Genomic DNA, 57,671 nt, shown 5'->3' with positions numbered 1-57,671 from the left:
AGTCCAATGACATCAGTGACAGCACCAATTGATCATTTAGCACCATCGGTTGCTACTGAATTAAAATTAAATGAAGGCACATTAACAGGTATTTCTGAACCGTGGAGTTCGATACGTATTGAATATATCTCAGGTGAACATACTCAAAATACCTATACAGTAATAGCTGATCATGAGGGTAATTTTTCACTTGGTCTTCCTCTATATGTTGTAGACGTGACTTTTACCGTGATTGATCGTGCTGGTAATGAGAGTCAAGCGATCACATTGGCAACAGCGGAGTTAGCAGAAAATTATAGTAAAACACCTGTGGTGAAAGAGATTCAAGTAGACAATACGACAGGGCAGTTTACAGGTGATGCAACGCCGAATAGTCAAATTATTGTTAGAGATAGTGACGGTAATCAAATTGGAGGTGGGCGCTCAAATGCTCAAGGTCAAATAACAGGTAGTTTAGGAGGGTATACTGCACTAGACCAAGAAGTACATTTTGTTGCTATAAGTAGCGCAAATGTTGAAAGTACTCAATATACGTTGAGTGTGAGCTATGTTTATGTCCATCCTGTACCAAATGCTGTGACCGATTTAAGTTTAGATGAAACAGGATATTTAATAGGTAATGCAGAGGCTCAACGTGAGATAAGAGTTGAGGATGGTCAAGGAAATGTGATTAATCAGTTTACTAATGACAATGCTGGATCATTTAAAATAGATTTAGGTGGATATCAAGGGATTGTAAATGTCATCGCAGCACATACAGAGTATGGTGAAAGTGTCGCTGTAAGCCTTGATACTAATGATTTTGTTCTTATGCCAACTCATGAAGCAGAAAGTCGTGCACAAGATGACATATTTGTTGGCTATCTCAATGAAAGTGACAATGTTATTTTCAAAGTGCTTGAGGAAAGTAGTGCGACAGGAGGGAATGGTCTTGATACTTGGACGAACTTCCATGTTGGTGATACAAGCAATGATACAGCCGCAGATAAAATTAATTTGAGTGAGTTATTTGTTGATGATACTGCGACTTGGAATGATTTAAATTCAGTGTTGGATCACATTCTTGTTGAATTCGATGAGGCAAATAATAACACCGTGATTAGTATTGACCGAGATGGCAGTGGAACAAATTATGAAATGACACAGCTTTTAATTCTTGAAAATGTGAATACTACATTAGATGACTTATTGAATAATCAACAGATTGTATATTAAGTTTTAATATGATCTAAAGGAGCCTTTTCGAAGGCTCTTTTTTATTTTAAAGGCTTTCATTTAATCCAATAAATTGCTTCTCAATGGGAGTAAACACATGATCATTTCGTGCAATCAAATATAGACCTAAATCACGATATTGCTGAGGTACATCCATATAGTATTGAATATTAAATTTTTTTAATAAAGATTTGGCGAGCATAGAAATCCCCATACCCAATTGGGTAAATTGAATCAGTGCTTCGTGATCTAAAATTTGTGTGGTTTCACCTTTATTTAAACCATAATCATTAAACATTTGATTTAAAGTTGTGGAATAACAACACTGTTCAGATGCCAGTAAAATATTTTGATGGTTCAGACAGTCGCTAAAATGCTCATGATTGATGACATTTTTACCAATAATCACCAACTCATCATCTGCTTTATGAATATATTGTAAATTTTTCTGTTTTGGATGCCCAAGCACATAAGCTATATCTAAATTTCCCTGCAAAATTTCATCTTCAATGAAACCTGTAGCACCCGTTTTCATGGTGATTGAAAGGTCGGGATAAGTTTCATAAAGTTGATGAAACGAGGGGTAAAAACGCATACCACCTAGACTGGTATTGGTTCCAAAACGTAATTTTTTCTCTTGTTGATAAATCTTATTTTCAGTTTCTTCCCAAGTAAACAGCATTTTTTTATATTGATCATACAAATGAATGCCTGATTCAGTCAGTTCAACGCCTTTGGGCTTACGAATAAAGAGTTGACGTTTATAGTGATTTTCAATTTTTTTGATTTTTGCGGTCATATTGGACTGTAAATAATTCAGCTTATTTGCCGCGGCTGTGATACTTTTAAGTTCAGCAACTGTGACAAAAGATTTAATATCATTAATGTCAATATTCATAGAAAACCTCAAAATTTAGTCAACTGACTGTAGAAAAAAAGCAAAGAAGAGTCGAAATTTTTGGTAATACACATCAAAAAAAGTGATGTATCTATTAAAACATAGCATTATTCATGATGTCATTTATTTTTTATACTGAACAAACTTTCTATTTTTGAGTACAGCAAATGAATATTAAAGTTGTGAGTGCCATTGCGTTGCTGTGTTTAGTATGGGGATCATTATGGGGACTGGTCAAACATAGTCTTTCAATCTTTCCGCCTTTTTTATTTGTTTCAATGCGCCTGATTTTGGCTGCATTGACGTTGATGATTGTGCAAGCTGTACTTAGAAAATCGATTTTACCAAATCAAGGTGATTGGAAAGCGTTGATTATTTCTAGTTTAATGATTTGTTTTGGTTTTTATGCAACACAAGTTTTTGCGATGCAGTTTGTAGACTCAGGACTGTCTGCGGTTTTGGTGTTTACAATGCCTATTTTTATTGGCGTATTGGCACATTACTTTTTAAATGAGCGTTTAAATTCGCAAAAAATTATGGGACTGATTTTAGGTACTTTGGGACTGGTTGCGATTCTGTGGCCTCAGTTACAACATATTCATGTCAATGTGGCTTTAATTGGACAATTTTTCCTGATTCTTTCTGGCTTTTTCTGGGCTTTAACCACCATTTATATGAAAAAGAATTTTGCAACATATGACAAAATGAAATTGACCATTTGGCAACTTTTGCTAGGTGGAAGCGTGATTTTAATTGGGGCTTTGGTATTTGAACCGATCAATTTGGGTGTGTGGACAAATCCTTTAAATAGTTCGATTTTGTTTTATATTGCTGTCATAGGCACAGGTTTTGCCTTTGTACTTTGGAATTGGATCGTGAGTCAGGTGGATACTTTTGTGGCTTCTATCTCGATTATGTGTATTCCAATTTTAAGTTTATTTTTTGGTTATGTTCTTTGGAATGAACCTTTGACAGTCAATATTTTGATCGGTGCTGCTTTTATTTGTTCAGGCATTATTTTTAGTTCATTAAAAATAAAAGCTCAATCACGAAGTGCTGAGCAAAAAAGTCTATCTTGATAGAGAAAAGCCAATAAAAACTTTATTTTATAGATAAGTGTTTTCATAATTTTGACAGAAAATCTCTCTACAATTCAGTAAAAATGCTGAGCTTTTGTAGAGAGATTTTTTAATTTTTAAGAGAAAAAAGCAAAAAGTCGATTTAAAAAAATCGAAAATTTAAATCTAAGACTAAAGTTGTAGGTGTTTTTTTATAAATGTTATTTTTAGGAAAAATATAAATAAAAACAGCAAATTTTCTTTACTTATTTTTAAATTAATCAGCAAAAATACTTGAACCAATTCACATAATTTAAAATAAATTGGTATGACCAATATTTGTATTTTGGTTTTCAATTGCTTATTTTATAGAATAATTCTACAATTTTGCGCTAAATAGGTGAGTATTTGAGTTTTATTGTAAAATTGGTATGACCAATTTTAGCTTAATTTAAATATCTGATCTGACCAAATTCAACTTTCCTGAAAGCATTTCAAGGAGATGACAATGCTTCAACAATGGCAACAAATTTATGATCCGATGGGCAATATCTGGATTTCCAGTTTAGTTGCCTTGATCCCAATTATTTTCTTCTTTCTGGCATTGGCTGTGTTCAGAATGAAAGGCAGTGTCGCAGGTACAGTTACCGTTGTATTGGCACTTTTAGTGTCGTTATTTGCCTACCAAATGCCGATGGCAATGGCTTTTGCCTCAATGGTCTATGGCTTTTTGTATGGTCTGTGGCCAATTGCATGGATCATTATCGGGGCAGTGTTCCTGTATAAAATTTCAGTGAAAACGGGTCAGTTCGATATTATTCGTTCTTCGATTCTGTCGATTACTGAAGATCAGCGTTTACAAATGCTGTTTGTGGGTTTTGCTTTTGGTACGTTCCTTGAGGGAGCAGCAGGTTTTGGTGCGCCTGTAGCGATTACCGCAGCGTTATTGGTTGGTTTAGGTTTTAAACCGTTGTATGCAGCAGGTCTGTGCCTGATTGTAAATACAGCGCCTGTGGCATTTGGTGCAATGGGGATTCCAATTATTGTGGCAGGGCAGGTTTCAGGTGTTGAAACCATGGAAATCAGCCAGATGGTCGGTCGTCAGTTGCCATTTATGGTGATTATCGTGTTGTTCTGGATCATGGCAATCATGGATGGTTGGCGTGGTGTGAAAGAAACATGGCCTGCGGTGATTGTCGGTGGTGGTTCTTTTGCTTTGGCACAATACTTGACTTCGAACTTTGTTGGTCCTGAACTGCCTGATATTACAGCGGCAATTGCGGCATTGGTTTCACTGACCATTTTATTGAAATTCTGGAAGCCAAAACATATTTTCCGTTTTGCCAATGAAGACAGCTCGATTGATGAAAATCTTGCTGCACAAAAACAGCAAAAATACAGTATTGGTCAAATTGCCAAAGCATGGTCACCGTTTGCAATTTTAACTGCGATGGTCACGATCTGGAGTATTCAGCCGTTTAAAGCATTATTTGCCAAAGATGGTGTGCTTGCAGATTTAGTGATTTCGATCAAAGTGCCATTTTTACATCAAATGATTCAAAAAATGCCACCTGTGGTCAATGAAATCAAAGACTATGATGCCATTTATAAATTTGATTGGTTATCTGCAACAGGTACAGCGATTTTTATTGCTGCGATCATTACCATCATTTATTTAAAAATGAAGCCAAAAGATGCTGTAGTGACTTTTGCTGAAACAGTGAATGAACTGAAAATTCCAATTTATTCAATTGGGATGGTATTGGCTTTTGCATTTATTGCCAACTATTCAGGTATGTCTGCAACGCTTGCGCTTGCACTTGCGCATACAGGTCAGGCATTTACTTTCTTCTCACCATTTTTGGGATGGTTGGGCGTGTTCCTGACAGGTTCAGATACATCGGCAAATGCATTGTTTTCTGCATTGCAGGCGACTACAGCACAACAAATTGGTGTGCCTGAAGTTTTACTTGTTGCCGCCAATACCAGTGGTGGTGTGACAGGTAAAATGATTTCACCACAATCCATCGCTATTGCCTGTGCGGCAGTTGGTTTGGTGGGTAAAGAATCTGATTTGTTCCGTTTTACCGTCAAGCACAGTATTACCTTTACGGTGATGATTGGTATTATTATCACATTACAAGCCTATGTGTTCCCATGGATGATTCCATAACACGACGTTGAATGTGAGCTGAGGAAAGCAGATGAAAGTCTCTGACAAGATTGTACAAAACTTAAAGTTGTTGATTGAAGACAACAATATGCAAGTCGGAGACCGTTTACCTGCGGAACGTAAGCTATGTGAACAACTCGCAGTTTCCCGTTCCTCTTTGCGTGAAGCCATTCAACAACTGACCAGTACGGGCATGCTGGTCAGCAAAGTCGGAGCGGGTACTTTTTTGCAGCAACTGCCAAGCAATTGGTCGAAATATCAGATTGTTGAACCGCTCATTAATCTGATCGATGAAGATCCTGCCTATCGTTTTGATGTGCAGGAAGCCCGAATTATTTTGGAAGGTGGCACGGCATGGTATGCCGCCCAACGTGCCACACCACAGGATCTGGAAAACATCCGTCAGTGTTATGACCAGATCACCCATTTTCAGGCATTGGGAGATGACCATCAGGCAGCCATTGCCGATGCAAAGTTTCATCTTGCCATTGCTGAAGCCTCGCACAATCTGGTCTTGATTCAGATGATGCGGGGTTTATTTGATTTGTTGCAATATAACGTGGTTTTGGGACGACGCAAAGTCTATACCGAAGCCAAACGTTACGATCAGTTGCGTGACCAGCACTTTCAGGTGATGGATGCAATTGAGCGACAGGATCCAGAAGCTGCCCGAAGTGCAGTGTGTGGACATATTGAGTTTGTAGTTCAACAAGTACGAATGATTGATGAGGAAGAAGCCCGTCGTCAACGTGCAAGTCGATTAAACAGGATATAGAACATGATTATTTCTTCTGCAAATGACTACCGTGAAGCCGCGCGACGTCGTCTACCACCATTTTTATTTCATTATATTGATGGTGGTGCGTATGCGGAATATACCCTAAAACGCAATGTGGAAGATTTATCAAAAATTGCACTCAGACAACGCGTGCTCAATGACATGTCGCAACTGAGTTTGGAAACCAAACTGTTTGATGAAACCTTGTCGATGCCTGTGGCATTGTCACCTGTAGGTTTAACAGGCATGTATGCGCGTCGTGGTGAAGTACAAGCCGCTGTAGCAGCAGATAAAAAAGGCATTCCTTTTACATTATCGACAGTTTCTGTTTGTCCGATTGAAGAAGTTGCACCTGCGATTAACCGTCCAATGTGGTTTCAGTTGTATGTATTGCGTGACCGTGGCTTTATGAAAAATGCATTGGAACGTGCTAAAGCAGCAGGTTGTTCAACTTTGGTATTTACTGTGGATATGCCTGTTCCGGGTGCACGTTACCGTGATGCACACTCAGGTATGAGTGGTCCAAATGCAGCAATGCGCCGTTATATGCAGTCTTGTTTCCATCCACACTGGGCATGGAATGTCGGCTTGTTGGGTCGTCCGCATGACTTGGGTAATATTTCTAAATACCTAGGCAAACCTACAGGTCTGGAAGATTATATTGGCTGGTTGGGCAATAATTTTGACCCATCTATTTCATGGAAAGACCTAGAGTGGATTCGTGAATTCTGGGATGGTCCAATGGTCATCAAAGGTATTCTTGACCCTGAAGATGCTAAGGATGCTGTGCGTTTCGGTGCAGATGGGATCGTGGTTTCGAATCACGGCGGTCGTCAGCTCGATGGTGTTTTATCTTCTGCTCGTGCGCTTCCTCCAATTGCAGATGCAGTTAAAGGTGATATTAAAATCTTAGCGGATTCGGGTATTCGTAACGGTCTGGATGTGGTGCGTATGCTTGCACTTGGTGCAGATACTTGTATGCTTGGACGTGCCTTTGTTTATGCGCTAGGTGCAGCAGGCGGTGAAGGTGTTTCTAATTTACTTGATTTAATTGATAAAGAAATGCGTGTGGCAATGACTTTAACAGGTGCTAAAACCATTGCAGATATTACCTCTGATTGTTTGGTGAAGTTAGAGAAAGAGTTAGCGGGTTAAACGATTTTTGAATATATGAATAAGATTTAAAAGTAATTTGGTTTTAATTCGTTTTTATATATTCAAGCAAATATTCAAAATTAATCCTTATTCGATAAAATCCCTCCTTGCGAAGCCGTGCTTCTCACCTTTAAAAAAGGGAGGGGCTATACCACCTAGGAATAGTTCGGATGGAAAGTCCCCCTCTTTAAAGAAGGGTATTGTTTCGCAAGGAAATGAGGGAAGATTTTAAATATGAAAATCTCCCCTAACCCCTCTTTATGAAAGAGGGGAACTCCCTCCTTTTTTAAAGGAGGGTTGGGGTGGATTAAAAAATCTGAAATCAAGATTAAACATTTTCAGACAGCCATTTAATGGAATAAATTGGATATGCAAACTCAATCATCACAAACTATCCAAAACCTCATCAACATCGTGGGTCAACAACACGTTTTAACGAATGACAACGACACACGCCTATACCGCCAAGGTCGTCGCTATGGTTCGGGGCAGGTATTGGCTGTGGTGGTGCCGGGGACTTTGCTTGAGCAATGGCAAGTGTTACAGGCTGCGGTGAATGCAGATTGTATTGTCATTATGCAGGCGGCAAATACAGGTTTGACTGGCGGTTCGACGCCATTTGGTGATGATTATGACCGTCCTGTAATTCTCATGAGTACCCGTCGTCTGGCAGGCATTCAGGTGATTAATGAAGGGCAGCAAGTCATTTGCCTACCGGGTGCAACTTTAGATCGGCTTGAAAAGGATTTGGCGCAGTTCAACCGTGAACCGCATTCGGTGATTGGTTCATCGTGTATAGGTGCATCGGTTTTGGGTGGCGTGTGTAATAACTCAGGCGGTGCGTTGGTGCGCCGTGGTCCTGCTTATACTGAGCTTGCGTTATATGCACAGGTCAATACTTCGGGTGAGTTAGAGTTAGTTAATCATCTCGGAGTTAATCTGGGGCAAACCCCTGAAGAAATTCTATCGAATCTTGAAAATAAAAATTATCAAATCAAAGACATTATTAACAATGCAAGTTGCTGTGCATCAGATCAGCGTTACTCACATGATGTCAAACAGGTCGATGAAAATACTCCTGCACGTTTTAATGCTGACCCAAGCCGTTTATTTGAAGCATCAGGTTCGGCAGGTAAAGTCTGTGTTTTTGCGGTGCGTTTGGATACCTTTGAAAAAATTCCAAGTCAGGTGTTTTATGTGGGAACCAATTCACATGATGATTTGACTGAAATTCGCCGTTTCTTGCTCAAAGATTTGCCACGTCTGCCGATTGCAGGGGAATACATTCACCGTGTTGCTTATGACATTGGTGCGGAATATGGCAAAGACACGTTTATGTTCATTGAAAAGTTTGGTACGGCAAAAGTGCCTGCTGCATTTGCCATGAAAGACAAAGTCGATGGTTATTTGGAAAAATTTCATTTACGTGGTTTATCCGATAAATTTTTGCAACTTGTGACCAAGTTCATGCCAAATCATTTACCGAAACGCATGAATGAATTTCGTGATTTATATGAACATCATTTGGTGATTCGGATTGAAAATCAGGATGTGGATCAGGTCGAAAATTTCCTGAAAGATTATTTTGGCAATAAAGATTCAGGTAATTATTTCCGTTGTACTGATGAAGAAGGTCGCAAGGCATTTTTGCATCGTTTTGCAGTGGCAGGTGCTGCGATTCGTTATCGTGATACACATCGTTCAGAAGTTGAAGATATTGTCGCACTCGATATTGCGCTACGTCGAAATGACCGTGAGTGGGTGGAAACGCTGCCAAAAGAGATGGATGAGCAAATCATTCATAAGCTCTATTATGGGCATTTTTTATGTCATGTGTTCCATCAGGATTATATTGTTAAAAAAGGTGTAGATCCTTTGGCAATGGAGCATGCAATGTGGCATTTGCTTGATGATCGTGGTGCGGAATATCCTGCTGAACATAATGTTGGACATTTATATGTGGCTAAACCTGCATTGAAAAATCATTATCAAAAACTTGATCCGACCAACAGTTTTAATGTGGGGATTGGACAAACGAGTAAGTTAAAGCATTGGAAATGATGCTTTAATTTTAAACATGATGCATTAAGCCATGTAAAGACATGGCTTTTTTATTTGTGTTGACCGATTTTAGAAGAAATAAACCCTAAAACAAATGCACTGACAAAAAATACAATTGCTGAATACAATACAGAGTGAATGCTAAAATAAACGGCTAAAGTTGCTAAAACGACAATGGCAGTACATAGCCAAATTGCTAAACTAGAAGATTGTGTATCTTGTGTTGTCATAGAGGTAAAACTTTCTGAATTTTCAAAGGGATCGGTCTGATCTTTAAGCTTTGATTCTAATACGATCTGTGGAGTTTCACCATAAAAAAAGTAACTATGATCTTCAAAACGGGCAAAGTCTTGACGCTGAAATTCTGCGAAATCTGAGTTTTGTGCTGTATTTAACCGATAATTTTCAAGTTGTTGTAAGGGATGCAGTAAAAATTCAGCATCATCAGGATCTAAAGGTAAGCCATTGGTTCTAAGCAAAATATATTGAGGATAATGCTGTTCGATCATCGCTTGAAAATCTGTAAAATAGCCTACATGCTCCGCACCAAAAATCTCAATAAAAACAGATTTTTGCTGTGCTAAATTGACCAAAGCCTGCTGCCGATCAATGACTAAATAGGCATAATGTTCATCAGCACATTCCTGTTGATATTCTTCAAAATCATTTTGGTGATGAATATCGTTAAAATCTAAATCTTCAATGTATTTTGCCCAATGAAGATCGTTGTGTTTAAACAGCATGAACCATAAAATTGGAATAAAAGCATTTGCTTCAAGTTCAAAAGAAGCAGTCTGAAAAAAATCTTGCCATTGATTGTGGCTGCCCAAAGGCATATGACTAAAGGTTGAACTGGTTAAAAATACAGGATGGCTCATGATCTTCGATGCTCTATTTTTAAGTTTTATGATGATGTGATTTAGCCTAGCCTAACTTTATGATAAGAATTGTTGTAAAGCTGTAGGGTTCAGTATGCAAGAATCAGTTTTATTTTTATACATTGATGAAATTGACATTATCAACATGGAAAAAAATAGAAGTAGTCATCCTAAAATTTCTAAATTTCGATACAGTAGTATGCAACAAGTTGCAAAGCCAAATATTAAAAAAGGATGTGCCATGACAACTCGCTATGCCAATATTTTAAAACCGTTGCATTTAGGATTTACCACCATTAAAAACCGTGTGGTTATGGGGTCAATGCACACAGGTTTAGAAGACCGTTTTTATAATTATCCAAAACTCGCTGCTTATTTTGGTGAGCGTGCCAAAGGTGGTGTAGGGCTGATTATTACGGGTGGGATTTCACCTAACCGTCAAGGCTGGTTATTGCCTGCTGGCGGTACTATGAATACCTTGGGAGATATTGCACCTCACCGCTTGGTCACCCATGCAGTACATAAGCATGGTGCCAAAATTCTCATGCAAATCCTGCATGCAGGTCGTTATGGCTATCAACCTTTTGTGGTTTCATCAAGTCCAATCAAATCACCGATTTCACCTTTTAAACCACGTCAAATGAGTGATCGTCTGATTTTAGACACCATTCAGGATTATGCCAAAACTGCAAGTTTGGCAAAAAAAGCAGGTTATGATGGTGTGGAAATCATGGGTTCAGAAGGCTATTTGCTGAATCAATTTTTAAGCCGCCATGTCAATCAGCGTGAAGACCGTTGGGGTGGTCCAATTGAAAACCGTATGCGTTTTGCTGTGGAAATTGTCAAAGCGATTCGTGAACAAGTCGGTGAAAAATTTATTATTTGTTTCCGTTTGTCTTTGCTGGATTTGGTTCATGATGGCAACACCATGGATGAAGTCATTACTGTAGCGCAAGCATTGGAAAAAGCAGGAATTACACTGTTAAATACAGGCATCGGCTGGCATGAAGCTCGTGTTCCTACCATTGTGACTTCGGTCCCACGTGCAGCTTTTGTCGATTATACCGCTGAAGTGAAAAAACACGTTTCTGTACCTGTTATTGCATCAAACCGAATTAATATGCCCGATACAGCAGAAGAAATTCTGGCAGCAGGCAAAGCGGATATGGTGCAGATGGCACGTCCATTACTTGCCGATGCATTTTGGGTCAATAAAACCGCAACCAATCGTGTTGATGAAATTAATACTTGTATTGCGTGTAACCAAGCATGTTTAGACCACAGTTTCCAAAATAAACGTGCGAGTTGTTTAGTCAACCCACGTGCTGCACATGAAACAGAACTGGTCTATCTAAAAGCGAAAAAACCGAAAAAAATTGCGGTTGTTGGTGGTGGTGTGGCAGGCATGTCTGCAGCAACGGTTGCGGCTGAGCGTGGGCATCAAGTGACTTTATTTGAAGCAGCAAATGAAGTGGGTGGACAATTTAACTTAGCAAAAGTGGTTCCAGGTAAAGAAGAGTTCCATGAAACCATTCGTTATTTCAAAGTTCAGATTGAAAAAACAGGTGTAGATTTACGTTTAAATACCAAAGTCAACCGTGAGCAACTTGAACGTGAAGGCTTTGATGAAGTTGTGATTGCCACGGGCGTTGTACCTCGTGCATTAAAAATCGAAGGCAGTGATGCACCGCAAGTGTTGTCTTATGCGGAAGTGCTACGTGGAGCACCTGTAGGGCATAGTGTTGCGGTCATTGGTGCAGGGGGGATTGGTTTTGACGTATCGGAATATTTACTTAAACCTGAACATCAACCTCAGCCACAACCTTTGGCAGACTGGCAACGTGAATGGGGCGTAGACTCAAATCCAAACTATATGACTGAAGGTGGGGCTGTTCCTGCTGAGGTTGAAGCACCGATTCGTCGGATTTACCTGATGCAACGGAAAACAACCCCGTTGGGTATAGGTTTGGGTAAAACTTCTGGTTGGGTTCATCGTGCGCAACTGAAAAAACACGCAGTGCGTATGATGCGTGGTGTGCAATATAAGGCTGTGACCAACGAAGGTCTATGGGTCGAGGTCAATGGTCATGACCAATTATTGCGTGTGGATACGATTGTTGTGTGTGCAGGTCAGGAGTCTGTGAAAGATTTAGTGCCAAAAGAGGGTGAAAATACCTTGGCAAATTATCATGTGATTGGTGGTGCCAAGCTCGCAGGTGAGTTAGATGCTAAACGTGCAATCCGTGAAGGTGCTGAAATTGCAGCTAAACTTTAAACAAAATTATTCATTTTGGTGAAACATTATGCACTTGAATGCTTTAAGCTTATATTTTACTTGTCATAATTTAAAAAGCTTAGTATTCTTGCGCACATGGAAGCGTGGCAGAGCGGTTTAATGCACCGGTCTTGAAAACCGACGAGGGTGCGAGTCCTCCGTGAGTTCGAATCTCACCGCTTCCGCCAAATATTTAAAAGACCCTTGATCATTCAAGGGTCTTTTTTTGCTTTTATTTTTGATTAGAGTAGCTTATTGAATCAAAATAAATTACATCAGCTTATAAGTTCTTTGCTATAGAAAGATATTCCAATTGTCTTATTGATCGAATCAAGACTGCCGTATTTAACTTTTTATAAAATCTCAATAGCATTATTTAATCTATAGTTACAACTGAATTTAAAGCATTGTTGAATATTTCAGTGCATTTTTATACGCCACCATAGGGTTGTGCGCAATCATTGCTCATTTTTGCTGCCATTGAGTATGATGAATGCAATAAATCGTAATATTAAACTGGCACGTCATTTGCATTTCTTCTGTCATGAAAAAGTGATCTAGGGTTCCGATACTTCAATTGTATGTCTGAGACCGAGAGTTCACGGCTCGCTTGAGCTACACGGAGGGATAAAAGCCCGGGAGGTTGGACTAATCAGCAGAGGTCAGGCAAATGAGCAGATCAGACAGCATCTTTCACGATCAGACTCCATTATGGACAGAACTTTTACCAGGCGGACATCATTGGTCGGGGCGTATTCGGCGGGGCACATTGTTGCAATTTCAGGCATTGGGCGCACAAGCCAATGTGTCCTTATTTTGTGTAAATGCTGAAGATAAACTTGAGCGTTTTAATATGCCTGACAGTCTAAAAGCACAACATACTGCATTTTTAAGTACAGGGCATATTCTGATGTCCGATCTGGGGCGGGTCATGGCTTCCATCGTCAGAGATGATCATGGTTGGAATGATGTTTTTTGTGGTGCAAGCAGTGCTACACAAATTGAAAAGCAATTTGGCAAACAGACTTTTCAGGATGCACGTAATGAAATGTACCGCAATGGCAAGGACAGTTTAGTCCTTGAAATGAGCAAATATGCTTTAGGGTGTAGTGATTTAAGTGCAACCCTGAACTTATTTTCCAAAGTCAGCTCTGATGATGCAGGTGAGTTGTCCTATATCCATTCAGACAATAGCAACCAAGTCATTGAACTTCGCTTTGAAATGGATTGTTTGGTGTTCTTATCCTCTGCACCACATGCACTTGATAATCATAAAACTTATCAACCTGCCGATGTGAATATTCAATTATTCAAAGCCTTGCCTTTAAGTGATCATGATATTTGTCGTGACTCATGTCCACAAAATCAACGTGCATTTGCAAATAATGCACGCTACTACGCACTTGAAAGCAGGATCTAATTCAGCAGGAGAATGACCATGACGATTTTACAATCTTTTGAAAAAACAGTGTTAAATGAAGTTTGTCCTGCGGGTGAAGCATGGATGTGCGAGGTTAAAAAGGGGCAGTTTTTCCGCATAATTGATCTTGAAGGCAACCAAGCAGTTGATACCTTATTCATCAGCGCAGATGATCCAAATGAACGATACAGTGCAACCGATACCTTAGCCATTAACCAACAGATTTATTTAGAAAAAGGCACAACTTTATATAGTAATTTTGCTCGTCCAATTGCCACGATTCATGATGACAATTGTGGTCGACACGATACTTTAGGCGGTGCATGTTCATGTGAAAGTAATACGGTACGTTATTCACTTGATAAGTATCCAATGCATAGTTGTCGTAATAACTTTATGTATGCTTTGGCAAAACATCCAATCGCTCTTAAGCATGAATTAAATGTGCGCCATATTGGTCCAAATATTAACTTTTTTATGAATGTACCTGTGACCGCAGAAGGTGCATTGAAGTTTGATGATGGGATTTCAGCACCAGGAAAATATGTGGAAATACTGGCTGCAATGGATTTAATTGTGCTGATTTCAAATTGTCCGCAACTCAACAATCCTTGCAATGCCTACAATCCAACCCAAATTCAATTAGTTGTTCGTGATGCTGAGGGAGTATAAAAATGTTGAATAAAGTCCTGATTGCCAATCGTGGTGCGATTGCTTGCCGCGTCATTCGTACATTAAAAAAATTAGGGATTGCTTCCGTTGCTGTGTATTCCGAAGCAGATCGTGACTCCCTACACGTGACTTTGGCAGATGAAGCTTTTTGTATCGGTGCTGCACCTGCAAATCAAAGTTATTTAAATATTGAAAAAATACTTGAGGTTGCCAAACAGACAGGGGCGCAAGCGATTCACCCCGGTTATGGTTTCTTGTCTGAAAATGCCGAATTTTGTGATCTTTGTGAGAATCAAGGCATCGCATTTATTGGACCAACATCAAGTCAGATGAAAGACTTTGGTTTAAAACATACCGCACGTGAGTTGGCAATTAAAAGCCAAGTCCCATTGCTTCCGGGAAGTTCCTTATTGGCAGATGAGGTAGAAGCATTACGGGAAGCTTCACGGATTGGCTATCCTGTCATGTTAAAAAGTACTGCAGGGGGTGGCGGTATTGGTATGCGTCTGGTGTGGAATGAAACGGAGCTTAAAGAGGCTTATCAAACCGTTTCTTATCTTGCACAAGCAAACTTTAAAGATGCAGGATTGTATTTAGAAAAATTTGTAGAGCATGCCCGACATATTGAAGTACAAATTTTTGGTGATGGCAAAGGGCAAGTATTGGCTTTAGGTGAACGTGATTGTTCCGTACAACGCCGTAATCAGAAAGTCATTGAAGAAACACCTGCGCCGCACCTGAATGATGAGCAACGTGATTATTTACAAGATGTTGCGATTCAACTGATGCAGTCTGTCAACTATCGTTCAGCAGGGACTGTCGAATTTGTGATGGACACAGAAACACAGCAATTTTATTTTCTTGAAGTCAATACCCGTTTACAGGTTGAGCATGGTGTGACTGAACAGGTTTTTGGTGTAGACCTTGTGGAATGGATGGTGACCCTTGCAAGTGGTGATTGGACTGCACCAACTGAAAAGTTACAGTCGCAAGGGCATTCTATACAGGTTCGTTTATATGCTGAAGATCCTGTCAAACAATTTCAACCGAGTGCAGGTTTGCTGACCTCTGTGAAATTTGATGATAATGCACGAGTAGAAACCTGGGTGGAAACAGGTTCCAATGTGTCATCATTTTATGATCCGATGATTGCGAAAATCATTGTCACTGCAAAAAATCGTGATGATGCGATTCAAGCCATGACAGATACATTGGCAAACACCTCAATTGCAGGCATTGAAACCAACCTTGAGTATCTGGAAAATATTATTGCCTGTGATGTGTTTCATCAAGGTACACAGACCACACGCTTTTTAAATACGTTTGAGTGGACCATACAAAAAATTGAAGTCTTACAGGCAGGGATTCAGACTGCTGTGCAAGACGTTACGGGACGGGTGGGCTATTGGGATGTTGGGGTGCCGCCATCGGGTGCAATTGATCCCTTATCATTGAATATTGCCAATCAACTGCTCGGCAATCCGCATAATAGTGCAGGTCTGGAATGTACTTTGCAGGGTCCGACATTAAAATTTCACTGTGACAGTCAGATTGTCATCACAGGTGGTGACATGGTTGCAACCTTGGATGGTGCAGCTGTTGCTATGTGGCAAACCATCACGGTTAAAAAAGGACAGGTTTTAAAATGTGGTACGATCAGTACAGGCTGCCGCAGTTATATTGGCATCAAAGGTGGGTTGAAAGTACCTAAGTATTTGGGTTCTCAGGCAACTTTTACTTTAGGGCAGTTTGGTGGACATGCAGGGCGCAATTTATTGGTCGGTGATATGTTGCCGATTATGGCATATCACGCAACAGATCCATCAGCAGAAATCAGGGCATTGGCACCAACGCAAAGACCAACATTCAGCAATACATGGGAAATTGCCGTGATGTATGGACCTCATGGCGCCCCTGATTTTTTCACAAAAAAGGATATTGAACGATTTTTTGCCCAAACATTTGAAATTCATTTTAACTCAAGCCGTACAGGTGTACGGTTGATTGGTGAAAAACCTGAATGGGCACGTATGGATGGAGGTGAAGCAGGTCTGCATCCGTCCAATATTCATGACAATGCCTATGCGATTGGCGCAATTGATTTTACAGGTGATATGCCAATTATTTTGGGTCCAGATGGTCCAAGTTTAGGTGGTTTTGTTTGTCCTGCCGTGGTGATTCATTCTGAACTTTGGAAATTAGGTCAGTTGAAAGCAGGTGACAAGGTAAAATTTGTTCCAGTCAGTTATGCGCAAGCCAAAGTATTGAATGAAAAATATCATGCTCAAATGAAAGCATTGGATAGCTTGGAAGCAACATTTGATGAACCATTTTATCCTGAACTGGCGACACTCAAAAATGCAATATTGGATACTTTAAAAGGTCAAAATGGTGCGCCTGATGTGGTTTATCGTCCGGCAGGCAACAACTATATGTTGGTTGAATATGGTGAACTTGTACTTGATCTCAATTTACGCTTTCGTATCCATGCGCTGATGCAATGGGTAAAAGAGCAAAATATTCAAGGTATTATTGACCTAACACCGGGTATCCGCTCACTGCAAATTCATTTTGATTCGATCAAACTGGATCAATTGGATTTATTACGTTTACTTCAAGTCGCTGAAACGCAATTGCCTGATGTGACGGAAATGGAAGTTCCCTCACGCACCGTTTATTTACCATTGGCTTGGGAAGACTCACAAACTCAGTTAGCGACTGAGCGTTATATGCAGACAGTGCGCCATGATGCGCCGTGGTGCCCTGATAATATTGAATTTATTCGTCGTATCAATGGTTTAAAAGATAAACAAGCGGTTAAAGATGTGGTGTATAACGCCAATTATCTGGTGATGGGTTTAGGTGATGTTTATTTGGGGGCACCAGTCGCGACACCTCTTGATCCGCGTCATCGTTTAGTGACCACTAAATATAATCCTGCACGGACATGGACACCTGAAAATGCAGTGGGTATTGGTGGCGCATATATGTGTGTTTATGGCATGGAAGGTCCCGGGGGGTATCAATTTGTGGGGCGCACCACGCAAATGTGGAGTCGTTATCGTCAAAATCCTGATTTTGCCGAAGGCATGCCATGGTTGTTACGTTTCTTTGACCAAGTGAAGTTTTATGAAGTTTCTGAAACTGAACTTTTGCAAATGCGTGAAGATTTTAAGGCAGGACGTTTAAAACTTCGTATTGAAGAGGGAATGTTGAACCTCAAACAATATAACGACTTTTTGCATGATCATGCTGAATCGATTGCTGCATTCAAATCCATTCAACAAAATAATTTTGATGCCGAACGTCAGCGTTGGCATGCAGCAGGGCTTGCCGAATATGTCGCTGAAAGTCTGGATCGCGTGACAAATGAGAGTGAGATCAAAATTCCTGAGGGAGGCTGTGCTGTTGAGTCTCACATGCCGGGTTCAATCTGGAAAATTGAATGTGCTTCGGGTGATATTGTGGAAGAAGGTGCAACATTGGCTGTGATTGAAGCGATGAAAATTGAGATTCCCATCATTGCACCTGAACGAATGAAAGTTGAAGAAATTGTGATTGAAAAAGGGCAAACAGTGAAAACGGGGCAAGTGTTGTTTACGTTGGCACCTGTGGTTTAATTCTATTTATAAGGATATTTTGTTATAAAAAAGCCAATCATTTATGATTGGCTTTTTGTTTTGAGGCTTTATATAAGCTTAAGCTTCAATGGCTTGAACAGCAATTTTTTTGGCAGGATCGGTTTTACGACGCACTGCTGGAACAGGTTCGCCATAATATTGACGGTCTGCAAAATAGCTTGAACGCACCATAGGCGCAGCCCAAATATTTCTAAAACCAAGCTTTTGACCATGTGCAGTATAGCGCTCAAATTCTTCAGGCGTTACAAAACGGTCAATTGGAGCATGTTCTTTGGATGGCTGTAAATACTGACCAATGGTGACATAGTCAACACCATGTGCATGTAAGTCATCAAGTAATGCAATCACTTCTTCTTCAGTTTCACCAATACCCACCATCAAACCACATTTGGTTGGTACATCTGGGCAGTATTCTTTAAACATTTTTAATAAATTCAAAGAATGTTGATAATCTGAACCTGGACGCATCGCTTTATATAAACGAGGTACAGTTTCAATATTGTGATTGAATACATCAGGTGGGCATTCAGTCATAATACGTAAAGCGACATCCATACGACCGCGGAAGTCTGGAACTAAAATTTCGAGTAAAGTTTTAGGGCTTAAAGATCGAGCTTCTTTAATACAATCAACAAAATGTTGCGCACCACCATCGAGTAAATCATCACGGTCTACAGAAGTAATAACAGCGTATTTTAGACCTAGATTTGCAATCGTTTCAGCCATATGGCGTGGTTCATCAGCGTCAAGTGCATTTGGACGACCATGTGCTACATCGCAGAATGGACAACGACGTGTACAAATATCACCCATAATCATAAAGGTTGCAGTACCACCACCGAAACATTCAGGCAGATTTGGGCAAGCGGCTTCTTCACAAACGGTATGTAGTTTTTGTGCACGCAATGTTGTTTTGATGCGTTGAACTTCATCAGGCGCAGCCATTTTCACTCGAATCCAATCAGGCTTTCGAGGTGTTTCAACCGTTGGTATAACTTTTACAGGAATACGAGCAACCTTTTCTGCACCACGTAATTTTACACCCTGTTCTGGTTTACGGTTTTCTGACATATTCAACTTTTCCACTGTTTTTGACGAGGAGATCTGACACGTTAACTGAACATTCATTTAAGGAATGTATATAAGTTGTCATTCAAACTGATTTTTACATTATAACGGAAATGCGAAATGATGGGGTAAAAACACTATTCATTTACTAAATGTGCTCATCACAGAATATATGCTAGGTAAATACAGCAAAACAACCAACTTTAAGTCATAATATGCAACAAGACGAGTGTACCAATAAAGTATGAGGAGCTTTGAATGCCACGTAAAAAAGAACTGGTGAGCGGGAATTTTTCAAAATATGATGCAGTTGTACTCGGTTCTGGTCCTGCGGGTGAAGGCGCGGCAATGAAGCTTGCAAAATCAGGTAAGCGCGTTGCAATCATAGATGTACGTGAACAGCTTGGTGGTAATTGTACACATGTCGGTACTATTCCAAGTAAAGCATTGCGTCAAACAGTATCTAGTATTATTCGTTACCAACGTGATCCATTGTTTAAAAAAGTCGGAGATTGGAAACAATTTACGATGAAACAAGTATTACGTAACGCACATAAAGTGATTCAACAACAAGTTGATACGCATTCACGTTTCTATGATCGTAACAATATTGATGTGTTCCATGGTCGTGCATATATTCAAGATAAAAATACAGTCTTAATTTTTAATGAAGACGGTGTTAAAGAGAGCCTAATTTGTCAGCAAATTGTTGTGGCAACAGGCAGTCGACCATACCGTCCACAAGGTTTAGATTTTAATCATCCACGTGTATTTGATTCAGATAAAATTTTAGACCTAGATTATACCATTCATAAAATTATCATTTATGGTGCAGGTGTAATTGGTTGTGAATATGCATCCATTTTCATTGGTTTAGATCATAAAGTTGATTTGATCAATACCCAGCATCAGCTTTTAAGTTATCTAGATGATGAAATTGCTGATGCCTTGTCTTATCACTTACGTGAGCAAGGTGTATTGATTCGTCATAATGAACAAATTGATCATCTTGAAACCTTTGATGACCATGTTGTACTACATTTACAAAGTGGTAAGAAAATCAAAGCTGATGCTATTTTGTGGTGTAATGGTCGTTCAGGAAATACAGATGGTTTAGGTTTGGAAAATGTGGGTATTCATCCAAATGGTCGTGGTCAAATCGCTGTAAATGAGCAATATCAAACTGAAGTAGAAAATATCTACGCGGCAGGTGATGTCGTCGGTTGGCCTTCGCTAGCTTCGGCTGCGTATGACCAAGGGCGCTGTGCTGGTGCGAACATGAGCGGTGAAGAAAATGTTAAACCTGTAACGGATATTCCAACAGGGATTTACACCATTCCAGAAATTTCTTTCTTTGGTAAAACTGAAAGTCAGTTGACTGCTGAAAAAATTCCATATGAAGTGGGACAAGCATCATTCCGCCATTTGGCACGTGCACAAATTACCGGTGATACGGTCGGCGAGCTTAAAATTTTGTTCCATCGTGATACCTTAGAACTTTTAGGCGTGCATTGTTTTGGTAATAATGCGGCTGAAATTATTCACATTGGTCAGGCAGTGATGCAGAGTGGTAACAACACCATTAAGTATTTTGTTGAAACGACATTTAACTATCCAACGATGGCTGAAGCTTACCGTGTGGCAACATTAAATGGTATGAATCGTTTATTCTAAAAGCATCCGATCTTATCTAGATTAGATCAATATGACTTTTAAACCCGTAAGTTTAGGCTTGCGGGTTTTTTATGGACGCTGTACAACCTTTATATTCAAAAAAATAAAATCTGGAAAATGGCATGAGCATTCAATCTGTCACCATCAAAGGCTTTCGATCAGTTCGGAATATCACTTTACCCCTGCAACAACTTAATATTATCAGTGGGGCGAATGGTTGTGGTAAATCCAATCTTTACAAGGCTGTGCGGTTATTGCATGAAGCAGCCAATGGGCGTTTATCACAGGCGATTGCAGAAGAGGGTGGTATTCAAAAAGTGATGTGGGCAGGTGGGCATCGTGCAGGAGATCGAGCCAAAGACCCAAAGCGAATGATCTTGTCAGTAGAAATGCAACATTATGATTATCAAATGGAAATCGGTTTTCCTGAACCTCTAATCAGTTTGTTTGCATTAGATCCATTGGTCAAAAAAGAAAATCTTTGGCTGAGCGGTTATCAACGTCGGCGCATGAGTGAATTAATGGAGCGTGTTAATCAAGCCGCCTTTCTTAAAAATGTCGATGGTGAACGTGTCAGTTATCCAATGTTGTTAACGCAGGAAGATTCGTTGTTTGGGCAGTTGGCAGATCCACATTTATATCCTGAAATTTCACAGATTCGTGAAACCATGAAAAATTGGCGTTTTTATCATGAATTTTCTGTCAGTTCATCTTCATCTATGCGTGTTCCTCAAGTCGGTATACGTTCACCCGTTTTAAGCCATGATGGTGCAAACTTAGCTGCTGCTTTTGAAACTTTGCGCGAACGTGGGCAAACTGAAACGTTGTTGACTATTTTGCAAAAGGCATTTCCACATACGCAATTTTATGTTGAAGAATTGGGCGGACGCTTTCAAATGATGATGAAAAAAGAGGGCGTTTTGCGACCTTTGGAAAGTGCTGAATTTTCAGATGGAACCTTAAGATTTTTATGTTTGGTGGTTGCTTTACTCAGCCCAAGACCGCCATATTTTATGGCGCTCAATGAGCCTGAAAATAGTTTACACCCTGATTTATTGCCTACACTTGCAATGCTGATCGCAGAAGCGAGTCAATATACTCAGATTTTAGTCACCACACATTCTCCTGATTTAGCAAAAATGATTCAAACTTATCGTGAAGTCAATCATATTCAATTAGATCAAAAACAAGGTGAAACCATCATTGTGGCAATATCTTGAAAAGCTTGATCAGTGCGATAGACTTCTGATGTGAACGATGCGCGCTTATCTTTACATAAGAAACGTTTGTAAAGTTTAATGCGCGCAAAATGCCATATTGAAATATTCAAATAATTCAGGTGTATGACTCCATAGAATCGCAGCGAGTGTAAACAAAGCTACGACACCAAATGCAATCGATATTTTAAGCCAGTCAAGATCAGTCATTCACTACCGCCTTTTCATTAACAAAAAAATGAACGATTACACCAAAAATACTCAAAGCAATAGAACCGATCCACATTAAATTATAATTTCCTGTGAGATCATGATTTAAACCACCGAGCCATCCACCAAAAAATGAGCCGATTTGATGGGTAAAAAATACAATACCGCTCAGCATAGTGAGATATTTAATACCAAACATATTGGCAACAATTCCATTGGTTAATGGTACCGTAGATAACCATAAAATACCCATCACAATGCCAAAGGTATAAATAGTCCATGTGCTTAAAGGAATGACAAGGAAACTTACAATCGCAATACCTCGTAACCCATAGATGCCCATGAGTAGATGGGGTTTAGAAAATTTATCTCCTAAATAACCTGCAGCATAAGTGCCAACAATATTAAATAGCCCAACCAAAGCAAGAAAAATAGTTCCACTTGAAGCATCAAAACCATGATCAACTAAGTAACCAGGTAAATGAATACCTAAAAATACCACCTGAAAACCACAGACTAAAAATCCAAGTGCCAAAAATAAAAAAGGTTTATGTGTAAATGCAATTTTTAAAATTTGTTTAAAACTTAAATTGGCTTGAGTGGACTGTGTAACGGCTTTTGGGGCGACATAAGCGGGCGCTTTGAGCATCCAAGCTAAAGGAACAACGAGAGCCACTAAAATGGCGCTGATGATTAAGGCTGCTGACCACCCCACACTTTTGATCATTAATAATGTTGTTGGCAACATGATAAATTGACCAAAAGAACCCGCAGCACTGGCAATCCCCATTGCCATACTACGTTTACTTGGATGCGCTGCTCGACCAACCGCAGAAAGCAACACTGAAAATGATGTTGCAGAAAGGGCTAGACCAATAATCAAACCTGCACTTAGGTTGAGCATCCAAGCTTGCGAACTGATCGACATTAACAATAAGCCAATGCAATACAAAACCCCACCAACAGCAACCACAATTTTACTGCCATATTTATCAGCTAAAGCCCCAGTAAATGGCTGCACTGCACCCCAAAGCAAATTTTGAGTTGCAATTGCTAGACTAAAAACTTGATGACTCCAGCCAAACTCATGGCTCATTGGTACTAAATACAAGCCAAAACCATGACGGATACCTAAAGATAGCGCTAAAATAAATGCACTACCAATCAGCATATAAATGAGGGATTTAGAAAATTGGGTATCATCTAAAGAGCGAGACATAATCAATCCATTGAATGTATACTTTTAGGATTGTATAGCAATAAAATCATCAAAACGACAGAATAAAAATTTACTTATTGATAAAATAAAGTGATAGGGTTTTATATAAAATTTTAACAATAACAAGGCTATATTGTAATGAAATTCAAACAGAAATAAAAAATGATTTATTTTTAAGCCTAATTTTTATTTTAACTACCATAATATTCCCCCTTCTTTTTTAGATAAACAGTCATACTGCTTAAGAAGGGGGGATTGGTCTAATAACTGATAGATAACCTTTTATTTACTGAATAATAAAAAACATTCAATAAACCATCAAAACTTATTGACCAAAACGAGAAAGATCTTCTTCAGGGCGAGCTGTAAGTACTTCCACACCTGTTTTAGTAACCAATAATGTATGTTCATATTGAGCAGATAAACTATGATCCTTAGTAACCACTGTCCATTTGTCGCCAAGCAGTTTGGTTTTCCAATCACCGCCATTGACCATAGGCTCAATCGTAAAGGTCATGCCTTCTTCTAAAATCATACCTGAGTTAGGTTGACCATAATGTAATACTTGAGGCTCATCATGGAAAACAGTACCAATGCCATGACCGCAATATTCACGAACAACACCAAAACGTTCTGACTCTACATATTTTTGGATTGCTGCACCAATATCACCAATGGTTGAACCTGGTTTAACAGTTTCCATGCCTTTATACATTGCTTCTTGTGCAACTTTACATAAACGATCAGCAAGAATAGAGGTTTCGCCACCCACGATATACATCATATTGGTATCACCGTGATAGCCATCTTTAATCACAGTGACATCGATATTAAGAATATCGCCTTTTTTCAAAATTTTTGCTTCAGAAGGGATGCCATGACAAACCACATGGTTGACTGAAGTACAAATCACATGTTGAAAAGCGGGACGACCTGGTGCTGCACCATAGCCTAAGCAAGCAGGGATAGCATCTTGTTTATTAACAATATAATCATGGCAAATCGTGTCCAATTCAAGTGTGGAAACACCTGGTTTGATATGCGGTTTGATCATATCCAAAACTTCTGCCGCCAGTTTGCCCGCTATACGCATTTTCTCAATTTCTTCTGGGGTTTTGATTAATCGACGGGGAGCTTCGTAAGTACTGTTCATGATCTTTAAAAACTTTTGGAAATTTGTATGTGACTATGGTATAAATAGCCGCCCAATTTATCAAATGCTTTTCGTGAATTTCTCTTTGAGACTTCATTGAAGATTTTGATATTGGAAATTTAAAAATCCGCACATATGTCGACACATTCCTCTGGGTGCCCGTAAGGGTGGAGAATGCGGACATATGGAGGCTTAACCCAAACTTTAAGGTAAAGAAAATGGCAGATTACAACGTAAGCATGCGCGACCTTCTTCAAGCTGGCGCGCACTTTGGTCACCAAACTCGCTTCTGGAACCCAAAAATGCGTCAATACATTTTTGGTGCGCGTAACAAAATTCACATCATTAACCTTGAGCACACTGTTCCTGCGTTAAACGATGCTTTGAACTTTGTTAACAACCTAGCTAGCAAAAAGAACAAAGTATTATTCGTTGGTACTAAACGTGCTGCTTCTAACATCATCCGTGAACAAGCTCAACGCGCTGGTCAACCATATGTAGATCATCGCTGGTTAGGCGGTATGTTGACTAACTGGAAAACTCTTCGTCAGTCAATCAACCGTTTAAAAGATCTTCAAACTCAATCACAAGATGGTACTTTTGCTAAACTTACTAAACGTGAAGCTTTAGAACGTACTCGTGAAATGGAAAAACTTGAACGTGGTCTTGGCGGTGTTAAGAACATGGGTGGTTTACCTGACGCATTGTTCATCATTGACGTTGACCACGAAGCGATTGCAATTAAAGAAGCTAAGAACCTTGGTATTCCTGTAATCGGTATCGTTGATACAAACTCTAACCCAGATAACGTAGATTTCGTTATTCCTGGTAACGATGATGCGATCCGTGCTGTAACGCTTTATGCTTCTGCTATGGCTGATGCGATTATTGCTGGTAAAGAATACGCTCAAACTCAAGCAAATGCACAAGCTAAAGGCGAAGAAGCTGCTAAAGAAGCTCCTGAGGCTTAATGCGTTTTTGACGCAGGCTTGTCATTTTTGCGACATGTAATGGTGGCAAATTAAGCGTCGAAACAGCAAAACGGCCCAGATTTCATGTTTGGGCCGTTTTTGTTAACAGAATTCAATTTTCTACCGTATTTAGGAGAACAACATGACTGCAGTTACTGCGAGCATGGTAAAAGAATTACGTGACCGTACTGGTCTTGCAATGATGGAATGCAAAAAAGCATTAACAGAAGCAGACGGTGACATCGAGTTAGCGATTGATAACCTTCGTAAATCTGGTCAAGCAAAAGCAGCTAAAAAAGCGGGTAACATTGCTGCTGATGGCGCAATCACAATTGCTCAAGAAGGCAACAAAGCACTTCTTTTAGAAGTAAACTGCCAAACTGACTTCGTTGCAAAAGATGAAAACTTTGCTGGTTTCTCTGCAAAAGTTGCTGCTGCTGCTTTAGCTGCAAACGAAACTGATGCTGCGAAAATTGCTGAATTGAAACTTGAAGATGGTGCGACTGTTGAAGAAGCACGTATTGCACTTGTTCAAAAAATCGGTGAGAACATCCAAGTTCGTCGTGCAACAATTGTTGAAGGCGAAAACCTTGCAGTTTACAAACACGGTTTAAAAATCGGTGTTGTTGTAGCTTACACAGGTGATGCTGAAACTGGTAAAGGTATTGCAATGCACGTTGCTGCGTTCAACCCAGTTGCTGTAAATGCTGAAGGCGTATCTGCTGATCTTATCGCTAAAGAGAAAGAAATTGCAGAAGCAAAAGCGATTGAATCTGGTAAACCAGCAAATATCGTTGAAAAAATGGTTACTGGTTCAGTTGAAAAATACTTGAACGAAGTTGTTCTTGAGCGTCAAATGTACGTGATTGACAATGAGAAAAAAGTTGCTGACGTATTGAAAGCAACAGGTACTACAGTAGCTCAATTTGTTCGCTTCCAAGTAGGTGAAGGTATTGAGAAAAAAGCAGAAATGAGCTTCGCTGACGAAGTTGCTGCTGCTCAAGCTGCTGCTGCACAATAATTTTACTATTTCAGTAAAATGAAAAGACCCCTCATTATTGAGGGGTTTTTTTCAGCATTTATATTCGGTTTTCTAATAAAAATTCAAATGAATAATCTTGCTGATGTGTATGGTGGTAAAGTGTGACATCGCTATTGTCATAGATCATTTTGAGTGTTTTTTCTAATTTCGATAAAGCTTCAAAAGTCGCCTGACTTAAAATAAAATCAATATTTTCATCATGTTCTATCACAATAACGTTTAAGTTGTGTTGAAGAATATCTGATGTAATATTATCGATTGCAATCGCATATTGTTCTTCAAAACTCAGGTCATCATCGTCAAAAAATGAAGCATCATATTCTAATTCATTCAAGTCAATTAATGCATGATCAGTCTGATCTTCAAACTGTTCAATATAGGAAAATATGTCTTTTAAAATATTTGAAACATTATATCCTGATGATTTTACTATAGTTAACGCTTTAAAATGTTGTTCTAAAAGCCAACTGAAATTTGAAAATTCACAGCTTGCAATGATTTTATGAGAACATTCATAATTAGTTTTCCAATCCATCAGCCATGTATTGCTATTGTCTTTAGTATTGATTTCAGGAAAATCTTGAATCCCCAGTTCAGGAAAAATTTCTATAAATACGTTTCTTAATTGTTCTTGTTCAGACATTTGGCTTTCTCGTTGTTAGAAAAATTTATATAATTTAAGCAACTAATGTTTAGCATAGAATGAATACCGATGGCAAATAAGACCAACCTAAGCATAGGTGCAATTATTGTTATACTTGTCGCTGCTTATTTAGGTATAGATTTAAAACAAGAAAAAAGTCTTGAACAAGTTGATCAATCATTCACTACTACAACATCTTCAGATGTGGAAAATATTGAAAATTCAACAGAACAAAAGCAAATCATTCAACCAAAAAACTCCTCACTAAATCATCAGAATCAGCAAGGTTTAGATACTATTCGTCAAGCTTATGAGACTAAATTGAGTAATATACAAGTTCAGTCTTCGGGTAAAGTTAAGGCAATATTGAAAGATGATCGTGAAGGCTCACGTCATCAAAAATTTATTTTAGCGTTAGAAAATGGTCTGACCGTGTTAGTGGCACATAATATTGATTTAGCACCTAGGCTAGAAAATTTACAGAAGGGTGATTTGGTGGAGTTTTTTGGTGAATATGAATATAGCGAGCAAGGAGGTATGATTCATTGGACACATCATGATCCAAATCGGCATCATGAAGATGGTTGGCTAAAACATAATGGTCAAATTTCTCGTTAATCTGTAAATGAAGTAACAGCTTGCTAGATATAATGAGCGTTTAAAAAAGAATAAAATATTTGAGTAAAAATGTAACTTTTTATCTTGTTTTGATCTTAAATCAATATAATTTTCTCAGCATATTTTAGAGCGTAAAACAGCAATAATAAATTTGAGCAAATGTAATTTTTGATATCTTTTGACTCGTTTTATATCAGAAAATAAGGGTTAAATTTAACAGTGAAATTTACCCCTTATTTATTTGCGCTAAAATGCGAGTTTTTGGCGCGATTTCCATTTTGGTAGTACTTTTCCTAGGTAGGCATCCATGCACCATACAGGACCAATCAGGAGGAATTGTAGATCTTTGAAGAAAGAAGGTTTTTTACCTTCAATTTTGTGACCATAAAATTGCCCAATCCAAGCAATAATAAAGACACCAATATAAAAACCAACACCGACGGGAAGGAAATAAATGACCCAAGCCATTACTGCAATCAGAGCAGTCATCGCAACCGCAAGAACAAGATCAAGGCGAGTATAAAATACTAAGGTTAATACAATCACTAAAGCAGTAAGCAAAGCACTAAAGTGTGCCAAAATCCCAAGAATTGAAAATAAAATTGCAGGAACACATGCCCAGTGGATGACTTTATTGGTTGGATTCTGATGGCTTTCGCTATATTCATCGAACCATTCAGTTATAGATTTCATATTGCACTCCGTGCGCTAGATTTATTTCATTTATTTTTTAAGCACTTTTGGCAAATATAAACGAGAAATTAATAATGGTCAAAGACTAAATATTGAGAGTTTTGAGATTTTAAGCCAATGTATTTTAAAAAGTAGTTTTATTAATAATTTAAAGTGAGTAATAAAAGATGAAAGATAAAGTGAATATTAAAATCCCATTGAATTAAAAAAGCCACGTTTAAAGTGGCTTTTCACGTTAAATGGGAGCTAAATTTTAAGAGTTAGGACCGTCTACACGTTCAATATTCACGCTAGCAGTGCCTGAGTTGGTAATGCCAAGACGTTTTGCTGCACCATAAGATAAATCAAGTACACGGTTGCCATGGAATGGACCACGATCATTGACTTTTACCACAACGCTTTTGCCATTATTTTTATTTGTTACACGAATGTAGCAATTCAGTGGCAGGCTGCGATGAGCTGCGGTAAGTTCATTCATATCAAATGTTTCGCCACTCGCTGTTTTACGACCGTGGAATTGACGACCATACCAAGAGGCAACACCTGTTTGGCTGAACTTACGTACAGTATTTGATGCAACAGCATTTAATTTATCAATGACTGAAGGCTCATTGTCTTGCACTTGAACTTTTGCAGCAAGGGTGTCACGGCGGATTTTATCGCTTGAACGTTCAGTAATTGACAAACTGTTTAGGTTTGAAAAGTGTGAATTAAAGTTAGTTGAGTCTTTGTTTACAACACGTGAAGCAAGACTTGAACTATCTGAATCGTTGTTTAAGTATGACGACTGTACCATTTCTGAGTTGACTTGCGTCATACTCAAGCCCATGGTCAGGGCGATCATATATTTTAGTGAAGCATGCATTGTTTAACTCCTGGGAACCTAAAACCAAATTTTCAAAACGTGAAAATTCATCATTCAGGTCTGTAAATTTACTTTTGCAACCACATTTAACGGTAGGGGATAATATTCATGCAGTAACGAATGTGTCTAGTAATATTTGATGATTAGTTACAAAAAGGACAAAAACTTACAGAATTAGTATGAGAAATAACCGTAATTGTAACTAATCATTTAAAAAGATTAAATAGTAATCGTTTTTGGTGAGAAAAATCTTGACTTATTTAATCGGAAAGAAAATTAAGTTTTAACGACTCACAATTTCAGTCCCTAAAAGCCAGAGTGCAGTGGCATACATTCTGCTTTTGTTATAGGTGGTAATCACTTGAAAATTCGGGTAAGTGATGTAGTAAGTCGGTCCATAACTTTCTTGTAATTGAATGACATTTACCATATCTAAATCATCAATTTTAACAATTGGATTGAGAGCGCTAATTCCTTGATTTTTAAGTACGCCAAAGGGGGTTGGTTGTGTTAAATCTTTGGCGATGACAGCATCAGGATTATTACCTGTATATCGTGCTTGAAAAGCAATCGGTTGATTACGTTGCCAACCTTTTTGTGCTAAATAATTTGCAATCGAACCTATCGCATCTACAGCCGAGTTTCTCAAATCGACATGACCATTGCCATCATAATCCACACCATATAATGGAATATTACTTGGCATAAATTGTGGGTAGCCTACAGCCCCAGCATAAGAGCCTACAATTGAATTTGTAGGTACACCATCTTTATATGACCATGCGATCAGCGCCGAAAGTTCATCTTGGAAATATTGTGCTCGGCGTTCATAACCGAAACCTAAAGTTGCTAAAGCATCACGTGTAACGAAAGAGCCTTTATTTGCACCATAGCCTGTTTCAACCCCTAAAATACCCAAGATAATTGCTTGAGGGACACCATATTGTTGTTCTGCTCGATTTAACGTGTCTGCGTATTGATTTTTAAAGCGTACACCACGCTGAATTGTACCTTCTGCTAAAAAGTTAGTTTTGTATTGATACCAAGGCTTACTTTCACCAGGGCGATTCATAATATTAATAATATTAGGTAAATTGCGAGAGCCATTCATTGCCCAATCCACTTGATCGCTGCTTAGCCCATATGTTTGCATTGTTTTTAGTTTGAAATTGTTATATTGCGGATCATTCGCAAAATCATTTGCTTGGCAAAAACTGGTAATAGACAGTGCTACAGCACAAAAACCCATGTTTCTTACTTTTTGAAAAAGCCTAAAATTTAACATAAAGTATATTTTCCTAATTTTCTATGGGGGTAAATTAGCGATGCGTATGAATGGACATCACAATACCAAAAGTTGCCATTAATGTAATAATTGCAGTACCGCCATAACTCATAAATGGTAATGGCACGCCGACTACAGGTAAAATACCACTGACCATGCCTGCATTTACAAATACATACACAAAAAATGACAAAGCAAAGGCGCCTGCAACCAATCGTCCAAAATTATGAAAGCATTGCAAACTGATTTGGAAGGTTCTGAAGATAATTGCAAAATAAATTAAAATCAAAATAATGATACCAATCAGACCAAATTCTTCAGAAAAGGCAGCAATAATGAAGTCTGTATGACCTTCTGGTAAAAAATGTAGATGAGATTGTGTGCCTTCAAGAAAGCCTTTACCTGTAAATCCACCTGAGCCAATGGCTGTTTTTGATTGAATAATATTCCAACCTGTACCTAAAGCATCGGCTTCAGGATTCAGCAAAGTCATGACACGTTGACGTTGGTAATCATGGAGTAAAAATTGCCATGCAACAGGAAGTATAACGGCAGCCGCTGCAAATGCGGCAGTAATCATTTTCCAAGATAATCCACTTAAAAATAAAACAAAAATTCCACTGGCTAAAATCAGTAAGGATGTACCTAAATCAGGTTGTTCTGCAATCAGTAAAAATGGAACACCAATTAAAACCAGAGAGAGCAAAACATGACCAAAACGAGGAGGGAGTGGTTGACGTGTTAAAAACCAAGCCACCATAAGTGGCATAGCAATTTTCATAAATTCACTGGGTTGTACACTGCCAACTCCAGGAATTGCGATCCAGCGTTGAGCACCCATTCGAATTTCACCAAAAATAACCACAGCAACCAAACACAGCACAGCAAATAGATAAAAGTAGGGCGCAAAGGCTTGATATACTTTTGGTGGGATTTGTGCAAGTCCAAACATAATCAGACAGCCAATTCCAAAACTCATTGCTTGTTTTGAAACCAAACCCAAATCTTGTGCTGAAGCACTATATAAAACAACAAGCCCGAGTATTGCATTGAGAATTAAAAATAAGCTCAGCCAAGGGTCGATATGTAAGCGTTGCCAACGCGAAATACTGGAGCGTGTACTTAAGCCATCACGAGGTGATTGGCGTAAAAATTTGTATTGTGAATTTGGTGACATGGCAAATGAGCGTGTGGGGAAATAGCTTTTGTGAATGCTATCACAATAAGACTTGAAGGCAATCTATGGGCTTATTTATTCATATTAAGTTTAAAAATACAGCCAAGTTTAAAAATTCAAAATTCAAAAATAGCAATAGGATGTCACTCCATTTTAGACAAAGAGAATTTTTTCATGAATAAGATCACTTTGAGTTGTTTCTTAAGCTTTGAGAAAATGATTTGACTCAATACCAATTAACTTGGATTTAAAAGTTGTCGTCCTTGTTCAAGTAATTCTTGTTGATCTAATTGTTCAGGATGGAAGTCTGCACGATAAAAAGCAAAATATTCAGGACTTAAACGTAGCATCATTAAACCTAATCCATAAAGTGCTTTGATGTTTTTAAAGAGCTGTTGTGGTGAATATAAGCTATTTTTGCGATCTTGCCAGAGTAAGTCTGCGGTCATAAACGTGGTGCTGCTAATAAAACCAATCGTGATGGTGCGCATACTTCTACGTCGTTGGGGTAAATGGTTAAAAATCGTTTGATAGACTTCAAATGCAACATGTTTATGTTCAATTTCCTCAATAGCATGCCAGAGCCATAGTTGTTTCATGTTTGGTGAAAGACCTTTAAACATAAACTCAGGATATTTCAACATATAACCTGCCATGAGTGCAGTAAAATGCTCCAAAGCCACAGTCGCAGCCAGTTGCCGACGTTGAGTTAGGGTTCTCAAACGTTTCATTTCTTTTTCAAAAGCAGCATTGTAGTGCATCAAATTATAATGTGGTGATTGTACTGCTTGATTAAACTGTTCATGCGCTTGAGCATGATGTGCTTCTTGACCAATAAAACCCGAAATATCAGCTTGCAGTCGAGGATTTTCAATTTGATCTCTCACATTGCGTACAGTTTCTACAAAAAAACGTTCACCTTGTGGGAAAATGATCGATAAGGCGGTGAGAAAATGCGAAATTAAAGTTGCATGAGTGTAGTGGCGTTCAGTGTATTGCGCATCAAAACGTGTTTTACGTATTGAAATAGTAGATTGTAAATGTCGTTGATATTGCTTGGCATTTTTTGAAAGATTTTTCAACATGGCTTTACCTATCTTTTTTGTTTTGTGAAAAGGTGAGTAAGAGTGCAGCTTTTATTAATGTGCCAGAGTGGATTGATGAAACATTGGCTTTAAATTTTTTTATATCTTTAATTGGGTGAATGAAACAGCTTTATATTAAATGCTGAGATTTAGACGCAATAAAATAAGAGATAAAAAATGCCCTTCTTAAAAGAGCATTTTATATGACAACAACAAATGATTAAGAGAAGAACAATGAATCGTGATATTCAGCAACAGCTTTAAGCTCTTCACGACTTAGATTTGGAATCAGTTTATTGATCGCAATATGGACCGCTTTAGTCACGGCAGCAGCACCGATATCAGATGCTTTACGTTTAATCATGCCTAAATCTAAAGTTTTATTAAAATCAATCATAAAATGACGAATTGCAGCATCAGCAAACTGTTTATATAGTTCAGCTAGAGCTTCTTTATCAATTTTATTTCCTGCTTTAATTTCAGCAAAATTATATTTAAGGCTTGTAACTAAATTTGCATCTAAAGTTGTTCCTACACGATTTTCACCTGTTGGATCTTTAAATAAACTACGTTCAGAAAACTCTACAGATTGGCGCACAACATTATTGTCTGCTTTGCTGAGGAGTTGCTTCAGTAGCACAGCAACAGTTGATTTTACATAACCCGCTAACTTTTCAGCTGTATCGCGTTTTTCACTTGCTGGGAAACGCTGCACAAGTTGAACCAATAAAGCATCAATAATTTCATCATTAATTAAAAGTGCTGTTTGGTCACGTAATGGGTACAGTGGTTCATTAGAATTTTTTTTCTCAATACCAGTCTGGATGTTCTTGAAAAGCTCATCTGATGGTACAAAACCAAAAAAGGGCATTGTTAAAACCTCAATGTTTTATCTTATTGTCTCGCCAATCGAATAGGACTTGGCATCCATGATTCATCTGATACACGACAAGGGTTAATGTCTAAACCACCACGGCGCGTATATGTTGCATAGACCATCAGCTTTTCTGGCTGTAAATTTTGCCAAAGATCTGCAAAAACTTGCTCCACGCATTGCTCATGGAAGCCATTATGCTGACGATAAGAGATAATATAAGCTAAAATGCTGCGATAACAAGGTTTTTTACCTTGATATCGAATAAAAATCGTGCCCCAGTCAGGTTGACCTGTCACAGGGCAGTTGCTTCTTAATAAATGTGAATATAATTGAATTTCAACATTTTTTTCAGCATCATTGACTGTTTCATCAAAAGCCAAAAGACGTGCATCAGGGTGATTGACTAAGCAGTCAGGTTGTTGGTCATCAATACAAATCCCTTCAGGTTTTGAAATTTCTAAATCATCAACATGAAATAAAGTCAGCGTTACTTCGGCTTGAGCAGCGTGTGATAAATCCTTTTCAGCTCTTTGAATAAATGCTTCTTTAGACTCAAATTGAGTAAAGTTCATGCTATTAAAATAGAGCTTTAATGATTTGGATTCGAGTAAAAACTCAGATGAAGCAGGTAAAGTCATGCGACCAATTGCAACTTGAGGAATCCCTTGAAGATTTAACCAAGAGATTTCAAAAATATGCCACCAGTCCTTTCCTTTATATATACCTTCTACATGTTTGTAATTTTCACGTGCTTGAGTACGTGAAATTGGAAATAAAATATCAGGCTGATAGGTGGTTGGGTAATCGGTATCTTTACCCAAAAGAGATTGTTCAACAGTCATTATTCACGCATTCCTGAACCACGAGAAAGTAAATAGTAAGCGACTCCATAAAGTACAGCACAAAATAATGTCACTACAATTAAGGATAAGGTAACATTAACATCGCTATGACCTAAAATACCATAACGGAAAGCATTGACCATATATACAATCGGGTTCACTAAAGAGAGATTTTGCCAAAAAGGGCTTAAAGCACTAATTGAGTAAAATACACCACCTAAATAAGTAAGTGGAGTTAATACAAAGGTTGGAATGATTGAAATATCATCAAATGATTTTGCATAGACAGCATTAATAAAGCCGCCCAAAGAAAACAATAAAGAAGTAATAATAACGGTATAGATTGTCACAAAAATATTATGAATCGCTAAGTCAGTGAAAAACAGACTCATTAATGTCACAATCGTTCCGACTAAGATGCCACGGCATACGCCACCAATCACATAACCACAAAGTACTAAATGCAGTGGAACAGGACTCATAATGAGTTCTTCAATACTTTTTTGAAATTTTGCACTAAAAAAACTTGAAGAAACGTTAGCATAGCTATTTGTAATCACTGCCATCATGACCAGACCTGGCACGATGAATTGCATATAACTAAAACCACCCATTTGCCCAATACGTGAACCAACTAAATTTCCAAAAATCACGAAGTACAAACTCATTGTGATCGCAGGGGGTAATAAGGTTTGAGGCCAAATCCGCATAAAACGGCGAATTTCCTTATGTACAAGGGTAAAAAGCGCAATTTTGAGTTGGGTAAAATTCATTGCGCATCTCCTTCTAGATTTTTTTCGACCATTTTCACAAAGAGTTCTTCTAAGCGATTTGATTTGTTACGCATACTGCGCACACGAATGCCTTGTGCTTCTAAAAGTTGAAATAAATCATTGAGTGAATGTGCTTTATCCATGGTTACTTCTAAGGTCATTGGATCAATGAGGTTAAATGTCAAACCAAAGATTTCAATATGAAAAGGTTCAATTGGATGTTCTAAATCAAAAATAAAAGATTCTTCATTGAGTTGACTGAGAAAAGCTTTCATGGAAGTGTCTTCTTTAATCACGCCACGATCAATAATCGCAATTTGACGACACAACATTTCAGCTTCTTCTAAGTAATGCGTGGTTAGAATAATTGCTGTGCCTTTCTCATTCATTTCAGTCAGAAAATCCCACATTGAACGGCGTAGTTCAATATCTACACCTGCGGTAGGCTCATCTAAAATTAATAATTTAGGTTCATGCATCATAGCGCGAGCAATCATTAAGCGACGTTTCATACCACCTGAAAGCATACGGGCTTGGACATCACGCTTTTCCCAAAGCCCTAATTTTTCTAAATATTCTTCTGCACGTTGTTCAGCAAGTTTTTTAGGAATACCGTAATAGCCTGCTTGCGTGACTAAAATATCAAAAGTTTTCTCAAAATGCCCAAAGTTAAATTCTTGTGGAACAATACCTAAACACTGTTTTGCTTTGGATGGATGTGTATCTAAATCATGCCCAAAAATTTCTACACGACCTGAAGTTTTACGTGTAAGTGAACTGATGATCCCAATCGTTGTTGATTTTCCTGCACCATTTGGACCCAAAAGAGCATAAAACTCACCTTCAGGAACAGTTAAATTGATCCCTTTAAGTGCTTGAAAGCCATTTCGATAAGTTTTAGATAAATCTCTTAACGTCAATGCATCAGCCATGAAATTCTCACGTGAATGTAGGAGCGTATATTGTGAGCGAACTTGATAAATAAACCAAGTGTAATGCTAGGAATAGTGCGTTGCTGATATAGAACGTTGGATAAAGCTTGAGCAGCAAAGTGTGCGAATGCAAGATATATGCTTTACCTAAGTTAAATTTTTGATATGATGTGCGCACTTCTTTTAAGCGCCCATAGCTTAACAGGATAGAGTACGGGTTTCCGAAGCCTGTGGAGTGAGTTCGAGTCTCGCTGGGCGCACCAGATTTTTATCATATTTTTATTTCAGTTTTAGTTTATATCTTATTGTTTTTCTATTAAATATTATTTTTTTGAATATTTATATTTCATCGTTTTAATCTTTTATAAAATGAAATTTCATCGTGTTTATTTAAAATAAGCTAAAAATAGTCAATATAAGTTATAGCTCGTATTTTAAACAGACCATATTTTATAGCTGAAAAATGATGATTACAATGAGAATTTCTTTATGAACTTGTGCTGAAATGTTAAGCAATATTGCTCTGTTTGATTTCTTCATTTATATTTAAATCATAGTAGATCGTTAAGATGCTACAAAATAGTTGGACAGATCAATGACAGCTTATTGAATTTGCAACAGATGTTCAGATGAGAAATAAGCACTAGCTTTCCAACCTAAAGAGCTCACAGAAATGTGAGCTTTTTCATGTTTAAAACAATATAAAACAAAGTTTATCTGAACTTAAATCACTTTGAAAAATAAGATAATTCAACATCATATCGTTTAAATTCATGAATGAGTTGTTTGATGAAGTTTAATGTAAGTGATGAATTAAAATCACTGCTTATAATTTTTGCTTGGGTATTTTCGGTGTATTCTAATTGAATCATTTGCCAATCTAAAGAATTTTGCATTTGTTGCAGATATAGACTGCGTAATTGTAAATGATCTGAAATTTGAGAAGGAATCACATGTGTGATTGCAAGTTGAATAGGCATACATTCAGCAATATCACGAAAAGTAATGACCCAATTGCCAATTTTATTCAGTTGCATTGGATTATCACAAGCTGAAAAACGTAAAAAATGTATTTGGTTCATATGGTATTATCCCCTTGAATCAAAAAAGTTATACATGTTCAGCATTAAAATGTAGATGCAGCTAAAGTGCTGAAATAATGAGTGAAAATATATTTTTGAATGTTTTTGTTTTTTAAGTTGTTGAATTATTGAGTTAAATAAAAAATGATTTAGCGTTAAAAACGCTAAATCAACATAAAAATACAATTATTTAGGGGCTATTTTAGTTATCAAAATGACATATAGCATGCCATTCTGATTTACATTAAGATAAAGTTTTTAAAGGGTAATTATTGCACTATTTTCCAGTGCTTTACGTAAATAAGGGTCAAGGTCATCTTGTTTGAGTAACCATTTCGTATAATCAGGTGGTAAGTCAGCAATTGCTGTACCGCGATGTTTACCAAAATTGATACTACGAGGAATACGTGCATCTTCAGACGCTGCAAATAATTCTTCAATATTTTGAATTTTAAGATGATGAATAATATGCATTAAAATATTTGCAGTTAAAATAATATCAGCATCTGCACGATGAGCGCCTTTTAACATGGTACGTGCTTTTTCACTACCTTTACTGATCTGATAAATCAATGCTGAAATATTATGTGCTTCGGCATCAGGCCAAACTAGGCGAGCAAGAGCAAGTGTACAAATCGCTTTAATATGAGATGTATCTACACCGCATTGCTGAATAGCACGAATATCATAGTCAATATTATGACCAATCATATAGATCGTATCTGTAGGAAGTTTAAATGTAGAAAAATCGGGTTGACCTACTAAGTCAGATTCTAAAATATGATGAACAGCCATAGAGGCATAAGAAATTTTTTCCTCACCAATACTATAAAGTTGATCAAAAATTTGTTCACGATCTAAACTTAATTTTCCTTGATCAAGTTGGATCGGTGCATAAGCAATTTCAATGGGCAAGCCATTTAAGGTATGTGTTTCTGTATCAAGAATAATAGCTTGCATGACATATTCCAAAAGAATCAGGAGAATATCCCTACTTTAGCACTGGATTTTTCGTTGTTACAAATATTATTGATCAATTTAATGGATATTTATTATTTTAAATGATTGAGTAAAATGATCATCACCATATCAAAGTAAGCATGAAATATAGCCTAAGTATTCTTTTTGGTAGTGTTTTAAAATTATGCTGATGACATTTGATATTAAATTCTCATTCAATCTATAAAAGTAAACTTAACGGAGTGATGCTATCGCAGGCGACATGGATGTCGCCGTTGGGTAAGGGTGGTAGGGACATCCCCTTTAGCCAACAAAGGATTTTTGTTACTTTTTATCCTTAAAAAGTAAGGCATTACCTACGCAAATGAGTTTGAATTTTGCAATATAAATGGGGGTAGTACAAAATATATTTTACTGATTTATTCAATGGACAAATCAGCAAATATTTTAGAACACTACCAAATTGTTTATCAAAAAATAAACACAGTAAAGCGTTTGTTTTATTTATTTTAAGCATTAAAAACAGTTTACTTTGAATCCAATAAGTTAATTTGACCCTTATATAAGATATTTGTTTCAATCTGACGATATTTTTATGACAAACTGAGCAAAGTTCATTCTCTTTATTTAAAAACTTCATGCTACAATATGCGCCAATCTTAGCACGGCTTAAAAGCCCTACATTTCATAGGACCTCGCTAATGTTTGCCAATATCTCTATTGCTGAATTTGACCCAGAATTAGCTCAAGCTATCTCGAACGAAGATGTGCGTCAAGAAGCTCATATTGAGCTAATCGCTTCTGAAAACTATTGCTCACCAGCAGTTATGGAAGCTCAAGGTTCAAAGCTCACTAACAAATATGCAGAAGGCTACCCAGGCAAACGCTACTATGGCGGTTGTGAATATGTAGACGTGATTGAACAATTGGCAATTGATCGTGCTAAAGAATTATTTGGCGCCGACTATGCTAACGTTCAACCACATGCAGGTTCTCAAGCGAACTCAGCAGTTTACTTAGCGCTTCTTAATCCTGGTGATACAGTATTAGGTATGAGCTTAGCGCATGGTGGTCACTTGACACATGGTGCGAAAGTAAGCTTCTCTGGTAAAACGTATAATGCAATTCAATATGGTTTAAACCCAGAAACTGGTGAAATCGATTATGAAGAAGTTGAGCGTTTAGCTGTAGAACATAAACCACGTATGATTGTGGCTGGTTTCTCTGCTTATAGCCAAATCGTTGATTGGCAGCGTTTCCGTGAAATCGCAGATAAAGTAGGTGCTTACCTTTTTGTCGATATGGCTCACGTTGCTGGTTTAGTTGCTGCGGGTGTTTACCCAAGCCCAGTACAAATTGCTGATGTAACAACAACGACTACACATAAAACTTTACGTGGTCCACGTTCTGGTTTAATCCTTGCGAAAGCAAATGAAGAAATCGAGAAAAAATTACAATCAGCAGTATTCCCTGGTAACCAAGGTGGTCCATTGGTTCATGCTGTTGCAGCTAAAGCAATCTGCTTTAAAGAAGCAATGTTGCCAGAATATAAAGAATATCAAAAACAAGTTGTAGTTAATGCTAAAGCAATGGCTGAAGTGTTGATTGCACGTGGTTATGATGTTGTATCTGGTGGTACTGAAAACCATTTATTCTTATTATCTTTGATTAAACAAGATATTACGGGTAAAGAAGCTGATGCTTGGTTAGGTGCAGCTCACATTACTGTGAACAAAAACTCTGTACCAAATGATCCACGTTCACCATTTGTGACTTCTGGTATCCGTATTGGTACACCAGCAGTGACGACTCGTGGTTTTGGCGAAGCTGAAGTACGTGATCTTGCGGGTTGGATTGCAGACATTCTTGATGCAAAAGGTGATGAAGCTGTTATCAATACTGTGAAAGCGAAAGTTGAAGCGGTATGTGCTAAATTCCCAGTTTACGCAAAATAAGTTTCGACTTGAGAAAAGCCCCTCAAAGGGGCTTTTTTTATAGCTTTAAAAAAATCCAGTATTATTCAATTGCTCAATTTTCTGATATAACTTGATGAAGAGATTTTGAATATTTTTTGTTTTTATTGCTTTTAAAATAGCATCTAAATTAAAGGAAATTAGCTAGATGGCTCAGCCTAATATTATTATTTCAGAACAAGACTTACATCGTTTAGAAACGATGTTAGAGAATCAGGCTAAATTGACTCCAACTATGGAACATTTAGAAGAAGAACTGGCTCGTGCTGAAGTTGTTACTCCACAAGATATTCCAACGAACATTGTAACGATGAATGCAAAAGTATTAATCACCATTGCTCCTGCAAAAGAAGCAACGGAAATTACGTTGGTCTATCCACATGACTTTCGTGGTGAAAAAGGGCAAGTCAATGTTGTTGCTCCAATTGGTGCTGCGATTTTAGGTTTAGCTGAGGGACAAGAAATTGAATGGCCACAGCCCGATGGTCATACGATGAAGGTAAAAATTGAAAAAGTGATTTATCAACCTGAGCGTGAAGGTGACTTCTTATAAGTTTTAAAGCCATCATTTGATGGCTTTGTTTTTAATAGATCATCTAAAAATAAAATGATAAAAATCATAAATTGATGAATAAAATAACATTTGATTATTTTTGTGATGTTTCATATAAATCTTTCTCTATATAATATTTAAAAGAGAGGGGTTTATGAAAAAAATATTATTTTTAATGGGGTTATGTTTAACATTTTCTGTGAATGCTAAACAAAATAATGAAAGTGTAGACGCGATTAAACAGAAAATTATTCAACAATCAATTGAGGCTTATTCTGGTAATTGTCCTTGCCCATATAACACAGCGTCAAATGGAAGTCGTTGTGGTAAACGGAGTGCTTATCATCGAGCGGGTGGATATGCACCATTATGTTATCCAGAAGATGTCACCACTAAAATGATACAAGCTTATAAAGCTAGAAAATAAAGTCTTAGGTGTGCGCTTGCAGAATTTTGCTATATTCCATTAAAGTTTTAACGCCAGCTATACGTTGTATAATTTGCCCTTGTTGAAAAATTAGGGTCGAAGGTAAACCATAGACATTATAACGTAAGGTTAAAATAGGGGATTGATCAATATTAATAATACCGAACTTAATTTCGGGATGCGATTTTGCAAAGTTTTGAGCGAGTTGCTCAAATACTGGAAAATTTTGTGTACATGGCGCACACCATTCTGCATAAAATCGAATAACTGCCAGACCATCAAACCATTCAAACTCGTGATAGTTATTTTCATTATATTCAAACATATTATTCATAAGCGATGACGATCAAATTTTGAAATAGAAAGTTGATTATACATAAGTCCACAGTTCTTCATTCTCAGCAAACTTTATGTTCAAATACAAATCATATGAAAATTCATGAATAAGGAAAGTGAATGTCACAAGCAACAATGCAACAGATCATTATTACTGAGCCCGGCGGTATTGAAAAATTAGCATACGAAACTGTTTCAATACCAACAGCAAGTACAAATGAAGTTTTAGTTAAAGTACACGCATTTGGAATTAATCGACCAGATATTTTACAGCGTCAAGGTTTATATCCTATGCCAAAAGGAGTGACACCTGTACCAGGTTTAGAGGTTGCGGGAGAGGTCATTGAGGTTGGTGCTGATGTGACAAACTTTAAAGTGGGTGATCGTGTATGTGGTTTAACCAATGGTGGAGGATATGCACAGTATTGTGTGGTGCCTGATAGCCAAACTTTGCATATTCCACAAGGTGTAAGCTTTGTACAAGCAGCCGCGATTCCTGAAACATTCTTTACTGTTTGGGCAAATGTTTTTCAAATGGCAAGAGCCAAAGCAGGCGAAACGGTACTTGTTCATGGTGGAGCAAGTGGTATTGGAACAACAGCTTTGATGCTATGTCAGTCTTTAGGAATAAAAACTTTTGCAACTGTCGGCACAGATGAAAAAGTACAGGCATTGGCAAGTTTAACTGATGCAATTAATTATAAAACTCAAGATTTTGAACAGGTTATTCAAGATAAAATGGATAATGCGGGTATAGATGTTATTTTAGATATGGTCGGTGCACCTTATTTAGATAAAAATTTAAATTTATTACGTCGTGATGGTCGTTTAGTGTATATCGCCTTTTTAGGTGGGGCAAAAGCCAAAGATGTGAAACTAGGTCAAATTATGATGAAGCGTTTGACGATCACAGGCTCAACAATGCGAGCAAGAAATAGCGCAGAAAAAGCTGAGATTGCTCAAGGTTTAGAGCAACAAGTTGTTCCACTTTGGGAAAAAGGTGAATGTTTGCCAATGATTTATCGGACTTTTAAGTTTGACCAAATTCAAGATGCTCATGCGGTGATGGATACAGGTGAACACATTGGTAAGGTTGTGGTAGAAGTTATTTAAATGATGAAAACCCTCTTTTTATTTTATAAGAAGAGGGCGTCATTAAGATGCAGATAGGAATTTAGGCTTGCACGGATTTATTGAGCAAACTTGATGGTTTTTTAGAAGTTAGAATGAAGATTCATTTTGAACAGTAAAATGCTTTAAAGACATTTTTAAGAGTCAATTTTCTATTTTTCTAAAGGTATTTTATATTTCGGTATTTTATCTCTGATTTAATTTTAAAATTATGCGAAAATATAACATTCTATTTTATATTTAGGACTCCCATGACAGATTCTTCTGCATCATTAAGTGATATTGAAATTTTAGATATTTTACAGTCAATGAAATCTGACGAATTAAATGTCGAAGCAAAAAAAATCATTCGTGATGGCGGAAAAGCAGGGCGTCAAGAAGCACATAAGCAAGCTTTGGTCGCTTTACATCATAGTTTTGAAGAAAAATTTGTTGAAGCTGTCACTTTGGCATTGCATTTAAATGAAGCTCAGGCAAAAAAAATTCGCTATAAAAAAGACCGTATTCGTATTTTAAAAGCAAAAGGGATTGAATATTTAGAGATTGATGGTGCAGAAACTGCACAAGTTTTATCACAAGTCGCTCAAGCTATTTTACGTGAAGATGCAACAGTCACTCATGATTTACATAATATCTTTTCTTTTTGGAAAGAAGGTTGGCCAATGGTGCAATTTGACAATGCGTTTAAATTGTTAGATGAAGATATTATGATTCACTATCAAGCGGTACTTGATCGTTTAATTGAAAAGAAATAATAAGAAAAACAGTCATATAAAAAGCACCATATATTGGTGCTTTTTAGTTGAAAATGATCGTTTTATTCTTCTGTTGGTGGCTCAGTTTCATTTCTTTCAAGTAAACGTGTCACAAGTAATTGGTCAATTTTAAAATGATCAACGTCCACAACTTCAAATTTATAACCATCAAAAATCACAGTATCAGCAGGGCGAGGAATTTTTCGTAATTTATACATCATAAATCCTGCAAGCGTTTCATAGTTTTCATCATCAGGCATTTCATCTAGCGCAAGCGCATGCTTGAGATCTTCAATAGGTGTACTACCATCGATCAGCCATGAATTATTATCACGTTTGATAATTTGTTGATCTGCTTCAATTGGGGTAACCCAGTCGCCCATGACCGTAATCATAATATCTGACAAAGTAATCACACCAACAACCAAAGCATATTCATTAATAACCACAGCGAATTTTTCTTTGGTTGAGCGAAAACGATCAAGTAGTTCTGATAAGGTTAAAGTGTCAGGAATCGTTAAAACATTACGAATCGTATTTTCATTGAGTTGCAGAAGAGATTGATTATTTAAAATTCGTACTAAAATATCTTTGGCATCTACATAACCAATGACATCATCAATATTATTATTACACACCAAAAACTTAGAGTACGGATATTCAGCGAGTTTTTGGCGAATGCTTTCTTCTGACTCTTTTAATGTGAAAAATACAACATTTTCACGAGTCGTCATACTTGAGGGAACATTACGTTCTTCAAGCTCAAATACATTTTCAATAAAATGATGTTCTTGTTTTTGTAAGACACCTGCTTGCGCACCTGCATCCATCACGGCAGAAATATCATCAAAAGTAATATTATCTTCACGTGTTGTATTGACCTTAAATAAGCGAAATAACAGGTTTGCAATGGCATTGATAAACCAAGCCAAAGGTTTACATACCACAATAAAGATTTGAATCGGATTAATAACAGAAACAGCAATTTTTTCAGGTGCAATCATTGCCATACGTTTTGGCATTAAGTCTGCAAATAAAATAAAGAGTGATGTAACTAATGTAAATGATAATGCAAAACTAATGGTTTCTGCCCAAGGACCTATATAAAAGCGTGAAACAAAATCAAGAAAATAAGGACGAAAAGCCCCTTCACCCAAAATACCACCTAAAATGGCAACAGCGTTCAGTCCAATTTGGGAAGCAGCAAAGAAATCAGCAGAATTTTCTTGCAAGTCTAGGACTTTCTGCGCACGTTCATCACCCGATTCTGCAAGGATTTTAAGTTTAACTTTACGTGCACCAGCAAGGGCAATTTCTGTTAAAGATAAAAAACCTGCACCTGCAATCAGCAAGATGATGATAATAATATTCTGAAGAAGGCTCACGAATCACCTGTGGATCGTCGTTATTATGAATGTTTTTAACACAAAAACAGCTTAGGGAGTAGTAACCACCCTAAGCACTTTGAAAAGTATAATATTGATAAGCGAAGAATTTAAGAAATATTATGCTTTAATAGTGTGAAAATTGAGAATTGTTAATTAAAAATTCACGGTTTTCTTCTTCTATCATTTGTCGTGCTACATATAAAATCAGTTGGCGTAACCAGCGATGAGCAGGATGATGATGGAGTAAAGGACACCATGCCATTTTTAACTCAAATTCAGGAATATAAAAAGGTGGGTCTTTAATTAAAAGATTTTGGCTTTTGGCTTGTAAACGTGCAATACGTGTTGGCAATGTTGCCACCAAGTCAACATTAGAAGCTAAAAGTGCTGGCATTTGATAATGACGGGTAAAGACAGAAATTTTACGTTTTTGACCAATACGTTCTAAAGCTTGATCAATCCAACCTAATCCTGCTTGTTTCTCAGGATTTACACCGAAGCCAACACCCATACCCGTTTTAGAAACCCAAATATGTTGTGCATCTAAATAACTTTTTAAATTTAAGTTACTTGCAGCAGGGTGTTTACCATTTAGTAAGCAAGAAAAACTATCACGCCAAACCAGAACTTGGTGAAAGCTTTGTGGAATTTCATTAAAACGATTGATGGCTAAATCAACTTTACCTTGTTCCATATCACGATAGGACACATCACTTGGCGTTAAAAAGTCTAAAACCACATTGGGTGCTTCAGAACGTAAGGCTTTGACTAAGCGAGGAACAAGGGTTGCCTCAGCATAGTCAGAAGTCATGATACGAAAAACACGATTTGAAGTATAAGGTCGAAACTCTGTGCGTGGTTCCAAAATCATTGACAAATCTGACAATGCATCTCGAATACGCGGTTGTAATTCTAAAGCACGTTCTGTGGGAGTCATCCCTTCAGAAGAACGAATCAAAAGCGGATCATTAAATAAATTACGCAAACGTCGTAAAATATTACTCATAGCAGGTTGGGTAACACCAAGCTGTTCTGCGGCACGGGTAACGTTCTTTTCACGCAAAAGTACATCAAGGTAAATTAATAGATTGAGGTCAACCCGCTCAAGATTCATATAAAAAATACCGAAAATAAATTTTTGAAATCACATTGAATTATGCCATAAGCAAATAGTTTTGTGTTAAATCATGATAAAAAAACATCATTCTAAGCCGCATCAAGAAAATTAAAAATTTGTTTTCATCTATTTTCAAATTGTTTTAGCGAACAGGTTTGATATTGCAAATTGCCTTAAATCATAGAACTTAACGCATTGAGAAAGAGTTATAAATTTTTAGCTTTCTTTTTAAGCATACAAAAAGGCATTTACATTGTTTATTTAGACTAAAATATATGCGTTGAAAAATTAAATGAGCATGATATGACAAAAAAATAGTAAGGCTCGACTTAAGTCTAATAAGCTGTAAATTTTAAACTTGTATTATTTGTAAGCAAAAAAGTCAATATGAGTTTTAATTTAATTTATTTAAAATCAATATCTTAATAAATTGAAACATAATTATAATACGACTTTGATCTATATATTTTTTAAATAAATACTGAGAATTAACGCAAAATATTGGATTAATTTTAGGAGTCAATCTAAGCTAAGTCCATAACAACGAAGCGTACTAAATCTGAACAAATAGATAGTACTAGATTTAGCGATTCGATGGATGAAATCCTAATATTATTACAGGAACATATCATGTCTACATACTTAACAGCGATTGATGCAATCCGTGAATTAAAAGCAAAATTCGGAAGCACTTGGCGCGATATTAGCCCAGAAGATGCTGCACGTATGCAAATGCAAAACCGTTTCAAAACTGGTTTAGACATTGCAAAATACACTGCTGCAATTATGCGTCGTGATATGGCTGCGTATGATGCTGACTCTAGCAAATATACTCAATCATTAGGTTGCTGGCACGGTTTCATCGCACAACAAAAAATGATTGCGAACAAAAAATATTTCGGTACAACTGAACGTCGCTATATCTACCTTTCTGGTTGGATGGTTGCTGCACTTCGTTCAGAATTTGGTCCACTTCCTGACCAATCTATGCACGAAAAAACTTCAGTTCCAGCGTTAATCGAAGAAATCTATACTTTCCTTCGTCAAGCTGATGCAAAAGAATTAAACGATTTATTCCGTGCATTGAAAAAAGCACAAGAAGCTGGCGACACTGCTAAAGCTGCTGAAATCACTGCTCAAATCGACGGTTTCCAAACTCACGTTGTGCCAATTATTGCGGACATCGATGCTGGTTTCGGTAACGAAGAAGCGACTTACTTACTTGCTCGTAAAATGATCGAAGCTGGTGCTTGTGCACTTCAAATCGAAAACCAAGTATCTGACGCTAAACAATGTGGTCACCAAGCTGGTAAAGTAACTGTTCCACACGAAGACTTCATCGCTAAAATCCATGCATTACGTTATGCATTCTTAGAAATGGGTCTTGATGACGGTATCATCGTTGCGCGTACTGACTCTGAAGGCGCTGACTTGACTCAAAAAATCCCAGTGGTTAAAGAGCCAGGCGACATCGCTTCTCAATATATCAGCTACTTAGACACAACTGAAATCAGCATCGAAGAAGCTCAAGAAGACGAAATCTTGATCAAACGTGATGGTAAGTTACACCGTCCTAAGCGTTTAGCTTCTGGTTTGTATCAGTTCCGTGCTGACACTCAAATTGACCGTGTTGTACTTGACTGTGTATCTAGCCTTCAAAATGGTGCGGATCTTCTTTGGATCGAAACTGCGACTCCAAACGTTGAAGAAATCGCTCACATGGTTAACCGTGTTAAAGAAACAGTTCCAAATGCGAAACTTGTTTATAACAACTCTCCATCGTTCAACTGGACTTTAAACTTCCGTCAACAAGCGTATGACCGTTGGGTTGCTGAAGGTAAAGACGTTTCTGCTTACGACCGTGCTAAATTAATGAGCGCTGAGTACGATGCGACTGAATTAGCTGCTGATGCTGATGAAAAAGTACGTACATTCCAAGCGGATGCTTCTCGTGAAGCGGGTGTGTTCCATCACTTGATCACACTTCCGACTTACCACACAGCTGCTCTTTCTACGCATGAGCTTGCTCAAGGTTACTTCGGTTCTGAAGGTATGTTGGCTTATGTTGCTGGTGTACAACGTAAAGAAATTCGTGGCGGTATCGCTTGTGTTAAACACCAAGCAATGGCTGGTTCGGACATCGGTGATGATCACAAAGAAATCTTCTCTGGTGACAATGCTCTTAAAGCGCATGACGATGCTAAAAACACAATGAACCAATTCGCTGCTCACTAAGTCGCGATCTGATTCGAAAAACCCAGCGAAAGCTGGGTTTTTTATTGTGATCTCATCATTGTAAATAAGTGGTGATGATTCGACTATGATGGATTAGTTTAATTCTTTTGCTAATTTATAATGTTCAGCGATAGGACCTTCAATTTTTGTACCTGTTTCACGATTGCGTGCCTCAAGAAAATTTTCTCCTACAAAGAATTTTCGTTCATCTGCATTTTTATCTAAAGTAATGATTGAGCCTGTCGAATCAAAAGTGAATTTGCCTTTAGATTCAAATTTTTTCTCGTCACCTTTGCCGCCTTTGTATTCTTCTTCTAATTCAAAAGTATGGTCAGCATTTAGTTTTAGCTCTGTCTCAATACCTTCGCAATCTGCACAAGGAAGTAGTCCTTTATATGTCCCATCCCAATCAAGACTATTTTGTGCGTTATGAGCTGTATCAGCAGGGGAAACAACTTGAGTATTGGTTACTTGAGAAGCCGCATTGTTGGTATGGTTTGTGCTATCTTCATTAGGTTTATTACAGGCAGTTAATATAAAACTTGAAAGACTAAGGATAAGAAGAGTTTTTTTCATTGTACACCTGATATTGAGTATTAAGTTGGATTTGAATCATTTAAGCGTAAATCAAAAAACCATAAAACATGTTGTGAAAAGGATGAACTCCTGTAAAAAAGTGCAATATTTTTAATGTGATAGATATCTCTATTTTGATTTTTTTATTTAATTTATCGTAGTTTTAATGATTTATTACAAATCTATGAAAAGATATTTTTTATTACTAAATTATCTCTATATGAAAAAGTAAATATAAAATATTTGGATATTTTTTAATAAGCTTTCATAAATAATCATCTTTAAAAATAATAATTTACAGTTGTAGTTTAACTGCTTTTAATTTGAGCTAGGGCTAGTTTTTTCTACATAAACTGTTGCTACAATTCGCAAAATTTTTATATTTATAATTGTGGTGTATTTATGTTCGAGAAGTTGGCAGAACAAAGTCTTGGGGCAATGGGGTGGGAAATTGATAATCATTGGGACTTAACGATTGATCAATGTGTCATGATCGCAGCGCCGCATACCAGTAATTGGGATGCATTATATGCACGTTTAGCATTGAAAGCATTGGGTGTTAATGTACGTCTGACCATTAAAGACAGTTATATGAAATTGCCTTTTGGACCTTTTGTCCGTGCAATGGGTGGGATCGGGATTGATCGTCGACCTAAAAAAGAAGGTGAGGCTCGTCCAAGTATGGTTGAGTTGATGACAGATTTATTTAAAACGCATCCAAAACTGGTGATGTTGGTAACGCCAGAAGGTACTCGCGCAAAACAAGAAAAATGGAAAACGGGTTTTTATCATGTTGCTGTAAATGCAGGTGTACCGATAGCCTTGGCTTATATGGATTATGAAAAGAAAAAAACAGGTATTGGGAAAATTGTTTATCCATCAGGTGATTATGAGCGAGATATGGCAGAAATCATGGAATTTTATGCACAAATTAATCCTAAATTTCCTGAATTATTTAGTGTCGATACACGCTATTTTTCTGAAAAAAAATAGAGCTTAGAAAATAAAAAGACAGCGTAAATATGCTGTCTTTTTTATGTCTTTTAAAGCGGGGTAGACTCAGGGTCAATCATACTCGAGCTTTCATTATTTTGTACGCCGCCTAAAGCTTCGCATGCAGATTTATAAACATCATATTGTTGCTGCACAACATGGTCTAAGGGAATTTTAAATAACACATCACCCGATTTGTAACTGTCGATATAAGCACTTGCTTTTTCACGACTTAATGCTAAAGCACGTTCATGATAAGATGTGATTGGACTATGTGCTAATTGTGTGCTTTCAATATTTTTACATTCAAATTGACTAAGTAACTTTTCTGCTGATTTTATTTCTTTAGATGTACCAAGTGCACAACCCGTGAGCAGAAGAAATAAACTTAATAAAAATGAGCGTTTCATCACAAAAACGGTATAAAAATGAGGATCAAAATTATATGCCTAATATATTGAATTAAATAGATGGATTTTTGAAATTATTAAAAATAATTGTATTCTAATTGTGTTATATCATTGTAAATCAGCGATTAAAATAAGGATGAAATGGTTAAAAATAAGCCAGAACAAAATAATAAACTCAGTACAATATGTTTAAACTGTTTTTCTGAGATTTTATAAAATAGTTGAGCACCTAAAATCGCAGGAATACTTACTGTTAAAATTAATACAAAGATATATGGTAAGTGGCTGAAATTTATTGTTTCTTTCCAGATGTAAATCAAAATTGTAAACATTTGAATCGCAAAATTAAAATGGCGTAAAATATAACGTTGTTGTTCTTTAGATAATTGTTTGAGCATGACCCATGCTGAAGGTAAGGCGCCACAAAAACCACCTAATCCACCTAAAATTCCACCAATAAAACCAACGAGACTGTCTGCTAATTTTCCCATTTTAATAATAGATGGAAAAGTCGGCGCAAAATAAATAATAGGGCACCAAATGATAAGAAATAAACCTAATACGATTTTGAAAATATCTTGATGAATATAATGTAATAAGGCTGTGCCTAGAGGTACACCTACTATACCTGCAATAAGATAAGGCTTAACCAATGAAAACGGTAAATGTTGTTTGGGTTCTTTGGCAAAAGAAATAAAATGACTCCAAAGTGAAGCAAAAACGACTAAAGGTGCTGCAATTTGTGGAGGTAAAACCCAGATCCAAAAAGACATTGCGATTAAGGCAAAAGCAAAACCTGTTAGCCCTTGTACAAAACCTGCAACAATTGCACCTAAAGCAAAGATCAGCCAAGTCATATCAAGGAAAAGTCACGATGGAAAAAAACAAACATATCTAGACATCATTATCATTAAAGGGTAATGCATTTATTTTAAAGTATTTTGTAGCGCTAAGTTAAAAACTTTATGCTGTATAAGTCATATCTAAACCCATAATTAAAATAAACCGTTGATGACTTTTTTTGCACTTTGATTACGCATTTTAGAACATAAAAATATTTTTGCCCAAAAAATAAGCATACTTTACTGAGTTTTCCGCTTTAAATTGTCTAAAAAATTGGCACACTTTCTGCATTTCTCTAGGTATTACTAAATCGTAAATTGGTAATACCTAAGGAGCAGCGCATGAGTACAACTGTCAGACAAAAGCATTTGCATCTATTTAAAAAATTTTTCATTGACTTATTCAGTGCACGTGCAGGTTTGCATATCAAACAGAATCTTTCTTCTAATTCGATACAGGAAGAACAAAACAGTGCTTAAAACAAAGTTAGCTCGTATCAGTATTACTGTGCCAGAAGCGACACTGACTGCACTCGATCAAAAAATTGTTGATCAGCATTATGAAAGTCGGTCACAAGCGATTGTGGATATGATTCATAAACATCTTATTGCTGAACAAGAAAACTCTAATGCAGTCATGGTGGGAACATTAACCCTTTTATACGATGTGGCTCAGTATTCATTAAGGAATCAACTTATTGATTTACAGCAACAATTTTTAGATCAGGTGGTGAGTTCATTACATATTCAGCTTGATCAACAAAAAATTTTACAAGTGATGTTAATGCAAGGTGCAAGCATTGAACTTCAGCAGATCAGTCAGAAATTTATTGCATTAAAAGGCGTGATCAAAGGGCATCTTGAATTAATGGATGCGGTAATGCCGCCAATTCCACAGAATAGTTAAGCTAAGGGTGATAGTGTGAAAAATTTATGGACGATCCAAGATTGGAAAACAGCATACGCTCAACAACAGATTCAGCTTGATGACTTGATCAGTTACGTCGATCACCTCAAAAATGATGATCATGCTTGGATTGAAATCGCATCTCATGAACAGATACAGGCACAAATCGAAATTCTAAAAAATAAAGATATGAATGATTTAGCTTTGTATGGTGTGCCATTTGCAGTAAAAGATAATATTGATGTTGCTGATTTTCATACAACTGCTGCATGTCAATCTGCTCAGTATTTAGCGACTACAGATGCTGTGGTGATTGCTCAATTAAAACAAGCGGGTGCGGTTGTTGTGGGCAAAACGAATTTGGATCAATTTGCGACAGGTCTCGTTGGAGTGCGTTCACCTTATGGTGCTGTGAAAAATAGCTTTAATCCTGAATATATCAGTGGTGGTTCAAGTTCTGGCTCAGCAGTGCTCGTGGCAAATGGTGTTGTTCCGTTTAGTTTAGGCACAGATACAGCAGGTTCGGGGCGAGTGCCTGCGGGGCATAATAATATTGTCGGTTTAAAGCCAACAAAAGGCTGGTTTTCAAATACAGGATTGATTCCAGCATGTCGCACTTTAGATGTTATTTCTATTTTTGCATTAACTGTAGATGATGCATGGCAAGTCGCACAGCTTATGCAGGCTTATGATGAAACAGATATTTATTCACGGCAGCATCCTGAAAATGTTGCAACCCGATTTACAAAAGGGAAAATAGCTATACCAGAACAACTCGAATTTTATGGTGATATTGAAGCTGAAAAGGCATTTCAAAGTGCCATAAAACGTGCTGAAAAATTAGGTTATCAGATTGAATCAATAGATTTTTCTATTTTTAATTTGTTGGCAAAAGCATTATATAACGATGCATGGGTAGCAGAACGTATGATTGCTGTAGAGAAAATGGTCAATCGTGTGCAAACTCATCCTGTGATTGCTGAAATTATTGCGCAAGCAGATCAATTTACCGCAGTAGATGCTTTAAAAGCAGAGTATCAACGAGCGGAATTAGCACGAAAAATTAATCTTGTATTGGCAAAGTTTGATGCCTTAATGGTGCCGACAGCACCGACTATTTATAAAATTTCAGAAGTAGAAGCAGATCCATTTATTAAAAATAGTCATATGGGAGCGTATACCAACTTTGTGAATTTTGCTGATTTATCAGCGATTGCATTACCCAATGTAATACGTGCTGATGGTCTACCTAGTGGGGTGACATTCATTGCACAAGCATGGATGGATCAAGCCTTAGCTCACTTTGCACAAACTTGGCAAGAAAATACAGAAGTCTATTTGGGTACATCAACGCAGCGATATCAAAAAACACAACAGATCGAGTCACAGCATTCAGTTCAGTTGGCAGTCGTTGGCGCACATTTAACAGGGATGCCACTCAACTTCCAACTAACAACACGAGGTGGAACGCTACGGAAAAAAACCTTATCAGCAGCGCATTATCAGTTATTTGCTTTAAAAAATACCCATCCGCCTAAACCAGCTTTGCAATATATCCAACAAGATGGGCAAAAAATTGAATTAGAAGTTTGGGATATTCCACTCGCAACATTTGGTGAAATCGTGGCAGAAGTACCAGCACCGTTAGGTATCGGTAATGTGTTATTACAAGATGGTACTTGGGTCAAAGGTTTTATTTGTGAGAATTACGCTTTAACAGAGGCAATCAATATTAGTCATTTTGGTGGATGGCGAGCCTATATTCAATCTTTACAAACAACACAGCATCGTGCTCAAGATCATTCTATGGGGGAAGTTTCATGATTAAAAAAAGTCATATCGTGATTTCAGTCATGACAACATTGTTATTAAGCGGGTGTGATAATACTGCAAAAACGCCAGAAAAGCAGACCAATTCAAGCCATCAAGTTGATACCCATCCAATTACGATTGGTTATAGTGATTGGCCGGGGTGGGTTGCTTGGCAAGTAGCGATTGAAAAGGGCTGGTTCAAAGAAGCAGGACTGAATGTTGATTTTAAATGGTTTGATTATTCTGCCTCAATCAATGCATTTTCAGCCAATCAACTTGATGCAGTCTCTGTTTCAAATGGTGATAGTTTGGTGATCGCTTCTGGTGGGACGCAAGGTGTTGTTGTTATGGCAACAGACTATTCAGCAGGGAATGATGTCATTATTGCGAAAGCAGGAGTGAATACATTGCAGGATTTAAAAGGTAAATCGGTTGCTGTTGAAAAAGGTTTGGTCGACCATTTACTGTTATCAACTGCATTAAAAGATGCTCAATTTAAAACAGACGATGTTAAATTGGTTAATTCAGTCACCAATGAATTACCTCAAGTTTTTGCGAGTCCAGAAGTGGCTGCGATCGCTGTTTGGCAACCTGTCGCCAATCAAGCATTAAAATCTGTGGCGGGTTCTAAAGTCATTTATAGTTCTAAAGATAAAGCAGGACTGATTTATGACACTTTGACAGTCAATATGAGTCATTTGTCTACACACCAAGAAGAATGGAAAAAAATGATTCAAGTGTGGGATAAAACAGTGAAATATATTAATGATCCTGCGACCCGTGATGATGCGATTCAAATTATGGCAAATAAAGTCGGTGTTGCTCCTGCGCAATATGCACAATTTCTTGAGGGTACACATTTACTGGACTTATCTGCCAATAAAAAAGTATTTATTAAAAATAATGGATTTGATTCAATTTATGGCTCGACCTACCATGTGAATAAATTTAATGTGGAAAATGGTATTTATAAAACCGAAGTTGCAGTTGATGGTCTGATTTATCCCAAGTTAATTGAAGAATTGAAATAAATCAAATATCTAAAAAAGTATGTGATGTAAAAAAGGAGTTTAAATCTAAGCTCCTTTTTTTATAAAACTTAGTTTTTATGATATATATATTTGTTGAGCATCTGAGTTGATAAAGTTAAAAAATGATGTATGGATCATTGCTGAAAAAGAAAAAATTGATCTTTATGGCGGTTTTGTTATTTACCAGTTCATGGAGTAGTGCGAATAATATTGAAATTAATACATTAATTAAAGCTGCAAAACAGGGTGAAATTGAAGCTCAAGCAAATTTAGGCAGTGCTTATCTATTTGGTGATTATGATCAGGAAACCAATTATAAAAAGGCAGCATATTGGTCTGAACGTGCAGCACAACAAGGCGATGCCAGTTCTCAATATAATCTTGCCATTATGTATTTTAGAGGAATGGGCGTAAAACAAAATCTTGAAAAAGCATTTCACTATTATCAACAAGCTGCTGAACAAGGACATACAGATGCACAAATTCAGCTAGCATTACGTTATTTATATGCTGAGGGAACACCTCAAAATGTCGAGTTAGCGCATCAATGGTATATAAAAGTAAAACAATCAGATACAGCAGATTTAACCCAATTTATACAAGAGTTTGAAGAGTCTTATGAGCGTATTCGGACAAAATAATATAGAGACTTTTCCTGTATTTGGAACAATGAAATATCGTGGGTATTGGTTAGGTGATCTTACTTTATCTAGTTTTTCTGAAAAAGCTGAAGTCATTGTTCGGGCAAAACGGACAGGAATCTTGCCAGAGCAGATTGATGCCATGCAATTGTTACTCGATATGCAAGATCAAATTAAACAACAAGCAACCGATGCGATGTTCACACTTCATGAAGACATCGAACTGATGTATGAAAATTTGCAGGCGACAGAGGATATTTGGAAATTTTTAAAACTTATTCAAATTGAAATCACAGATCAACATTATTATGGTGAAAAAGATCATCATATCGCGATTCTTTTGATTTTTCAGTCTTTATGGGAAAGCGAGTTTTGTCCTGCTATTGAGATAAAAAATGGGCAATGTGTTGCAGTGCTGTCAGGTACTTAAGTTTTTGCTACTCAACATATTATTCACATTAGTTACATAGTTCTAACAGGTCTATTTTAATAAATTATGCTAAAAAGAAAGCATATTTTACTGGAATTTGATCTATGTCACAGTTTGTTTTTTCTCATTTAAACCAAACAATTTCACACTATGCAAAACCTGCATTATTGGTCTGTACTTTATTGGGAACGACTCAATTTGCAGTTGCAGGGCAGGCAGTAGATCAACTAAGTGAATGTTTGGTGAAATCGACCACCGCAGCCGATAAAACCACGGTGTTGCAATGGACATTTACCGCATTGGCACAGCATCCCGATTTAAAAACTTTTGCGCATGTAACAGATGAACAAAAAACAGCTCTAGATAAAAATTTGGCGCAGACGCTACAACGCATTTTAACGGAACAATGTTCTACGCAAGCACAAGCCGTGATTAAGGCTGAAGGTTTGCAAGCTGTGGGGGAGAGTTTTCAAGAGCTAGGGAGTATTACGGGTGAGGAAATTTTAAAAACCCCTGAAATTAAACAGCAGTTAAATGGTGTGTTGAAATATATTGATTTGAATAAGTTAGTGGTGACGTTCTTAACACCTGATATTTGGAATAAATTGGGTGTGGTGAGAGATAAATGATGAAAAAACTACTCATAGCAACTTCATTATTCATGCTTGGCTTACAAGCAAGCTATGCAGATTCTAAAATCAGTCAGCAGTATACAGCGTGTATGAATAAAGCAAGCAGTACCGTTAGCATGGTGCAGTGTACTTCGGCTGAAACTGCTCGTCAGGATGCGCGTTTAAACAAAGCCTATAATGGTTTAATGTCAAAGCTAAGTAAAACTCGTAAGCAAGAACTGCAAACAGCACAGCGTTTATGGATCAAATATCGTGATGCCAATTGTAAGTTTTATGTAGACCCGAATGGTGGCTCGATTGCTCAAGTTAAGGGTGCGAATTGTGTCATGAATGAAACTGCAAAACGGGCGACTGAGTTAGAAAATTTGGCTGCGCTTTGATCGGAAATAAGCGTAAAAGACCTGAATTGATCAGGTCTTTTTTTAGCAAAATAAATTTTGAAAATAGTTGTGTCTTTAGTTGAGAATAATACTGTTTGTAATGGAGCGATCATACATTTTAAATGAGATCAGGATAAAACTGTTCATAGTCTGCATTGGGTTCAGGTGTAACTTTTAAATTACCTTGATCACCTTTAATAAAGCTGTAAATTTCTTTTCTAGGTTGTTCATGCCAAGATAAATTAAATGCACATAAAGTATCTTTACGTTTAAAAAATTGCATATGGCTATAAGGTAGATGGTTATGAATCCAATAAGCGATTTGTTTCCAATTGGCGGTATCTTTTTCAATTAGTTCAATGAGGGATGGAATGACGATACAGGCTGTTGCACCATAGCCTTTTGGGTTAGGGTAAGAGATGGATCCGTAAATTTGAACAACTCCTATAAGTGATATTCTGCTCCTCAAATGATGTTATAAACATCAATATA

At 37.3% G+C, this 57,671-nt stretch carries 55 protein-coding genes, 2 tRNA genes and 1 riboswitch (1 of these 58 running past the window's edge); of the genes, 32 read left to right on the top strand and 25 right to left on the bottom strand.

Annotated elements, in window-relative coordinates; all coding sequences use genetic code 11:
- Positions 1 to 1,215: the end of an Ig-like domain-containing protein gene (locus HX005_RS02910; RefSeq protein WP_286376220.1), read on the top strand. The gene continues 9,108 nt to the left of window position 1, outside the view; 1,215 of the gene's 10,323 nt are visible here — the last part of the coding sequence; its start codon lies off the left edge, out of view; it ends in the stop codon at positions 1,213 to 1,215.
- 46 nt (positions 1,216 to 1,261) lie between these two features.
- Here HX005_RS02910 and HX005_RS02905 read toward each other — a convergent pair whose 3' ends face one another.
- Positions 1,262 to 2,113: a LysR family transcriptional regulator gene (locus HX005_RS02905; RefSeq protein ID WP_286376219.1), complete on the bottom strand. Its 852-nt coding sequence runs from the start codon at positions 2,111 to 2,113 to the stop codon at positions 1,262 to 1,264.
- Between the two features lie 167 nt (positions 2,114 to 2,280).
- Here HX005_RS02905 and HX005_RS02900 point away from each other — a divergent pair, with 167 nt between their 5' ends.
- The 5 genes from HX005_RS02900 to dld all read left to right on the top strand — a co-directional run bounded on the left by HX005_RS02900 (position 2,281) and on the right by dld (position 9,338).
- Complete coding sequence (locus HX005_RS02900) at positions 2,281 to 3,192, top strand: DMT family transporter (protein ID WP_286376218.1); 912 nt, start codon at positions 2,281 to 2,283, stop codon at positions 3,190 to 3,192.
- 481 nt (positions 3,193 to 3,673) lie between these two features.
- The gene (lldP, locus tag HX005_RS02895; protein ID WP_286376217.1) at positions 3,674 to 5,344 is read left to right on the top strand and encodes an L-lactate permease; all 1,671 of its coding nucleotides are present in this window, start codon (positions 3,674 to 3,676) and stop codon (positions 5,342 to 5,344) included.
- Between the two features lie 31 nt (positions 5,345 to 5,375).
- A complete protein-coding gene (gene lldR, locus HX005_RS02890; protein ID WP_286376216.1) occupies positions 5,376 to 6,119 on the top strand; it encodes a transcriptional regulator LldR in 744 nt (247 codons plus the stop codon).
- Between the two features lie 3 nt (positions 6,120 to 6,122).
- A complete protein-coding gene (lldD, locus tag HX005_RS02885; protein WP_286376215.1) occupies positions 6,123 to 7,277 on the top strand; it encodes an FMN-dependent L-lactate dehydrogenase LldD in 1,155 nt (384 codons plus the stop codon).
- Positions 7,278 to 7,646: 369 nt separating this feature from the next.
- Positions 7,647 to 9,338, top strand: a complete 1,692-nt coding sequence (dld, locus tag HX005_RS02880) for a D-lactate dehydrogenase (protein WP_286376214.1) — start codon at positions 7,647 to 7,649, stop codon at positions 9,336 to 9,338.
- A 50-nt stretch (positions 9,339 to 9,388) separates the two neighbouring features.
- Here the strand turns inward: dld and HX005_RS02875 are convergent, their stop codons facing one another.
- Positions 9,389 to 10,216, bottom strand: a complete 828-nt coding sequence (locus HX005_RS02875; RefSeq protein ID WP_286376213.1) for a hypothetical protein — start codon at positions 10,214 to 10,216, stop codon at positions 9,389 to 9,391.
- Positions 10,217 to 10,457: 241 nt separating this feature from the next.
- Between HX005_RS02875 and HX005_RS02870 the strand changes: the two genes are divergently transcribed.
- The 5 genes from HX005_RS02870 to uca all read left to right on the top strand — a co-directional run bounded on the left by HX005_RS02870 (position 10,458) and on the right by uca (position 18,203).
- The gene (locus tag HX005_RS02870; protein WP_286376386.1) at positions 10,458 to 12,491 is read left to right on the top strand and encodes an NADPH-dependent 2,4-dienoyl-CoA reductase; all 2,034 of its coding nucleotides are present in this window, start codon (positions 10,458 to 10,460) and stop codon (positions 12,489 to 12,491) included.
- Positions 12,492 to 12,589: 98 nt separating this feature from the next.
- Positions 12,590 to 12,679: transfer RNA gene (locus HX005_RS02865), tRNA-Ser, on the top strand.
- A gap of 358 nt (positions 12,680 to 13,037) precedes the next feature.
- Positions 13,038 to 13,135, top strand: a riboswitch (guanidine-I (ykkC/yxkD leader).
- A 26-nt stretch (positions 13,136 to 13,161) separates the two neighbouring features.
- Positions 13,162 to 13,911, top strand: a complete 750-nt coding sequence (locus HX005_RS02860) for an urea amidolyase associated protein UAAP1 (RefSeq protein WP_286376212.1) — start codon at positions 13,162 to 13,164, stop codon at positions 13,909 to 13,911.
- A gap of 18 nt (positions 13,912 to 13,929) precedes the next feature.
- Entirely contained in the window at positions 13,930 to 14,583 is a 654-nt protein-coding gene (locus HX005_RS02855) for an urea amidolyase associated protein UAAP2 (RefSeq protein WP_286376211.1), read from the top strand.
- Between the two features lie 2 nt (positions 14,584 to 14,585).
- Positions 14,586 to 18,203 (top strand): urea carboxylase, encoded by a 3,618-nt coding sequence (uca, locus tag HX005_RS02850; RefSeq protein WP_286376210.1) that lies wholly within the window; start codon positions 14,586 to 14,588, stop codon positions 18,201 to 18,203.
- Between the two features lie 78 nt (positions 18,204 to 18,281).
- On the opposite strand, the gene lipA is transcribed toward uca, so the two are convergent.
- A complete protein-coding gene (lipA, locus tag HX005_RS02845) occupies positions 18,282 to 19,295 on the bottom strand; it encodes a lipoyl synthase (RefSeq protein ID WP_286376209.1) in 1,014 nt (337 codons plus the stop codon).
- 255 nt (positions 19,296 to 19,550) lie between these two features.
- Between lipA and sthA the strand changes: the two genes are divergently transcribed.
- Both sthA and HX005_RS02835 read left to right on the top strand, forming a co-directional pair.
- Entirely contained in the window at positions 19,551 to 20,966 is a 1,416-nt protein-coding gene (sthA, locus tag HX005_RS02840; protein ID WP_107009572.1) for a Si-specific NAD(P)(+) transhydrogenase, read from the top strand.
- A 122-nt stretch (positions 20,967 to 21,088) separates the two neighbouring features.
- Positions 21,089 to 22,186 carry an AAA family ATPase gene (locus HX005_RS02835; protein WP_286376208.1) on the top strand — a complete coding sequence of 366 codons (1,098 nt, stop codon included), beginning with the start codon at positions 21,089 to 21,091 and terminating at the stop codon, positions 22,184 to 22,186.
- Positions 22,187 to 22,261: 75 nt separating this feature from the next.
- On the opposite strand, the gene HX005_RS02830 is transcribed toward HX005_RS02835, so the two are convergent.
- The 3 genes from HX005_RS02830 to map form a co-directional block, all read right to left on the bottom strand.
- The gene (locus tag HX005_RS02830; RefSeq protein ID WP_286376207.1) at positions 22,262 to 22,393 is read right to left on the bottom strand and encodes a hypothetical protein; all 132 of its coding nucleotides are present in this window, start codon (positions 22,391 to 22,393) and stop codon (positions 22,262 to 22,264) included.
- Positions 22,386 to 23,612, bottom strand: a complete 1,227-nt coding sequence (locus HX005_RS02825) for an MFS transporter (protein ID WP_107009570.1) — start codon at positions 23,610 to 23,612, stop codon at positions 22,386 to 22,388. The genes HX005_RS02830 and HX005_RS02825 overlap by 8 nt, the downstream gene beginning before the upstream one ends.
- Before the next feature lie 325 nt (positions 23,613 to 23,937).
- A complete protein-coding gene (map, locus tag HX005_RS02820) occupies positions 23,938 to 24,765 on the bottom strand; it encodes a type I methionyl aminopeptidase (protein WP_107009569.1) in 828 nt (275 codons plus the stop codon).
- Positions 24,766 to 24,983: 218 nt separating this feature from the next.
- Here map and rpsB point away from each other — a divergent pair, with 218 nt between their 5' ends.
- Together rpsB and tsf are read left to right on the top strand one after the other, a co-directional pair.
- Positions 24,984 to 25,736, top strand: coding sequence for a 30S ribosomal protein S2 (gene rpsB, locus HX005_RS02815; RefSeq protein WP_107009568.1), 753 nt, complete (start codon positions 24,984 to 24,986; stop codon positions 25,734 to 25,736).
- Positions 25,737 to 25,878: 142 nt separating this feature from the next.
- On the top strand, positions 25,879 to 26,757 hold the full coding sequence (gene tsf / locus HX005_RS02810; RefSeq protein ID WP_286376206.1) for a translation elongation factor Ts: 879 nt from the start codon (positions 25,879 to 25,881) through the stop codon (positions 26,755 to 26,757).
- A gap of 58 nt (positions 26,758 to 26,815) precedes the next feature.
- Here tsf and HX005_RS02805 read toward each other — a convergent pair whose 3' ends face one another.
- A complete protein-coding gene (locus HX005_RS02805; RefSeq protein WP_286376205.1) occupies positions 26,816 to 27,421 on the bottom strand; it encodes a hypothetical protein in 606 nt (201 codons plus the stop codon).
- A 69-nt stretch (positions 27,422 to 27,490) separates the two neighbouring features.
- On the opposite strand from HX005_RS02805, the gene HX005_RS02800 reads away from it, so the two are divergent.
- Positions 27,491 to 28,039 (top strand): DUF3465 domain-containing protein, encoded by a 549-nt coding sequence (locus HX005_RS02800; RefSeq protein WP_286376204.1) that lies wholly within the window; start codon positions 27,491 to 27,493, stop codon positions 28,037 to 28,039.
- Positions 28,040 to 28,285: 246 nt separating this feature from the next.
- Here the strand turns inward: HX005_RS02800 and HX005_RS02795 are convergent, their stop codons facing one another.
- The 9 genes from HX005_RS02795 to HX005_RS02755 all read right to left on the bottom strand — a co-directional run bounded on the left by HX005_RS02795 (position 28,286) and on the right by HX005_RS02755 (position 36,568).
- Positions 28,286 to 28,732, bottom strand: coding sequence for an Mpo1 family 2-hydroxy fatty acid dioxygenase (locus HX005_RS02795; protein ID WP_107009564.1), 447 nt, complete (start codon positions 28,730 to 28,732; stop codon positions 28,286 to 28,288).
- A gap of 253 nt (positions 28,733 to 28,985) precedes the next feature.
- On the bottom strand, positions 28,986 to 29,597 hold the full coding sequence (locus HX005_RS02790; RefSeq protein WP_107009563.1) for a septal ring lytic transglycosylase RlpA family protein: 612 nt from the start codon (positions 29,595 to 29,597) through the stop codon (positions 28,986 to 28,988).
- A 283-nt stretch (positions 29,598 to 29,880) separates the two neighbouring features.
- Positions 29,881 to 30,846 (bottom strand): lytic murein transglycosylase B, encoded by a 966-nt coding sequence (gene mltB, locus HX005_RS02785; RefSeq protein ID WP_373431838.1) that lies wholly within the window; start codon positions 30,844 to 30,846, stop codon positions 29,881 to 29,883.
- Positions 30,847 to 30,916: 70 nt separating this feature from the next.
- Entirely contained in the window at positions 30,917 to 32,059 is a 1,143-nt protein-coding gene (gene rodA / locus HX005_RS02780) for a rod shape-determining protein RodA (protein WP_286376203.1), read from the bottom strand.
- A gap of 236 nt (positions 32,060 to 32,295) precedes the next feature.
- Positions 32,296 to 33,144 carry a metal-dependent hydrolase gene (locus HX005_RS02775; protein WP_286376202.1) on the bottom strand — a complete coding sequence of 283 codons (849 nt, stop codon included), beginning with the start codon at positions 33,142 to 33,144 and terminating at the stop codon, positions 32,296 to 32,298.
- A 220-nt stretch (positions 33,145 to 33,364) separates the two neighbouring features.
- The gene (locus HX005_RS02770) at positions 33,365 to 34,015 is read right to left on the bottom strand and encodes a hypothetical protein (RefSeq protein WP_286376201.1); all 651 of its coding nucleotides are present in this window, start codon (positions 34,013 to 34,015) and stop codon (positions 33,365 to 33,367) included.
- Positions 34,016 to 34,038: 23 nt separating this feature from the next.
- Positions 34,039 to 34,863, bottom strand: a complete 825-nt coding sequence (gene queF / locus HX005_RS02765) for an NADPH-dependent 7-cyano-7-deazaguanine reductase QueF (protein WP_286376200.1) — start codon at positions 34,861 to 34,863, stop codon at positions 34,039 to 34,041.
- On the bottom strand, positions 34,863 to 35,636 hold the full coding sequence (locus tag HX005_RS02760) for an ABC transporter permease (protein ID WP_107009557.1): 774 nt from the start codon (positions 35,634 to 35,636) through the stop codon (positions 34,863 to 34,865). Before HX005_RS02760 ends, queF begins: the two co-directional genes overlap by 1 nt.
- Positions 35,633 to 36,568, bottom strand: a complete 936-nt coding sequence (locus tag HX005_RS02755) for an ABC transporter ATP-binding protein (RefSeq protein WP_286376199.1) — start codon at positions 36,566 to 36,568, stop codon at positions 35,633 to 35,635. Before HX005_RS02755 ends, HX005_RS02760 begins: the two co-directional genes overlap by 4 nt.
- Positions 36,569 to 36,755: 187 nt before the next feature.
- On the opposite strand from HX005_RS02755, the gene HX005_RS02750 reads away from it, so the two are divergent.
- A tRNA-Arg gene (locus HX005_RS02750) sits at positions 36,756 to 36,831 on the top strand.
- A 465-nt stretch (positions 36,832 to 37,296) separates the two neighbouring features.
- Here the strand turns inward: HX005_RS02750 and HX005_RS02745 are convergent.
- Both HX005_RS02745 and HX005_RS02740 read right to left on the bottom strand, forming a co-directional pair.
- The gene (locus tag HX005_RS02745; RefSeq protein WP_286376198.1) at positions 37,297 to 37,650 is read right to left on the bottom strand and encodes a hypothetical protein; all 354 of its coding nucleotides are present in this window, start codon (positions 37,648 to 37,650) and stop codon (positions 37,297 to 37,299) included.
- A gap of 258 nt (positions 37,651 to 37,908) precedes the next feature.
- Complete coding sequence (locus HX005_RS02740) at positions 37,909 to 38,610, bottom strand: 3'-5' exonuclease (RefSeq protein ID WP_107007849.1); 702 nt, start codon at positions 38,608 to 38,610, stop codon at positions 37,909 to 37,911.
- 701 nt (positions 38,611 to 39,311) lie between these two features.
- Here HX005_RS02740 and glyA point away from each other — a divergent pair.
- From glyA to HX005_RS02725, 3 genes are all read left to right on the top strand, one after another.
- On the top strand, positions 39,312 to 40,565 hold the full coding sequence (glyA, locus tag HX005_RS02735) for a serine hydroxymethyltransferase (RefSeq protein ID WP_107007848.1): 1,254 nt from the start codon (positions 39,312 to 39,314) through the stop codon (positions 40,563 to 40,565).
- Positions 40,566 to 40,731: 166 nt separating this feature from the next.
- Positions 40,732 to 41,136, top strand: coding sequence for a nucleoside diphosphate kinase regulator (gene rnk / locus HX005_RS02730; RefSeq protein WP_107007847.1), 405 nt, complete (start codon positions 40,732 to 40,734; stop codon positions 41,134 to 41,136).
- Positions 41,137 to 41,290: 154 nt separating this feature from the next.
- A complete protein-coding gene (locus HX005_RS02725) occupies positions 41,291 to 41,563 on the top strand; it encodes a hypothetical protein (RefSeq protein ID WP_286376197.1) in 273 nt (90 codons plus the stop codon).
- Positions 41,564 to 41,567: 4 nt separating this feature from the next.
- Here HX005_RS02725 and HX005_RS02720 read toward each other — a convergent pair whose 3' ends face one another.
- Entirely contained in the window at positions 41,568 to 41,897 is a 330-nt protein-coding gene (locus HX005_RS02720; protein ID WP_286376196.1) for a thioredoxin family protein, read from the bottom strand.
- 122 nt (positions 41,898 to 42,019) lie between these two features.
- On the opposite strand from HX005_RS02720, the gene HX005_RS02715 reads away from it, so the two are divergent.
- Positions 42,020 to 43,012 carry an NAD(P)H-quinone oxidoreductase gene (locus HX005_RS02715; RefSeq protein WP_286376195.1) on the top strand — a complete coding sequence of 331 codons (993 nt, stop codon included), beginning with the start codon at positions 42,020 to 42,022 and terminating at the stop codon, positions 43,010 to 43,012.
- Between the two features lie 269 nt (positions 43,013 to 43,281).
- Positions 43,282 to 43,785, top strand: a complete 504-nt coding sequence (locus HX005_RS02710; RefSeq protein ID WP_107007843.1) for a hypothetical protein — start codon at positions 43,282 to 43,284, stop codon at positions 43,783 to 43,785.
- 62 nt (positions 43,786 to 43,847) lie between these two features.
- Here HX005_RS02710 and paeA read toward each other — a convergent pair whose 3' ends face one another.
- Positions 43,848 to 45,170: a polyamine export protein PaeA gene (gene paeA / locus HX005_RS02705; protein ID WP_286376194.1), complete on the bottom strand. Its 1,323-nt coding sequence runs from the start codon at positions 45,168 to 45,170 to the stop codon at positions 43,848 to 43,850.
- Between the two features lie 127 nt (positions 45,171 to 45,297).
- Positions 45,298 to 46,287 carry a LysR family transcriptional regulator gene (locus tag HX005_RS02700; RefSeq protein WP_107007841.1) on the bottom strand — a complete coding sequence of 330 codons (990 nt, stop codon included), beginning with the start codon at positions 46,285 to 46,287 and terminating at the stop codon, positions 45,298 to 45,300.
- Positions 46,288 to 46,920: 633 nt separating this feature from the next.
- Here HX005_RS02700 and HX005_RS02695 point away from each other — a divergent pair.
- Entirely contained in the window at positions 46,921 to 48,525 is a 1,605-nt protein-coding gene (locus HX005_RS02695; RefSeq protein ID WP_286376193.1) for an isocitrate lyase, read from the top strand.
- 93 nt (positions 48,526 to 48,618) lie between these two features.
- Here the strand turns inward: HX005_RS02695 and HX005_RS02690 are convergent, their stop codons facing one another.
- Positions 48,619 to 49,101: a copper resistance protein NlpE gene (locus HX005_RS02690; RefSeq protein WP_286376192.1), complete on the bottom strand. Its 483-nt coding sequence runs from the start codon at positions 49,099 to 49,101 to the stop codon at positions 48,619 to 48,621.
- Positions 49,102 to 49,503: 402 nt separating this feature from the next.
- Between HX005_RS02690 and HX005_RS02685 the strand changes: the two genes are divergently transcribed.
- On the top strand, positions 49,504 to 50,094 hold the full coding sequence (locus HX005_RS02685) for a 1-acyl-sn-glycerol-3-phosphate acyltransferase (protein ID WP_286376191.1): 591 nt from the start codon (positions 49,504 to 49,506) through the stop codon (positions 50,092 to 50,094).
- Positions 50,095 to 50,144: 50 nt separating this feature from the next.
- On the opposite strand, the gene HX005_RS02680 is transcribed toward HX005_RS02685, so the two are convergent.
- Both HX005_RS02680 and HX005_RS02675 read right to left on the bottom strand, forming a co-directional pair.
- Entirely contained in the window at positions 50,145 to 50,504 is a 360-nt protein-coding gene (locus HX005_RS02680) for a hypothetical protein (RefSeq protein WP_107007837.1), read from the bottom strand.
- 125 nt (positions 50,505 to 50,629) lie between these two features.
- The gene (locus HX005_RS02675) at positions 50,630 to 51,361 is read right to left on the bottom strand and encodes a sulfite exporter TauE/SafE family protein (protein ID WP_286376190.1); all 732 of its coding nucleotides are present in this window, start codon (positions 51,359 to 51,361) and stop codon (positions 50,630 to 50,632) included.
- A gap of 327 nt (positions 51,362 to 51,688) precedes the next feature.
- Here HX005_RS02675 and HX005_RS02670 point away from each other — a divergent pair, with 327 nt between their 5' ends.
- The 8 genes from HX005_RS02670 to HX005_RS02635 all read left to right on the top strand — a co-directional run bounded on the left by HX005_RS02670 (position 51,689) and on the right by HX005_RS02635 (position 57,179).
- Complete coding sequence (locus HX005_RS02670) at positions 51,689 to 51,826, top strand: hypothetical protein (RefSeq protein WP_286376189.1); 138 nt, start codon at positions 51,689 to 51,691, stop codon at positions 51,824 to 51,826.
- Positions 51,819 to 52,253 carry a CopG family ribbon-helix-helix protein gene (locus HX005_RS02665; RefSeq protein ID WP_286376188.1) on the top strand — a complete coding sequence of 145 codons (435 nt, stop codon included), beginning with the start codon at positions 51,819 to 51,821 and terminating at the stop codon, positions 52,251 to 52,253. Before HX005_RS02670 ends, HX005_RS02665 begins: the two co-directional genes overlap by 8 nt.
- Positions 52,254 to 52,268: 15 nt before the next feature.
- On the top strand, positions 52,269 to 54,077 hold the full coding sequence (atzF, locus tag HX005_RS02660; RefSeq protein ID WP_286376187.1) for an allophanate hydrolase: 1,809 nt from the start codon (positions 52,269 to 52,271) through the stop codon (positions 54,075 to 54,077).
- Positions 54,074 to 55,096: an ABC transporter substrate-binding protein gene (locus HX005_RS02655; protein ID WP_286376186.1), complete on the top strand. Its 1,023-nt coding sequence runs from the start codon at positions 54,074 to 54,076 to the stop codon at positions 55,094 to 55,096. Before atzF ends, HX005_RS02655 begins: the two co-directional genes overlap by 4 nt.
- Before the next feature lie 122 nt (positions 55,097 to 55,218).
- A complete protein-coding gene (locus HX005_RS02650; RefSeq protein WP_286376185.1) occupies positions 55,219 to 55,737 on the top strand; it encodes a tetratricopeptide repeat protein in 519 nt (172 codons plus the stop codon).
- The gene (locus HX005_RS02645) at positions 55,715 to 56,167 is read left to right on the top strand and encodes a DUF6985 domain-containing protein (RefSeq protein ID WP_286376184.1); all 453 of its coding nucleotides are present in this window, start codon (positions 55,715 to 55,717) and stop codon (positions 56,165 to 56,167) included. The genes HX005_RS02650 and HX005_RS02645 overlap by 23 nt, the downstream gene beginning before the upstream one ends.
- A gap of 104 nt (positions 56,168 to 56,271) precedes the next feature.
- Complete coding sequence (locus HX005_RS02640) at positions 56,272 to 56,796, top strand: hypothetical protein (protein ID WP_286376183.1); 525 nt, start codon at positions 56,272 to 56,274, stop codon at positions 56,794 to 56,796.
- Complete coding sequence (locus HX005_RS02635) at positions 56,796 to 57,179, top strand: lysozyme inhibitor LprI family protein (RefSeq protein ID WP_286376182.1); 384 nt, start codon at positions 56,796 to 56,798, stop codon at positions 57,177 to 57,179. Before HX005_RS02640 ends, HX005_RS02635 begins: the two co-directional genes overlap by 1 nt.
- Before the next feature lie 118 nt (positions 57,180 to 57,297).
- On the opposite strand, the gene HX005_RS02630 is transcribed toward HX005_RS02635, so the two are convergent.
- Positions 57,298 to 57,648 (bottom strand): hypothetical protein, encoded by a 351-nt coding sequence (locus tag HX005_RS02630; RefSeq protein WP_286376181.1) that lies wholly within the window; start codon positions 57,646 to 57,648, stop codon positions 57,298 to 57,300.
- Positions 57,649 to 57,671 lie beyond the last annotated feature (23 nt).

It is taken from the genome of Acinetobacter sp. R933-2, assembly GCF_030325485.1.
Lineage (GTDB): Bacteria > Pseudomonadota > Gammaproteobacteria > Pseudomonadales > Moraxellaceae > Acinetobacter > Acinetobacter sichuanensis.
The sequence above is the reverse complement of the archived record's forward strand: the minus strand, read 5'-3'. Positions and strand labels throughout refer to the sequence as shown.

Excerpts from the sequence above, each read along its gene's own strand:
- map (WP_107009569.1), bottom strand. The coding sequence starts at position 24,765 with ATGAACAGTACTTACGAAGCTCCCCGTCGATTAATCAAAACCCCAGAA.
- HX005_RS02670 (WP_286376189.1), top strand. The coding sequence starts at position 51,689 with ATGAGTACAACTGTCAGACAAAAGCATTTGCATCTATTTAAAAAATTT.
- HX005_RS02720 (WP_286376196.1), bottom strand. The coding sequence starts at position 41,897 with ATGAATAATATGTTTGAATATAATGAAAATAACTATCACGAGTTTGAA.
- HX005_RS02760 (WP_107009557.1), bottom strand. The coding sequence starts at position 35,636 with ATGAATTTTACCCAACTCAAAATTGCGCTTTTTACCCTTGTACATAAG.
- sthA (WP_107009572.1), top strand. The coding sequence starts at position 19,551 with ATGCCACGTAAAAAAGAACTGGTGAGCGGGAATTTTTCAAAATATGAT.
- HX005_RS02740 (WP_107007849.1), bottom strand. The coding sequence starts at position 38,610 with ATGCAAGCTATTATTCTTGATACAGAAACACATACCTTAAATGGCTTG.
- lldP (WP_286376217.1), top strand. The coding sequence starts at position 3,674 with ATGACAATGCTTCAACAATGGCAACAAATTTATGATCCGATGGGCAAT.
- rpsB (WP_107009568.1), top strand. The coding sequence starts at position 24,984 with ATGGCAGATTACAACGTAAGCATGCGCGACCTTCTTCAAGCTGGCGCG.
- HX005_RS02795 (WP_107009564.1), bottom strand. The coding sequence starts at position 28,732 with ATGAAATCTATAACTGAATGGTTCGATGAATATAGCGAAAGCCATCAG.
- lldR (WP_286376216.1), top strand. The coding sequence starts at position 5,376 with ATGAAAGTCTCTGACAAGATTGTACAAAACTTAAAGTTGTTGATTGAA.
- HX005_RS02790 (WP_107009563.1), bottom strand. The coding sequence starts at position 29,597 with ATGCATGCTTCACTAAAATATATGATCGCCCTGACCATGGGCTTGAGT.
- HX005_RS02775 (WP_286376202.1), bottom strand. The coding sequence starts at position 33,144 with ATGTTGAAAAATCTTTCAAAAAATGCCAAGCAATATCAACGACATTTA.
- HX005_RS02875 (WP_286376213.1), bottom strand. The coding sequence starts at position 10,216 with ATGAGCCATCCTGTATTTTTAACCAGTTCAACCTTTAGTCATATGCCT.
- HX005_RS02805 (WP_286376205.1), bottom strand. The coding sequence starts at position 27,421 with ATGTCTGAACAAGAACAATTAAGAAACGTATTTATAGAAATTTTTCCT.
- HX005_RS02715 (WP_286376195.1), top strand. The coding sequence starts at position 42,020 with ATGTCACAAGCAACAATGCAACAGATCATTATTACTGAGCCCGGCGGT.
- HX005_RS02710 (WP_107007843.1), top strand. The coding sequence starts at position 43,282 with ATGACAGATTCTTCTGCATCATTAAGTGATATTGAAATTTTAGATATT.
- tsf (WP_286376206.1), top strand. The coding sequence starts at position 25,879 with ATGACTGCAGTTACTGCGAGCATGGTAAAAGAATTACGTGACCGTACT.
- HX005_RS02900 (WP_286376218.1), top strand. The coding sequence starts at position 2,281 with ATGAATATTAAAGTTGTGAGTGCCATTGCGTTGCTGTGTTTAGTATGG.
- dld (WP_286376214.1), top strand. The coding sequence starts at position 7,647 with ATGCAAACTCAATCATCACAAACTATCCAAAACCTCATCAACATCGTG.
- HX005_RS02635 (WP_286376182.1), top strand. The coding sequence starts at position 56,796 with ATGAAAAAACTACTCATAGCAACTTCATTATTCATGCTTGGCTTACAA.
- HX005_RS02695 (WP_286376193.1), top strand. The coding sequence starts at position 46,921 with ATGTCTACATACTTAACAGCGATTGATGCAATCCGTGAATTAAAAGCA.
- HX005_RS02800 (WP_286376204.1), top strand. The coding sequence starts at position 27,491 with ATGGCAAATAAGACCAACCTAAGCATAGGTGCAATTATTGTTATACTT.
- HX005_RS02700 (WP_107007841.1), bottom strand. The coding sequence starts at position 46,287 with ATGAATCTTGAGCGGGTTGACCTCAATCTATTAATTTACCTTGATGTA.
- HX005_RS02860 (WP_286376212.1), top strand. The coding sequence starts at position 13,162 with ATGAGCAGATCAGACAGCATCTTTCACGATCAGACTCCATTATGGACA.
- HX005_RS02770 (WP_286376201.1), bottom strand. The coding sequence starts at position 34,015 with ATGCCCTTTTTTGGTTTTGTACCATCAGATGAGCTTTTCAAGAACATC.
- HX005_RS02855 (WP_286376211.1), top strand. The coding sequence starts at position 13,930 with ATGACGATTTTACAATCTTTTGAAAAAACAGTGTTAAATGAAGTTTGT.
- lldD (WP_286376215.1), top strand. The coding sequence starts at position 6,123 with ATGATTATTTCTTCTGCAAATGACTACCGTGAAGCCGCGCGACGTCGT.
- HX005_RS02905 (WP_286376219.1), bottom strand. The coding sequence starts at position 2,113 with ATGAATATTGACATTAATGATATTAAATCTTTTGTCACAGTTGCTGAA.
- HX005_RS02835 (WP_286376208.1), top strand. The coding sequence starts at position 21,089 with ATGAGCATTCAATCTGTCACCATCAAAGGCTTTCGATCAGTTCGGAAT.
- lipA (WP_286376209.1), bottom strand. The coding sequence starts at position 19,295 with ATGTCAGAAAACCGTAAACCAGAACAGGGTGTAAAATTACGTGGTGCA.
- HX005_RS02755 (WP_286376199.1), bottom strand. The coding sequence starts at position 36,568 with ATGGCTGATGCATTGACGTTAAGAGATTTATCTAAAACTTATCGAAAT.
- HX005_RS02655 (WP_286376186.1), top strand. The coding sequence starts at position 54,074 with ATGATTAAAAAAAGTCATATCGTGATTTCAGTCATGACAACATTGTTA.
- uca (WP_286376210.1), top strand. The coding sequence starts at position 14,586 with ATGTTGAATAAAGTCCTGATTGCCAATCGTGGTGCGATTGCTTGCCGC.
- HX005_RS02645 (WP_286376184.1), top strand. The coding sequence starts at position 55,715 with ATGAGCGTATTCGGACAAAATAATATAGAGACTTTTCCTGTATTTGGA.
- HX005_RS02745 (WP_286376198.1), bottom strand. The coding sequence starts at position 37,650 with ATGAACCAAATACATTTTTTACGTTTTTCAGCTTGTGATAATCCAATG.
- rodA (WP_286376203.1), bottom strand. The coding sequence starts at position 32,059 with ATGTCACCAAATTCACAATACAAATTTTTACGCCAATCACCTCGTGAT.
- HX005_RS02725 (WP_286376197.1), top strand. The coding sequence starts at position 41,291 with ATGAAAAAAATATTATTTTTAATGGGGTTATGTTTAACATTTTCTGTG.
- HX005_RS02830 (WP_286376207.1), bottom strand. The coding sequence starts at position 22,393 with ATGACTGATCTTGACTGGCTTAAAATATCGATTGCATTTGGTGTCGTA.
- HX005_RS02825 (WP_107009570.1), bottom strand. The coding sequence starts at position 23,612 with ATGTCTCGCTCTTTAGATGATACCCAATTTTCTAAATCCCTCATTTAT.
- queF (WP_286376200.1), bottom strand. The coding sequence starts at position 34,863 with ATGACTGTTGAACAATCTCTTTTGGGTAAAGATACCGATTACCCAACC.
- rnk (WP_107007847.1), top strand. The coding sequence starts at position 40,732 with ATGGCTCAGCCTAATATTATTATTTCAGAACAAGACTTACATCGTTTA.
- HX005_RS02870 (WP_286376386.1), top strand. The coding sequence starts at position 10,458 with ATGACAACTCGCTATGCCAATATTTTAAAACCGTTGCATTTAGGATTT.
- HX005_RS02685 (WP_286376191.1), top strand. The coding sequence starts at position 49,504 with ATGTTCGAGAAGTTGGCAGAACAAAGTCTTGGGGCAATGGGGTGGGAA.
- mltB (WP_373431838.1), bottom strand. The coding sequence starts at position 30,846 with ATGGGTTTTTGTGCTGTAGCACTGTCTATTACCAGTTTTTGCCAAGCA.
- glyA (WP_107007848.1), top strand. The coding sequence starts at position 39,312 with ATGTTTGCCAATATCTCTATTGCTGAATTTGACCCAGAATTAGCTCAA.
- HX005_RS02690 (WP_286376192.1), bottom strand. The coding sequence starts at position 49,101 with ATGAAAAAAACTCTTCTTATCCTTAGTCTTTCAAGTTTTATATTAACT.
- HX005_RS02640 (WP_286376183.1), top strand. The coding sequence starts at position 56,272 with ATGTCACAGTTTGTTTTTTCTCATTTAAACCAAACAATTTCACACTAT.
- HX005_RS02680 (WP_107007837.1), bottom strand. The coding sequence starts at position 50,504 with ATGAAACGCTCATTTTTATTAAGTTTATTTCTTCTGCTCACGGGTTGT.
- HX005_RS02675 (WP_286376190.1), bottom strand. The coding sequence starts at position 51,361 with ATGACTTGGCTGATCTTTGCTTTAGGTGCAATTGTTGCAGGTTTTGTA.
- HX005_RS02650 (WP_286376185.1), top strand. The coding sequence starts at position 55,219 with ATGATGTATGGATCATTGCTGAAAAAGAAAAAATTGATCTTTATGGCG.